This is a genomic window from Streptomyces sp. NPDC034037 (genome assembly GCF_055575715.1).
Genome location: NZ_JBVISC010000006.1, coordinates 1 through 56552 on the forward strand (window position 1 = coordinate 1; position 56552 = coordinate 56552).

At 72.3% G+C, this 56552-nt stretch carries 48 protein-coding genes and 1 pseudogene (1 of these 49 running past the window's edge); 16 read left to right on the top strand and 33 right to left on the bottom strand.

The window, feature by feature from the left end; all coding sequences use genetic code 11:
- From ACZ516_RS21265 to ACZ516_RS21275, 3 genes are all read right to left on the bottom strand, one after another.
- On the bottom strand, positions 1 to 569 hold a 569-nt coding region (locus ACZ516_RS21265), incomplete at its 3' end, for a carboxyl transferase domain-containing protein (protein WP_469011365.1).
- A 299-nt stretch (positions 570 to 868) separates the two neighbouring features.
- The gene (locus tag ACZ516_RS21270) at positions 869 to 1717 is read right to left on the bottom strand and encodes a DUF4097 family beta strand repeat-containing protein (RefSeq protein WP_358579519.1); all 849 of its coding nucleotides are present in this window, start codon (positions 1715 to 1717) and stop codon (positions 869 to 871) included.
- A gap of 128 nt (positions 1718 to 1845) precedes the next feature.
- A complete protein-coding gene (locus ACZ516_RS21275; RefSeq protein WP_361086473.1) occupies positions 1846 to 2397 on the bottom strand; it encodes a hypothetical protein in 552 nt (183 codons plus the stop codon).
- Positions 2398 to 2705: 308 nt separating this feature from the next.
- Between ACZ516_RS21275 and ACZ516_RS21280 the strand changes: the two genes are divergently transcribed.
- A complete protein-coding gene (locus ACZ516_RS21280) occupies positions 2706 to 3362 on the top strand; it encodes a YceI family protein (protein ID WP_358579515.1) in 657 nt (218 codons plus the stop codon).
- Positions 3363 to 3482: 120 nt separating this feature from the next.
- On the opposite strand, the gene ACZ516_RS21285 is transcribed toward ACZ516_RS21280, so the two are convergent.
- On the bottom strand, positions 3483 to 4370 hold the full coding sequence (locus ACZ516_RS21285) for an alpha/beta fold hydrolase (RefSeq protein ID WP_469011366.1): 888 nt from the start codon (positions 4368 to 4370) through the stop codon (positions 3483 to 3485).
- A gap of 182 nt (positions 4371 to 4552) precedes the next feature.
- On the opposite strand from ACZ516_RS21285, the gene ACZ516_RS21290 reads away from it, so the two are divergent.
- Entirely contained in the window at positions 4553 to 5176 is a 624-nt protein-coding gene (locus tag ACZ516_RS21290) for a GNAT family N-acetyltransferase (RefSeq protein WP_469011367.1), read from the top strand.
- A gap of 200 nt (positions 5177 to 5376) precedes the next feature.
- On the opposite strand, the gene ACZ516_RS21295 is transcribed toward ACZ516_RS21290, so the two are convergent.
- A complete protein-coding gene (locus tag ACZ516_RS21295; RefSeq protein ID WP_469011368.1) occupies positions 5377 to 6066 on the bottom strand; it encodes a hypothetical protein in 690 nt (229 codons plus the stop codon).
- 156 nt (positions 6067 to 6222) lie between these two features.
- Here ACZ516_RS21295 and ACZ516_RS21300 point away from each other — a divergent pair, with 156 nt between their 5' ends.
- Positions 6223 to 6876: a TetR/AcrR family transcriptional regulator gene (locus tag ACZ516_RS21300; protein ID WP_469011369.1), complete on the top strand. Its 654-nt coding sequence runs from the start codon at positions 6223 to 6225 to the stop codon at positions 6874 to 6876.
- 25 nt (positions 6877 to 6901) lie between these two features.
- Here the strand turns inward: ACZ516_RS21300 and ACZ516_RS21305 are convergent, their stop codons facing one another.
- The 3 genes from ACZ516_RS21305 to ACZ516_RS21315 all read right to left on the bottom strand — a co-directional run bounded on the left by ACZ516_RS21305 (position 6902) and on the right by ACZ516_RS21315 (position 10937).
- The gene (locus ACZ516_RS21305; RefSeq protein WP_469011370.1) at positions 6902 to 8278 is read right to left on the bottom strand and encodes a hypothetical protein; all 1377 of its coding nucleotides are present in this window, start codon (positions 8276 to 8278) and stop codon (positions 6902 to 6904) included.
- A gap of 75 nt (positions 8279 to 8353) precedes the next feature.
- On the bottom strand, positions 8354 to 9958 hold the full coding sequence (gene cimA / locus ACZ516_RS21310) for a citramalate synthase (protein WP_469011371.1): 1605 nt from the start codon (positions 9956 to 9958) through the stop codon (positions 8354 to 8356).
- 370 nt (positions 9959 to 10328) lie between these two features.
- Positions 10329 to 10937 carry a TetR/AcrR family transcriptional regulator gene (locus tag ACZ516_RS21315; RefSeq protein WP_469011372.1) on the bottom strand — a complete coding sequence of 203 codons (609 nt, stop codon included), beginning with the start codon at positions 10935 to 10937 and terminating at the stop codon, positions 10329 to 10331.
- A gap of 258 nt (positions 10938 to 11195) precedes the next feature.
- On the opposite strand from ACZ516_RS21315, the gene ACZ516_RS21320 reads away from it, so the two are divergent.
- Positions 11196 to 11666, top strand: a complete 471-nt coding sequence (locus ACZ516_RS21320; RefSeq protein WP_469011373.1) for a hypothetical protein — start codon at positions 11196 to 11198, stop codon at positions 11664 to 11666.
- A gap of 118 nt (positions 11667 to 11784) precedes the next feature.
- On the opposite strand, the gene ACZ516_RS21325 is transcribed toward ACZ516_RS21320, so the two are convergent.
- Positions 11785 to 12525, bottom strand: a complete 741-nt coding sequence (locus ACZ516_RS21325; protein WP_469011374.1) for a hypothetical protein — start codon at positions 12523 to 12525, stop codon at positions 11785 to 11787.
- 340 nt (positions 12526 to 12865) lie between these two features.
- Between ACZ516_RS21325 and ACZ516_RS21330 the strand changes: the two genes are divergently transcribed.
- Positions 12866 to 13288: a hypothetical protein gene (locus ACZ516_RS21330; RefSeq protein WP_469011375.1), complete on the top strand. Its 423-nt coding sequence runs from the start codon at positions 12866 to 12868 to the stop codon at positions 13286 to 13288.
- Between the two features lie 135 nt (positions 13289 to 13423).
- On the opposite strand, the gene ACZ516_RS21335 is transcribed toward ACZ516_RS21330, so the two are convergent.
- The 3 genes from ACZ516_RS21335 to ureA are packed head-to-tail and all read right to left on the bottom strand — an operon-like array spanning position 13424 to position 17063.
- Positions 13424 to 14470 carry an agmatine deiminase family protein gene (locus tag ACZ516_RS21335; RefSeq protein ID WP_469011376.1) on the bottom strand — a complete coding sequence of 349 codons (1047 nt, stop codon included), beginning with the start codon at positions 14468 to 14470 and terminating at the stop codon, positions 13424 to 13426.
- Between the two features lie 11 nt (positions 14471 to 14481).
- Complete coding sequence (locus tag ACZ516_RS21340; RefSeq protein WP_469011377.1) at positions 14482 to 16203, bottom strand: urease subunit alpha; 1722 nt, start codon at positions 16201 to 16203, stop codon at positions 14482 to 14484.
- Positions 16200 to 17063 carry an urease subunit gamma gene (gene ureA, locus ACZ516_RS21345; protein WP_469011378.1) on the bottom strand — a complete coding sequence of 288 codons (864 nt, stop codon included), beginning with the start codon at positions 17061 to 17063 and terminating at the stop codon, positions 16200 to 16202. Before ureA ends, ACZ516_RS21340 begins: the two co-directional genes overlap by 4 nt.
- Positions 17064 to 17241: 178 nt before the next feature.
- On the opposite strand from ureA, the gene ACZ516_RS21350 reads away from it, so the two are divergent.
- A complete protein-coding gene (locus ACZ516_RS21350; protein WP_469011379.1) occupies positions 17242 to 18669 on the top strand; it encodes a cytosine permease in 1428 nt (475 codons plus the stop codon).
- Between the two features lie 113 nt (positions 18670 to 18782).
- Here the strand turns inward: ACZ516_RS21350 and ACZ516_RS21355 are convergent, their stop codons facing one another.
- Positions 18783 to 19712 (bottom strand): zinc-binding dehydrogenase, encoded by a 930-nt coding sequence (locus tag ACZ516_RS21355; protein WP_358912485.1) that lies wholly within the window; start codon positions 19710 to 19712, stop codon positions 18783 to 18785.
- A gap of 139 nt (positions 19713 to 19851) precedes the next feature.
- Here ACZ516_RS21355 and ACZ516_RS21360 point away from each other — a divergent pair, with 139 nt between their 5' ends.
- Positions 19852 to 20487, top strand: coding sequence for a TetR/AcrR family transcriptional regulator (locus ACZ516_RS21360; RefSeq protein WP_469011380.1), 636 nt, complete (start codon positions 19852 to 19854; stop codon positions 20485 to 20487).
- Positions 20488 to 20733: 246 nt separating this feature from the next.
- Here the strand turns inward: ACZ516_RS21360 and ACZ516_RS21365 are convergent, their stop codons facing one another.
- The gene (locus tag ACZ516_RS21365) at positions 20734 to 21843 is read right to left on the bottom strand and encodes a branched-chain amino acid aminotransferase (RefSeq protein WP_469011599.1); all 1110 of its coding nucleotides are present in this window, start codon (positions 21841 to 21843) and stop codon (positions 20734 to 20736) included.
- Positions 21844 to 22087: 244 nt separating this feature from the next.
- On the bottom strand, positions 22088 to 23137 hold the full coding sequence (locus ACZ516_RS21370) for a 3-isopropylmalate dehydrogenase (RefSeq protein WP_361086421.1): 1050 nt from the start codon (positions 23135 to 23137) through the stop codon (positions 22088 to 22090).
- Positions 23138 to 23265: 128 nt separating this feature from the next.
- On the opposite strand from ACZ516_RS21370, the gene ACZ516_RS21375 reads away from it, so the two are divergent.
- Positions 23266 to 24852: a purple acid phosphatase family protein gene (locus ACZ516_RS21375; protein ID WP_361086418.1), complete on the top strand. Its 1587-nt coding sequence runs from the start codon at positions 23266 to 23268 to the stop codon at positions 24850 to 24852.
- Here ACZ516_RS21375 and ACZ516_RS21380 read toward each other — a convergent pair.
- Together ACZ516_RS21380 and ACZ516_RS21385 are read right to left on the bottom strand one after the other, a co-directional pair.
- Complete coding sequence (locus ACZ516_RS21380; protein WP_358579457.1) at positions 24846 to 24974, bottom strand: hypothetical protein; 129 nt, start codon at positions 24972 to 24974, stop codon at positions 24846 to 24848. The two genes, ACZ516_RS21375 and ACZ516_RS21380, sit on opposite strands and share 7 nt — an antisense overlap.
- Positions 24975 to 25321: 347 nt before the next feature.
- A complete protein-coding gene (locus tag ACZ516_RS21385) occupies positions 25322 to 25906 on the bottom strand; it encodes a GNAT family N-acetyltransferase (protein WP_467465280.1) in 585 nt (194 codons plus the stop codon).
- Positions 25907 to 25942: 36 nt separating this feature from the next.
- On the opposite strand from ACZ516_RS21385, the gene ACZ516_RS21390 reads away from it, so the two are divergent.
- Together ACZ516_RS21390 and bla are read left to right on the top strand one after the other, a co-directional pair.
- On the top strand, positions 25943 to 26650 hold the full coding sequence (locus tag ACZ516_RS21390; RefSeq protein ID WP_361086411.1) for a nitroreductase family protein: 708 nt from the start codon (positions 25943 to 25945) through the stop codon (positions 26648 to 26650).
- An 82-nt stretch (positions 26651 to 26732) separates the two neighbouring features.
- Positions 26733 to 27635, top strand: coding sequence for a class A beta-lactamase (bla, locus tag ACZ516_RS21395; protein WP_361086408.1), 903 nt, complete (start codon positions 26733 to 26735; stop codon positions 27633 to 27635).
- A 71-nt stretch (positions 27636 to 27706) separates the two neighbouring features.
- Here bla and pruA read toward each other — a convergent pair whose 3' ends face one another.
- Both pruA and ACZ516_RS21405 read right to left on the bottom strand, forming a co-directional pair.
- The gene (pruA, locus tag ACZ516_RS21400; protein WP_358579449.1) at positions 27707 to 29338 is read right to left on the bottom strand and encodes an L-glutamate gamma-semialdehyde dehydrogenase; all 1632 of its coding nucleotides are present in this window, start codon (positions 29336 to 29338) and stop codon (positions 27707 to 27709) included.
- Between the two features lie 52 nt (positions 29339 to 29390).
- A complete protein-coding gene (locus tag ACZ516_RS21405) occupies positions 29391 to 30317 on the bottom strand; it encodes a proline dehydrogenase family protein (RefSeq protein WP_469011381.1) in 927 nt (308 codons plus the stop codon).
- 162 nt (positions 30318 to 30479) lie between these two features.
- Between ACZ516_RS21405 and ACZ516_RS21410 the strand changes: the two genes are divergently transcribed.
- Together ACZ516_RS21410 and ACZ516_RS21415 are read left to right on the top strand one after the other, a co-directional pair.
- Positions 30480 to 31727 carry a PucR family transcriptional regulator gene (locus ACZ516_RS21410; protein ID WP_361086402.1) on the top strand — a complete coding sequence of 416 codons (1248 nt, stop codon included), beginning with the start codon at positions 30480 to 30482 and terminating at the stop codon, positions 31725 to 31727.
- Between the two features lie 63 nt (positions 31728 to 31790).
- Positions 31791 to 32138: a hypothetical protein gene (locus ACZ516_RS21415; RefSeq protein WP_358912493.1), complete on the top strand. Its 348-nt coding sequence runs from the start codon at positions 31791 to 31793 to the stop codon at positions 32136 to 32138.
- Positions 32139 to 32210: 72 nt separating this feature from the next.
- Here the strand turns inward: ACZ516_RS21415 and ACZ516_RS21420 are convergent, their stop codons facing one another.
- Positions 32211 to 32795 carry a TetR/AcrR family transcriptional regulator gene (locus ACZ516_RS21420; protein ID WP_361086399.1) on the bottom strand — a complete coding sequence of 195 codons (585 nt, stop codon included), beginning with the start codon at positions 32793 to 32795 and terminating at the stop codon, positions 32211 to 32213.
- Between ACZ516_RS21420 and ACZ516_RS21425 the strand changes: the two are divergent.
- Positions 32787 to 33476: pseudogene (locus ACZ516_RS21425) on the top strand (MFS transporter); the annotation flags it as partial. The gene ACZ516_RS21420 and the pseudogene ACZ516_RS21425 overlap by 9 nt on opposite strands.
- 42 nt (positions 33477 to 33518) lie before the next feature.
- Here the strand turns inward: ACZ516_RS21425 and serA are convergent.
- The 6 genes from serA to ACZ516_RS21455 form a co-directional block, all read right to left on the bottom strand.
- On the bottom strand, positions 33519 to 35123 hold the full coding sequence (gene serA / locus ACZ516_RS21430; RefSeq protein WP_358579435.1) for a phosphoglycerate dehydrogenase: 1605 nt from the start codon (positions 35121 to 35123) through the stop codon (positions 33519 to 33521).
- A 265-nt stretch (positions 35124 to 35388) separates the two neighbouring features.
- Positions 35389 to 36387 (bottom strand): ketol-acid reductoisomerase, encoded by a 999-nt coding sequence (gene ilvC, locus ACZ516_RS21435; RefSeq protein ID WP_358579433.1) that lies wholly within the window; start codon positions 36385 to 36387, stop codon positions 35389 to 35391.
- Positions 36388 to 36490: 103 nt separating this feature from the next.
- Positions 36491 to 37018, bottom strand: coding sequence for an acetolactate synthase small subunit (gene ilvN, locus ACZ516_RS21440; protein ID WP_358579431.1), 528 nt, complete (start codon positions 37016 to 37018; stop codon positions 36491 to 36493).
- A gap of 30 nt (positions 37019 to 37048) precedes the next feature.
- Entirely contained in the window at positions 37049 to 38896 is a 1848-nt protein-coding gene (locus tag ACZ516_RS21445) for an acetolactate synthase large subunit (protein ID WP_361086391.1), read from the bottom strand.
- 234 nt (positions 38897 to 39130) lie between these two features.
- Positions 39131 to 42193: a putative bifunctional diguanylate cyclase/phosphodiesterase gene (locus tag ACZ516_RS21450; RefSeq protein WP_467465279.1), complete on the bottom strand. Its 3063-nt coding sequence runs from the start codon at positions 42191 to 42193 to the stop codon at positions 39131 to 39133.
- 387 nt (positions 42194 to 42580) lie between these two features.
- Positions 42581 to 43534, bottom strand: a complete 954-nt coding sequence (locus ACZ516_RS21455; RefSeq protein ID WP_361086388.1) for a 2-hydroxyacid dehydrogenase — start codon at positions 43532 to 43534, stop codon at positions 42581 to 42583.
- A gap of 117 nt (positions 43535 to 43651) precedes the next feature.
- On the opposite strand from ACZ516_RS21455, the gene ACZ516_RS21460 reads away from it, so the two are divergent.
- The gene (locus ACZ516_RS21460) at positions 43652 to 44677 is read left to right on the top strand and encodes an aldo/keto reductase (RefSeq protein WP_361086385.1); all 1026 of its coding nucleotides are present in this window, start codon (positions 43652 to 43654) and stop codon (positions 44675 to 44677) included.
- Positions 44678 to 44793: 116 nt separating this feature from the next.
- On the top strand, positions 44794 to 45954 hold the full coding sequence (locus ACZ516_RS21465; RefSeq protein WP_469011382.1) for a PQQ-dependent sugar dehydrogenase: 1161 nt from the start codon (positions 44794 to 44796) through the stop codon (positions 45952 to 45954).
- A 57-nt stretch (positions 45955 to 46011) separates the two neighbouring features.
- Here the strand turns inward: ACZ516_RS21465 and ACZ516_RS21470 are convergent, their stop codons facing one another.
- The 7 genes from ACZ516_RS21470 to ACZ516_RS21500 form a co-directional block, all read right to left on the bottom strand.
- Positions 46012 to 46239, bottom strand: coding sequence for a DUF6191 domain-containing protein (locus tag ACZ516_RS21470; protein ID WP_358579423.1), 228 nt, complete (start codon positions 46237 to 46239; stop codon positions 46012 to 46014).
- A gap of 80 nt (positions 46240 to 46319) precedes the next feature.
- Positions 46320 to 49403: a helix-turn-helix transcriptional regulator gene (locus ACZ516_RS21475; RefSeq protein WP_469011383.1), complete on the bottom strand. Its 3084-nt coding sequence runs from the start codon at positions 49401 to 49403 to the stop codon at positions 46320 to 46322.
- A 67-nt stretch (positions 49404 to 49470) separates the two neighbouring features.
- On the bottom strand, positions 49471 to 49650 hold the full coding sequence (locus ACZ516_RS21480) for a hypothetical protein (RefSeq protein ID WP_358700080.1): 180 nt from the start codon (positions 49648 to 49650) through the stop codon (positions 49471 to 49473).
- Positions 49651 to 49861: 211 nt separating this feature from the next.
- Positions 49862 to 50461: a hypothetical protein gene (locus ACZ516_RS21485; protein ID WP_469011384.1), complete on the bottom strand. Its 600-nt coding sequence runs from the start codon at positions 50459 to 50461 to the stop codon at positions 49862 to 49864.
- 35 nt (positions 50462 to 50496) lie between these two features.
- Positions 50497 to 51075 (bottom strand): GNAT family N-acetyltransferase, encoded by a 579-nt coding sequence (locus ACZ516_RS21490; protein ID WP_361086372.1) that lies wholly within the window; start codon positions 51073 to 51075, stop codon positions 50497 to 50499.
- Positions 51044 to 53314, bottom strand: coding sequence for an MMPL family transporter (locus ACZ516_RS21495; protein WP_469011385.1), 2271 nt, complete (start codon positions 53312 to 53314; stop codon positions 51044 to 51046). Before ACZ516_RS21495 ends, ACZ516_RS21490 begins: the two co-directional genes overlap by 32 nt.
- A gap of 237 nt (positions 53315 to 53551) precedes the next feature.
- Complete coding sequence (locus ACZ516_RS21500; protein WP_469011386.1) at positions 53552 to 55669, bottom strand: phosphocholine-specific phospholipase C; 2118 nt, start codon at positions 55667 to 55669, stop codon at positions 53552 to 53554.
- Positions 55670 to 55896: 227 nt separating this feature from the next.
- On the opposite strand from ACZ516_RS21500, the gene ACZ516_RS21505 reads away from it, so the two are divergent.
- Positions 55897 to 56552: the 5' portion of an SMI1/KNR4 family protein gene (locus tag ACZ516_RS21505; protein WP_469011387.1), read on the top strand. 508 nt of this gene lie beyond the right edge of the window; the window shows 656 of its 1164 coding nt (coding positions 1-656); the start codon lies at positions 55897 to 55899; its stop codon lies beyond the right edge, outside the window.

Consider the following 56552-nt stretch of genomic DNA (forward strand, 5'->3'; position numbering starts at 1 on the left):
CTGTACGCCGCGCCGCCCGCGCACGGGCCCAGCATCACGCTGATCTGCGGGATGACACCGGACGCCTTGGTGTTGCGCTGGAAGATGCCGCCGTAACCCGCGAGCGCGGAGACGCCCTCCTGGATACGGGCGCCCGCGCCGTCGTTCAGCGAGACCAGCGGCGCACCGGCCGCGATGGCCATGTCCATGATCTTGTGGATCTTCGTGGCGTGCGCCTCACCCAGCGCGCCGCCGAAGATGCGGAAGTCGTGCGCGTAGACGAACACCGTCCGGCCCTCGACCGTGCCCCAACCGGTGATCACACCGTCCGTGTACGGCTTCTTGGCCTCCAGGCCGAAACCGGTCGCCCGGTGCCGGCGCAGCTGCTCGACCTCGCGGAACGACCCGGGGTCGACGAGCAGCTCGATCCGCTCGCGTGCGGTCAGCTTGCCCTTGGCGTGCTGCGCCTCGGTCGCCTTCTCGCTGGGCCCGCGCAGCGCCGCCGCACGGATCTCGTGCAGTTCGGCCACGCGCCCACGCGCGTCGGTGGGCTCGCCCCCGGAAGAGGCGGTCTCGTCCAAAACGGTCATGTAGCGACCTTACGGAGCGCCCCCGGGGAAACGGACCGTCGACTCTGTACAGTCTCCGGGCCGTTTTCCTGGCACCCCCGGACAGAAGAGGGCGGGGGTGCCGAAGAAGTGACTGCTCAGGCCCTTGCCAACTGTAGGGGTTCCACAAAAATACGCGGGACAGTGGCGTCCGGAGAGACCTGGCCGGTCGTTAGCCCGGTTGAGAGACGCCTCACAGCGGCGGTCCGCGTACGCGCTTCGGTGGCCGACGCGTTGGCGAGGGCCGACAAAGCCGGCGGGGCGTCCGGCGCGCGGGCCGGTCAGGCCCGGCTGACCGTGATGTCGCCCAGGCCGGTGCGGGCCCGCACCTTGACCACGTCCACGTCCGCGTCCGTGCTCGCGGCCGGCGCCTCGGCCTCCGCCAGCGGCTGACGCACCGCCCCGGCGCTCGTCCGTACGTCGAGCCAGGCCGCCGTGCCCTCGCGGATGCCGATCTCGATCTGGCCGGCGGCCGTCTCCAGGACGGCTGTGCCGCGCACCAGCTCCCTGACCCGCAAAGCGCCGTTGGCGGTCCTGAGCCTGACGTCCCCGGCCGCGCTGCCGACGGTGACGGCGCCGTTGGACGCCTTCACCTCGATGTCGCCCCCGATCGCCCCGAGGTCGGTGGTGCCGTTGGAGTTCTTGACCGTCACCGTGCCCGTGACGTCGCCGACGCGGATCTCGCCGGAGGCGGTGACGCGGAGGGCGCCGTCCACCCGGCCCACGGAGACATCGCCGTGGCCGGTGGTGAGGCGGAGGCCGGCCCCCTGCTCGACCTGGAGGTCGCCCGCGCCCGTCTTGATCTCGCAGTCGCCGAGCGTGCCGCGCGCCGTGACGTGCGCGAGCCCGGTGTCGACCCGCAGCGCGGAGCCGGCCGGCAGCGTGATCTCCACGTCGAGCGAGGAGCCCTTGCTGAACGGGGAACGGTCCTTGGGGCCCTTGACCGAAAGGGTGCCGTTCACGAAGTCGACGCGGGTGCGCTCGGCCGCCTTGACGTCCGCGTCCCGGGCGGCTTGGCCGGGGCGTACCTCGACGGTGGTCCGCGCGGCGTCCCCGGCGACGACGCGCAGGGTCCCGGCGTCGAAGGCGACGCCCGCGGTGATCGGTTCGGGCGTGTCGAAAACAGGCATGGCAGTCCCGTCCTAGTGGCTCGACGGGCCCTGGCGGGCCCGGTGCCGGCGCGGCAGATCGCGTCGGCCGCGCGAAGTCGTGCGGTGGTGTGTGCGGGCCGGGCCCGGTGGGGCGGCGCGAGGGCGGGTCAGCGTACCCAGCCCGTGAAGGCGGTGCCGAATCCCAGTCCGTCACGGTGGCCCGAGGGGGCGGCGGGCCTGCCGTCGGGCTGGTCGAGGGCGGCGGAGACCGCGCGGACGAGCCAGGCGTTGACCGACAGGCCGTCGCGGCCGGCCGCCTCTTCCACGCGGGTCTTGATGTGGGCCGGGAGGCGGAGGTTGACGCGGGCCGTGCCGCCCTCGTCGGAGGCGTCCGGCGCGGGCGGCGCGGTGGGGGGTGTGGCCTTGAGTGCCATGAGGGCCGCGTACTCCGCCTGGGCGTCGAACGGTTCCGGCGCGGGCGGGAGCGTCACCACGAACTCGGGGTCGAGCCCGCGCAGCCGGACGTCGACCGACCCCGGCGCCAGATCGCTGGTGATCTCCTCGGCGGCGGCGGACAGGGCGTTCAGCAGGGTGAGCCGGGCGGCCGACTCCAGGGGAGCGGTGAGGCGCTCGGCCAGGGCGCGGGCCTCCTCGCCCCCGGCTTCGGCGGCGACCGCGAGCTCCTGCCGGAGGTGATCGACGTACTGCGTGAGGTTCATGGCGTCATAGTGGCACCGTTGTGGCGCCATCGCAAATGTGGGTGGCGGCGCGGGTGGGCTAACGGCCTCTTCGGCGGCTCGCGTTGGCGCTTTGGGTCAGGTCAGCGGGGTTGAGGAGGAGCTTGACCCCTTGTGGTGTCAGCTTGGCGCCATGACCTCGACCTCTTGCGGCTCACGCCCGCCACCCGGGGGGGGCGAACCCTCCAGGACGCTAGAGGTTGAATGTTGAACCAAGTCGCGCTACCTTCGTTCTTGTTGAACCTTCAACTGAAGCTCTCCGTCGGAGCTCATCCCCCAAGGAGCACGCCATGGGTCTCTTCGGCCGCAAGAACGACACCACCGCCACCGACACCACCACCGTCGCCGCCCCGGCGCCCGCCGCGGTCGACCCGGGGCTCGCCGCGCTGACCGGTGACTACACCATCGACCCCGCGCACACCACGATCGGCTTCGTCGCCCGGCACGCCATGGTCACCAACGTCAAGGGCTCCTTCCTCGACGTCTCGGGCACCCTGCACCTGGACGGTGCCGACCCGGCCCGCTCGACGGCCTCCCTCGACGTGCGGATGGACAGCATCGACACGGGCAACGCCGACCGCGACGGGCACCTCAAGAGCGCGGACTTCTTCAAGACGGAGGAGTTCCCCCGGATGACGTTCCGCTCCACCGCGGCGGAGTTCCTCGGCGGCGACGACTACCGCGTCACCGGCGACCTGACGATCCTCGGCACGACCCGGCCGCTCACCATCGACCTGGAGTTCAACGGCTCCGCCAAGGACCCGTTCGGCAACGAGCGCGTGGGCTTCGAGGGCAAGGCCGAGATCCTGCGGTCCCAGTGGGGCCTCACGTGGAACGCCGCGCTGGAGACGGGCGGCGTCCTGGTCTCCGACAAGATCAAGCTGAACTTCGACATCTCGGCGATCAGGTCGGACGAGTCGGTTGCGCCGGGCGAGTCGGGCTCCTGACCCTCGACGCCGGCCGAGGGGCCGAGTCCGGCTCGGGACGACCAAGTCCGGCTCCGGACGACCAAGTCCGGCGGGGGGGGAGCTGCCGCCCCCGTCACGCCGATCCCCGCCACGCGGGGGTCACGCCGACGGACGCCCGGCGGTGTGGCTCAGGATCGCCTCCGTGAGGGGCCCGAGCACCGCCGGGGGCAGCGCGTGCCCCATACCCGGTATCTCCACCAGCCGCGCGCCCGCGATGACCTGCGCCAGGTGCTGCGGGTGCGGGGGCGGGAAGACCGGTTCTGCCGGGGCCGCGACGACGAGGGTCGGGACCTCGGTGGCGGCCAGTTCGGCGGTGCGGAGCATCCCGGAGGCGTCGGCGCGGCCGTGCGCGGTCGACACCGCGTAGGTGCCGGCGTGCTCGATGACGCGGCGCTCCAACTCCCTGAAGTACGCGGCGTCGAACGGCAGTCCGTCGCCCGCGAGCACCCGCCAGTGCTCCACCCGCCGGTCCAGCTCCGCCTCCAGGCCGTGGTCCTCGACCGGGCGGCCCCACATCTCCAGCACCTCCGGCGCGATGCCGGGCAGTTCGGCGACGGGAACGCTCACCCCGTCCGGCCCCACGTACGGCGTCTCGCTCAGCGCGCAGGTCCCCATCAGGGTGGCGCTCAGCACCCGTTCGGGGTGGTCGGCGAGGACCAGCTGGGTCAGCATGCCGCCGAGCGACAACCCCACGAGGTGCGCGCGATCGACGCCGAGGCCGTCCAGCACGGCGACGGCGTCCTGCGCCAAGTCCGTGACGGGGTACGGGTTTTCGTCGAAGCCGTGGGGGGAGCGCCCCGTGTCGCGATGGTCGTAGCGGATGACGTGATGCCGCTCCGCGAGCGCGTCCACCAGGGTCTCGGGCCAGCCGAGACCGGAGGCCTGGGCCCCCATGACGAGCAGCAGCGCCGGGGCGTCGGCGGCCCCTCGCCGCTCCGTCCACAGCCGCACCCCCGGAGCCGCCTCCACATACTGTTCCCGCACCATGAGCCACCTCCGGCAAGACGACGACCGCTCGACCGAACGGCCAAGCAATGAGACGAACCGTATCGTCTCACCAACCCGGCCGCAAGCCCCTCCCGGCAAGGGAGGTAAGGTTCCGGAGTGCCTTGAGGTCATTACCATCGGATGACGCACCACTGGTTCGGGAGGACATGATGCTTGCGGACATGGTCAGGACGTGGGCGGCGGGCTGGGCGATATCCCGGCGCACGCCCCCGCCGGTCGAGCGCCCCTGGGGGTTCTACATCGAGGTGGCCGACAACCCTGCGGAAGTGGGGCGCCATGTCCTGCCCGTGCCCGATGAGTCGCTGGTCCGCAGCGCGGCCGCCTCGGTGGCGACGCCACGCACGTGGATGAAGATGCCCGCGGAGCCCGAGGACATCGAGCCCTGGCTTTCGCCGGGATGGGTGCTGGCCCGGGAAGAGACCGGCCACCTGATGGCCAGCGACCTTACCGCCACCGACGTGGCCACGCCCGAGAGTTACACCGCCACCGTTCAGGCTGCCGACGGCGTCGTGTACGTCCGCGTACGGGACGCGGCGGGCGAGCTCGCGGCCCAGGGGCAGTTGGCGGTGGTCGGCGAGACCGCGGTGGTGGACCGGGTGATCACGGCGGAGGGCCATCGGCGTAAGGGGCTGGGCGGCTTCGTGATGCGTTCTCTCGCCGACCGATCCGTGGAACACGGTGCGCACCTGGGCGTTCTCGCCGCGACAGACGCCGGACGCGCGCTGTACGAGACCCTGGGCTGGAAGAAGCACGCAACGATCGCGGAGTGCATCTACCGGCCCTGATGCCGGAAGCCCTGACTCCGGAAGCCCCTGACACCGGAGGCCCTGACGCCGGAAGCCCTGACGCCGGAAGTGTGGGCCGAATGGAGAAGGCCGGCGTGCAGATCGGCGCCGCCCCCAGATCGGCGCCGCCCCCAGGTCAGCGCCGCCACCAGCTCAGCGACGCCACCAGCTCAGCGCCGCCACCCCTCCCCGTCGCCGGGTCACGGAGTCGTGCAGTCCACCGCTCCCGACGAGCGCCGCGTCCGACCCCGTACCGCCCACACGCCGGCCGCTCCCACCCCCACCACAAAGCCGTACACCGCGACCAGGCCGTGGCCGTTCTCCTGCGTCAGCCACATCGCGAGGCCCAGGACCGGGACGGCGACCGCCGTCACCCGGTCCTTCACGGCTCCGGCTCCGGCTGCGGCTGCGGCCTCGGCTCCGGCTCCGGCCGTGGCCCCGTGCACGCGGGTCAGGAGCGCCGCCGCGAGGGTCGCCCCCAGGAAGTACGTCGCGCCGGAACTGCCCGCGAAATTACGAGGATCCGTGCCGGCGTCGCCGCCGATGCCCAGCAGGGTGTCGAGCCGTTCCGGCAGGAGGATGCCGGACAGGAAGAACAGCAGCGTCAGGGTGCCGCCCCAGCACCAGTGGGCCAGCGCCGCCACCAGCGCGAGCGTCGCGAGGTTCCACAGCACGCCCCCCGCGCCGCCGTTCTGCATGAAGACCGAGGTGAACTCACGCCACCAGCCGCTCTCGGCGGGGTCGGCGTCCAGCGCCTCCATCGCCCCCGGCCAGCTCAGCTGGAGAGCGACGCCCGCCATGGCCAGGACGGTCAGCACTGCCGCGGCCCACGGGAACGGACGCCCTCGCAGCGGGCCCTCGCCCACCGCCGCGCGACCGCTCTTGGCCATCAGCACCATCAACGCCGCGGTCGTAGCTCCGAACAACAGTCCGCCCATATCCCCCGCGCCAGCCTTTCCAACAGTGTTCAAACCCGGTCGCCGCCGAGACTACACGCGGCACGGGGTGTTTCAAACGGTGTTTGAAAACGCTGTTACGGTAGGACCATGAAGCTCACCAAGGAGCGGATCGTCGACGCCGGCATGGCCACGTTCGCCGAGACCGGGTACCACGGCCTGTCCATGCGCCGGGTGGCCGAGCGACTCGGCGTGCAAGCGGGCAGCCTCTACTACCACGTGCGCGGCAAGGACGAGCTGCTGGCGCTGATGGCGGACCGCGTCTGCCGACACGCGTACGACGCCGGCGACACCGCCCTCGCCGCCCTCCCGCCCGAGGCGCCGTGGCAGGACCGGATCGAGACGCAGGCCGCCGAACTGCGCCGGAGCCTCCTGCGGCATCCGGGCGGCGCCCTCCTCCTGGCCGACAGTCCCGGCACGCTCAGCACCGGCGCCCTCTCCCTGATGGAGCGGCTCCTCGCCACCCTGATCGGCGCCGGGGTCCCCGCCGAACAGTGCGGCGTCGCGGCCGACACCCTCCTCAGCCACGTCACCGGCTTCGTGCTCCAGGAACAGGCCGAGCCCCGGGCCCAGACGCCGAACGTCACCGCCGACGTCTACGCCGGCCTGTGCGCGCGCTTCCCGCTCGTCATGGAGCGGATGCCCCGCCTGAGCCAGGACGAGAAGTTCCGACGCAGCGTCCGGCTCCTGTGCGCGGCCTTCCAGGCGCTCACGCCGGACGGCCCCGCCCCCGAGCGTCCCTGACGGAACGAGTGTTCCTGGACGCCCCTCAGAATCCGCCGCCACCCCCGAAATCGCCGCCACCCCCGAAGTCCCCGCCCCCGCCGAAGTCGCCGCCGCCCCCGAAGTCGCCGCCGCCACCCCCGAAGTCCCCCGGATCGAAGTCCGCGCCCGACTGGTCGCCGCCCTCGAAGCCGCTCCCGCCGTCCCCGTAGCCGCCGCCGTAGTCCGCCCCGTACGCCGGGCCGGCCATCATGCCGCCGAGCATCGTGCCGACCAGCAGTCCGGGCAGCATGCCGCCGCCGAAGTACCCGCCCGCCCAGGGGCCGTACGCCGGTCCGGCCTCCCAGTAGGGGCGGCGCTCCCCGGACTCCGTCGCCACGGTGCGCGCCATCGGGTCCTGGCCGTCCGCCAGGCGTGCCGCGTCGGCCGCGCACACCGGGACCTCGCGTTCCGCGCCCCCGGCGGGCGCCCACACCGCGTCCCGCACCGAGGGGCCGTGCCGGGGGTCGAAGAAGCAGGGGGCGCGCCGCTCGGGCGGCTCGCGCCCCTCGCGGCGCGCGGCGAGCGAGGCCAGCGAGAAGCGGCCGTCCTCCAGGGCCTGGGTCACGCCGCGCACGTCCTCGGGGTGCGTCGCGGCCGCCATGTACGCCTTGGCCTTCTCGTAGGCGTCCAGCGCGTGTTCGTAGTCGGCGCGCATCGCGTCGTCGGCGCCCGGTTCCGCCGGGTGGAAGTCCAGCCGGTCGAGTTCCTCGCCGAAGGCGGTGATGTCCTCGTCCACGACGACGGAGAGCTTGCGCAGTGCCGCGCGCTGCGCCTCCTCGTGGCGCCGCTTCTTGCGCCGGATCACGGCGTACGCGCCGACGCCGCCGGCCACGACCACCACGCCGACGCCGGCGAGGGTGCCCGCGTTGACGCCTTCGTCGGCCGGGCCGCCGCTCCAGGACTTCGGCGCCCTGCCGGACGCCTGCGCGAGGGCCTCGTCCACGAAGGTGTCGAGCTGGGTGTCGGCGCTCTGCCCGCGGACGAGGGAGACGAGGTTGGCGACGGCGTTGCGCGACAGCACGGAACGGTCGGCCTTCGCGTCGAAGCCGTCACCGAGGCGGATCGCGTACACCCCTGTCACGCCGGTCTCGGTGCGCAGGTTCCGGAAGATGTCCCTTCGCGGGAAGTCCTGCGGCAGCACGGCCACGAAGACCGGCTTGTCCGCGTCCTCGATCTTGCGGGCGAGGGCGTCCGCCCGGGTGTCGGAGAGCTGGTCCGACGCCGCCGGGTCGACGTACACCGGACTCTTCTGCCAGGCCGCCGCCACCTGCGAGGTGGTGGAGGCGGTCCGCGCCCCGGGCACCGCCGTGAAGGACGTGGCGCCCAGGGCGAGCAGTAGCCCGGAGAGCCCCACGGTGAACCGCTTCGTCCGATTCCTCATACTTCGAACGTAACGCAGCGGGGCCTCGGGCACCGACCCGGGAACAGAGTGGTCCGACCCGGGGCCCGGGGAGGGTTAGTCGACGGGCTCGACCCCGGCCCGCAGGAGGCCGTACGTGTAGGCGTCCTCCAGGGCGTCCCACGAGGCGGCGATCACGTTCTCCGCGACGCCGACGGTCGACCACTCGCCGACGCCGTCCGACGTGGAGATCAGTACGCGCGTCGTGGACGACGTGCCGTGCTTGCCCTCCAGGATGCGGACCTTGTAGTCGACCAGCTCCAACTTGGCGAGCTGGGGGTACATGCGCTCCAGGCCGACGCGCAGGGCCCGGTCGAGCGCGTTGACCGGGCCGTTGCCCTCCGCCGTGGCGACGATGCGCTCACCCTTGGCCCACAGTTTGACGGTCGCCTCGTTGGCGTGGCTGCCGTCGGGGCGGTCCTCGACGATGGCCCGCCAGGACTCCACGCGGAAGTAGCGGCGGGCCCGGCCCTCGGCCTCCTCCCGCAGCAGCAGCTCGAAGGAGGCGTCGGCGGCCTCGTACGTGTAGCCCTGGAGCTCGCGCTCCTTGACGCGCTCCACGACCCGCCCGACGAGCGCGCGGTCGTCGCCGAGGTCGACGCCCAGCTCCTTGCCCTTCAGCTCGATGGAGGCGCGGCCCGCCATGTCGGAGACGAGCATGCGGATGCGGTTGCCGACGAGGTCCGGGTCGATGTGCTGGTAGAGGTCCGGGTCGACCTTGATCGCGGAGGCGTGCAGGCCCGCCTTGTGGGCGAACGCGGAGACACCCACGTACGGCTGATGGGTGGAGGGCGTGAGGTTGACGACCTCGGCGATGGCGTGGGAGACGCGGGTCATCTCGCGCAGCGCGCCCTCGGGCAGGACCTGCTTGCCGTATTTGAGTTCCAGGGCGGCGACGACCGGGAAGAGGTTGGCGTTGCCGACGCGCTCGCCGTAGCCGTTGGCGGTGCACTGCACGTGGGTGGCGCCGGCGTCGACGGCGGCCAGGGTGTTGGCCACCGCGCAGCCGGTGTCGTCCTGGGCGTGGATGCCCAGGCGGGCGCCGGTGTCGGCGGCCACCGTGGACACGACGGCCTGGATCTGCGCGGGCAGCATGCCGCCGTTGGTGTCGCACAGCACGACCACGTCCGCGCCCGCCCCGGCGGCGGCCCGCACCACCGCCTTCGCGTACTCCGGGTTGGCGCGGTAGCCGTCGAAGAAGTGCTCGCAGTCGACGAAGACCCGCCGCCCCTTCGAGCACAGGTAGGAGACGGTGTCGCGCACCATCTCCAGGTTCTCCTCCAGTGTGGTGCGCAGGGCCAGCTCGACGTGCCGGTCATGGGACTTGGCCACCAGCGTGATCACCGGGGCGCCCGACTCCAGCAGGGCGTTGACCTGCGCGTCCTCGACCGCTCTGCCACCTGGGCGCCGCGTGGCGCCGAAAGCCACGAGCTGAGCGTGCCGGAAGACCACTTCCTGCCGCACCCGCGCGAAGAACTCCGTGTCCCGCGGATTGGCTCCCGGCCAGCCGCCCTCGATGAAACCCACCCCGAAGTCGTCCAGATGCCGGGCGATGGCCAACTTGTCCGCGACCGTCAGATTGATGCCCTCACGCTGCGCACCGTCCCGGAGGGTGGTGTCGAAGACATGGAAGGAATCGTCGGGGGTGCTGGTTTCCGTCATGCTGATCAGGCTCCTGTGTCGGATCTCGGTCTACCGGAAAGACCGGCTCCACCGCCCACAATGATCCCGTGCGCTCCGCGTCCGGCTGTTGTTGGGCCGGGAAACGAAAAAACCCCTCGCGGGTGCGAGAGGTCTGCGCGCGGGTCGAGGACGACGGTGTCCGCCCGTACTTGGTGGTACGAGACGGTCACTGCGGACCGGCGCGCCTGCTGCCAATAATCATGGCGAACGAGAGCACGGGCGCAGCCTGCCACAGCGGGGCCGTGCCGCGTCGCTCCGTCTCACGATGCGGGCGGCGCGGTGGACGCGCCGTCCGCGCCCTTGTCGGGCCCGGGCGACGGGGACACCCGGGCGGGCCGGGGTGCTGTCGCTAGGCGACCGGGGTGAGCGCCCCGTCCAGGAACTCCCTCGCGTGCGCGAGGACTTGTTCGCGGTCCGTCCCGCGCAGCCCGATCGCCACGTGGATGGAGAAGCCGTCGAGCAGCGCCCGCAGGCGGGCCGCGAAGCGGTCGGGGTCGGCCAGGATGAACTCCCCGCGCGACACGCCCTCGGCGAGCAGCGCCACCAGGTCGCGGTGCCAGGCACCCTCGATGGCGGCCTGCCGGTCGCGGCCGTCCGCGTCGGCGTTCAGGGAGCGGTTCCAGACCTCCAGCCAGAGGGTCCAGTGGGGGTCGCCGGGCCCGTCGGGAACGTACAGCCGGACGTAGGCGTCCAGGCGCGCGCGGGCGGTGCCGGGGCGGGCCAGGACGCGGCCGCGCTCGGCGCCGAGGCGGCCCTCGCTCCACTCCAGGGTGCGCAGGAGCAGCTCGTCCTTGGTGCGGAAGTAGTAGAGGAGGTGCCCGGAGCTCATGCCGACCTCACGGCCGAGCGCGGCCATGGTCAGCTTCTCCAGACCGCGCTCGGCGATCATCTCCATGGCGGCGGCCAGGACGTCCTCACGCGGTGGTGCGTTCTTCCGCGCGCGGACCTGACCAGTCATGTCACCGCTCCTTGATCACCTCGGGCCGCGCGGTACGGCGGTACCGCCCCCTGCGGTCCGCCTGCTCCCCCACTGACCTGCACAGCGGTCGAGTCTCCCACATCGCGCGGAAGGAGAGGAGGCGTCGCCTCAGGGGCGGAGTCCAGACGCCCGCGCGGATCCCCGTTGCGGGCGCGGCGCGGGATGCGCCAGTATTCCGACGCCGCTGGTCCGGAACCCACCGTGCGGACAGCAAGCCCTTCAGCCCGTAGGAAGCCGATGTGGTCCACCCTGATCGCCGTGCTCGGCACGCTCGCCGGTGCCGCGCTGGCCAGTCTCACCGCGCACTGGACGGATCGTCGCGCCCGCGCGGCCGAGCACCGGCAGCAGGTCCTGGACGCCACCGCGCAGCTCCTCGCCGCGTCCCTGGCCTACCGTGAGCAGTACTGGCTCCAGATAGCGGACCTGCGGGACGGTGAACTCCCGGGCAGGGAGGGCAGGGCCGAGCTGTACCGGGCCCGCTCGGCCGTGACGCACGCCTTCGACCGGCTGGCGCTCACCACGACCGACCCGGAGCTGACCTCGATCGCGGTCGAGGCCGCGTGGTCGGCCATCGACCTGGCGGACATCGGACTTGGAGAAGTACGGGACGGGTGCTTCGCCGAGGAGGTCGAAGCCGCTCTCGCCGCGGGCCGCGAGCGCAGCCGCGACGCCCACACGGCGCTGCGCGACGCCGTCCGCGCCCAGTAGACCGGGCGCCGTGGGCGACACCCCTGCCCCGGTCCACGCCGGCGTCACCCCAAGACTGAGCGACGGCCACGACCGGGTCCGGTTCGAGTGCGATGACCCTTCTCCGGAAGCTCGCCTCTCAGGCGCCCCGTGCCGTATCGGGGCCTGTCTCGTTCGGTGTCGGCGGACCGCTGATCATCGTTTGCGCGAGGGCGGAGACGATCTCGGCGCGCTGTTCGTCACTGAGGTTCGCGTCAGCCACCAACCGCTCGGCCGCGAGGTAGCGCGAGAACTCCAGCGGCTGATCGAAGTACGCGCGCAGATGACTCGCCGCGGCCTCCTGCGATCGTACGAATGTCCTGCTGACGTAGCCCGCGAGAGCGGCCGCGACGGCCCCCAGTCCGCCCGCGACGACGGCACCTGCGGTCGTGCTCGCCTGCAACGCGATGATCACGAATCCTACGAGGAGAGCAAAGCCGAGGATCATCGCCATCTGGGCATTGCGGAACGAGCGGGACGCCTGACCGAGTGCGATGTCGTGGTAAAGATCAAGGCGCCGGTGCGTCACCGTCCACAACTCGGAGAGCGTCAGTCTCGCCCTGTCTCGATGGGCGCCACCGGCGTCGCCGCCCGGGAAGGGCGATGCGTCACCATCCCGCCGCCGAGCGTCGTCGGCAGTGCTGCCGGGCGGCGACGAGATGTACACATCGCCGTGCACGACCATCGCCTCACCGACGGGCAGTCGCAGCGCCTGCTCCAGGTCATGCTCCGCCTCCCGGACCCGCTCTCGCCCTTCCGAGACCCGCCCCGCCTCGACATCCAGCGGCCTGAAGACGTACGCGCCGACCGCCCCCACTGCGGCGAGCAGCAAAAGAGCCACGGGCGACGACATCCTCCATTCACCGGGACCCAACCGCACATAAAGGAGAATGGCGACAGGGGCGGACAGAAAGAACGTCGCTATGACAATTCTGCGCTTGTTCCAGGATGAGTCCGCGTTGCCTGTCGACATCTGAGGTTCACCCCTGGGCGTGGGCGTGCTCTCCATAAGGGGCGATCATGCAGACCTACGACTGAACCGTCCAGCGATTCACAAGGATCCGCCTGCGGACGCGGCTCGCATCCGAACGGATCACCGCCACCGTGCGGGGCTTTCGTATACCCACACCCGCACAAGACGGCATGATGGCCCCTTTCAACTCACCACACTTGAGGGGACCATGAAACACCGCACCACCACCGTCGCACTGCTCCTCGCCGGCGCCCTCGCCCTCACCGCCTGCTCCTCCAGCGACGACAAGGCCGACAGCGAGCGGAACACCGGCCCGAGCGCCACGGCTCCTCAGCTGACGCAGAAGCAGAAGGACGAGATCGCCCGCTCCTCCGGTCTCCCGCCGAAGCCCGACGCCGTCGAGCGAGCCAAGCTCATCCGGGCCCTGCAGGCGGCGGCACCGGACGTGGTGCGCTACGAGGACAAGGCCGTGGACGCCGCCCGCAATCAGTGCATGGCGATCAACGGCAAGGCCAAGCGCCTCGATTGGCTCGCGTCCCAGCGCTTCACGTACAAGGACGTGAGGACGACAGAAGAGCAGGGCGCAAAGATCAACGACGCACTGCGGGCGACGGGCTTCTGCAAGGTCTGACCCGTACGCCAAGCCCGGCCGCGCATGGAACGGTTCCTCGGCTGGCGCCCGACGGTGAGCCGGGCCGGAGGCGGCGCCCGCCGCACGGCCCGGCTGGAACAGGCACCGGAAGCGATTCCGGGCCGGCTGCGCGGCTCAGCGTCCCCGGACCGCCGGCTGCTGCTGGGTTATGCAGTGGATGCCCCCGCCCCCGGCGAAGATCGTGCGGGCGTCGACGAGGGTTACCGTGCGGTCGGGGAAGAGGCCGCGGAAGATGCCGGCCGCCAGCTCGTCGTGCGGGTCGCCGAAGGCGCACAGGACGACGCCGCCGTTGCACAGGTAGTGGTTGATGTAGGAGTAGTCGACCCAGCCCTCGTCGTCCTTGACGACGGTCGGCGCCGGCACCTCGACGATCCGCAGGGTGCGGCCGCGGGCGTCCGTCTGGCCCGTGAGGGTCGCGATGATCTCCTTGCTGACCTCGAAGTCGGGGTGCGCCGGGTCGCGCTGGGAGTGGACGAGGACGACGCCGGGCGCGGCGAAGGCGGCGACGATGTCGACGTGGCCGAGGGTGCCGTAGCCGTGGCCGGGGTAGTCGGCGGTGAGGCCGCGCGGCAGCCAGATCGCCTTGGTGGTGCCGAGCTGCGCGTGGATCTCCGCCTCGACCTCCGCCTTGGTCAGGCCGGGGTTGCGCTCGGGGCCGAGCTGGACGGTCTCGGTGAGCAGGACGGTGCCCTCGCCGTCGACGTGGATGCCGCCGCCCTCGTTCACGAGGGTCGAGGGGTACGTACGGGCTCCGGCGAGGTCGGCGACGTACGCGCCGATCTTGGAGTCGTGGTCCCAGCGGGCCCACTCCTGGGCGCCCCAGCCATTGAACGTCCAGTCGACGGCTGCCAGTTGCCCCTTGCCGTCGGTGAGGAAGGTCGGGCCGATGTCCCGCATCCAGGCGTCGTCCAGGTCGCGTTCCACCACCTCGATGTCCGGGCCGAGGAGTTCGCTCGCGTACGCGGACTGGGCGGGGCCGCAGACCACGGTGACCGGTTCGAAGCGGCGTACGGCGCGGGCGACGTTCGCCCAGGCCAGGCGGGACTCGTCGAGACCCTCGGGGTCGTCGAAGGTGGGGTTGGGGCACGGCCACGCCATCCAGGTGCGCTCGTGCGGGGCCCACTCGGCGGGCATGCGGAAGCCGTCGGCGGCAGCAGACATGAGGTACACCTTCAGAGGAAGTAGAGGCGGTTGAGGGGGACGGAGTCGGCGGGTTCGGAGCGGACCGGGTCGCCGTCGAGGGTGACGAGACCGGTCTCCTGGTGCACGTCGACGGCTCCGGTACGGGAGTTCAGGCGCAGGTCGGCCGGGCCGATGCCCCGGGTGCCGCGCACCGCGACCCGGCGGCGGCGGGTCGGCATCGAGTCGTCGCCCTGGTCGACGGCGGCCCGCGCGACGAACGCCACGGAGATGTCGGCGGGCACGGCGCCGTGGGCGCCGAACAGCGGGCCGAGGACGAGGGGTTCGCAGGTGTCGGTCGCGGCGTTCGGGTCGCCGGTGACGCCGTAGGCGGGGAAGCCGGCCTTGAGGACGAGCTGCGGCTTGGCGCCGAAGTACTCGGGGCGCCACAGCACGATGTCGGCCAGCTTGCCGACCTCGAGGGAGCCGACCTCGTGCGCGAGGCCGTGCGCGAGGGCGGGGTTGATGGTCAGCTTGGCGACGTAGCGCAGGACGCGCGCGTTGTCGTCGTACGGGCCGTCGCCCTCCATGGGGCCGAGCTCCGCCTTCATCTTGCCTGCCATCGCGAAGGTGCGGCGCACGGTCTCGCCGGCGCGGCCCATGCCCTGCGCGTCGGACGAGGTGATGCCGATGGCCCCCAGGTCGTGCAGCACGTCCTCGGCGCCCATCGTGCCCGCGCGGATGCGGTCGCGGGCCATGGCGGCGTCGCCCGGCAGGTCCGTCTTCAGGTCGTGGACGGAGACGATCATGCCGTAGTGCTCGGCGACGGCGTCCCGGCCGAAGGGCAGGGTGGGGTTGGTGGAGGAGCCGATGACGTTCGGGACGCCCGCCATCTTCAGGACGTTCGGCACGTGGCCGCCGCCGCAGCCCTCGATGTGGAAGGCGTGGATCGTGCGCCCTTCGAGGACCTTCAGGGTGTCCTCGACCGACAGGCACTCGTTCAACCCGTCGCTGTGCAGAGCCACTTGGACGTCGTGCTCCTCGGCGACGCGCAGCGCGGTGTCCAGGGCGCGGGTGTGCGCGCCCATGTCCTCGTGCACCTTGAAGCCGCACGCGCCGCCCTCGGCGAGCGCCTCGATCAGCGGGGCGTCGTGCGAGGACGAGCCGCGGCCGAGGAAGCCGATGTTGACCGGCCAGGCGTCGAAGGCGTTGAAGGCGTGGCGCAGCGCCCAGGGCGAGTTGACGCCGACGCCCCACACCGGCCCGAACTCCTGGCCGATGATCGTGGTGACGCCGGAGGCGAGGGAGGCCTCCATGATGCGCGGCGAGAGGAGGTGGACATGGGTGTCCACGGAGCCGGCGGTGGCGATCAGGCCCTCTCCCGACACGATGGACGTGCCGGTGCCGACCACGACGTCCACGCCGTCGAGGGTGTCCGGGTTGCCCGCCCGCCCGATGGCGTGGATGCGGCCTTCCCTGATGCCGATGGACACCTTGCGGATGCCCTGCACGGCGTCGATGACGACGACGTTGCTGATGACGACGTCGCAGGTGTCGCGGACGGCGGCGGCCTTCAGGTGCAGCCCGTCGCGGGCGGTCTTGCCGAACCCGGCGAGGAATTCGTCGCCGTACTTCTGGGCGTCGGACTCGACGCGGATCGTCAGCCCGGAGTCGCCGAGCCGGACGTGGTCGCCGGCGCGGGGGCCGTGCGTGGCGGCGTACTCGTACGGGGTGAGGCGGCGCGGTGCGGCGGGGTGTCCTCCGGGTCGGCTCATCGCTCGCCCTCCTGATCGCTCTGGTCGGTCGTTCCCGGCACGCCGGTGGCTCGGTCTGACGTCCCCGGTATGCCGGTGGCCCGGTCGGCCGTCCCCGGTATGCCGGTGGCCCGCTCGGTCGCTCCCGGTACGCCGTCGATCCGCTCGGTCGCTCCCCCTACGCCCTCGGCCCGGGCGGTCGTCCCCGGTACGCCGAGGTAGCCGCAGGCGGCCGCGCGGCGCAGGGCCTCTTCGCGGGTGCCGGGTGCGTCCAGCGGGCCGTCGACCAGTCCGGCGAAGCCGATGGCGATCCGTGCGCCGCCGATCGGCACCAGGCCGACCTCGGCGCTCTCGCCGGGGCCGAAGCGGACGGAGGACCCGGCGGGCACGGCCAGGCGCAGCCCATAGGCGGCGGCGCGGTCGAAGTCGAGCCGGGGGTTGGCCTCGAAGAAGTGGAAGTGCGAGGTCACGGAGACGGGCACGGTGGCGGTGTTGCGCACGGTCAGGGTCACGACGGGCTCGGGGTCCTCGTGCGCGGGGCCGGGCAGCAGCGCGCCGGGCGCCCGGTCGCCGAGGCCGGCGCCGATGGGGTCGGAGACCACCGCGAGGCGGGAGCCGTCGTCGAAGACGGCTTCCACGTGCACCTCGGTCACCACGTCCGCGACGCCGGGCAGGACGTCGTCCGGGCCGAGGACGGCACGCGCCCGCTCGATGGCCTCGGCGAGCCGGACGCCGTCGCGGGCGGCCTCGCAGACCGTGTCGGCGATCAGCGCGGTCGCCTCCGGCACGTTGAGTCTCAGGCCGCGCGCCTTGCGGGCCCTGGCGAGCTCGGCGGCCCCGAAGAGCAGCAGCCGGTCGCGTTCGGTGGGCGTGAGTCGCACGCGCCGTACCTCCCTGTTCCAACCTTCAGCGCCGATCTTTAGAGCAGCACTCTAAACACTCTAACGACGAAATCCGCGTGCGGGAAGGATTGACGGGGACAGGTACGACAGGTCACATTGAGCGCTGCTCAAACAACGGGGCAACCATCGGGACCAAGCGAGCGTCAGGGGCACCCTCATGCCGATAGAACAGCGCGGAGTCGACACCATCCCGGACGGGGAACGCACCAGCGGCCCCCGCGACCTCGTGTCGATCCTCATCGGCTCCAACCTCTGCCTGGGGGTGATCGTCTTCGGCTGGCTGCCGGTGTCGTTCGGCCTCGGCTGGTGGGAGTCGGTCGGCGCGGTGGTGGCGGGCACGGTGCTCGGCACCGCGCTCACCGCGCCGCTCGCCCTGGTGTCCCTGCGCACCGGGACGAACCTCTCGACCTCCTCCGGGGCCCAGTTCGGCGTGCGCGGCCGGCTCGTCGGCTCGGTCGTCGGCCTGCTGCTCTCGCTCGGCTACACCGCGCTGACCGTCTGGATCGGCGGCGACGTGATGGTGGGCACGCTGCACCGCCTGCTCGGGATGCCGGCCGGCGGCTTCTCGTACGGCGTGGTCTACGCCCTGCTCGCCGCCGCCACCGTGGTCGGGGCGGTCTTCGGCTACCGCGTGCTGCTGCGCCTGTCCCGGATCCTCGCCTTCGGCATGACGGCGCTGCTGATCCTCGGCGTCGTCGCGTACGCCCCCGACTTCACGACCTCGGCGCTGCCCGGCGCGGGCGGTTATCTGCTCGGCTCGTTCTGGCCCACCTGGCTGCTCGCCCTGGTCGCGGCGGGACTGTCGGGCCCCATCGCCTTCATCACCCTGCTCGGCGACTACACCCGCTACGTCTCCCCCGCCCGGCACAGCTCGCGCGCGGTGCTCGGCGCGGCCTGGGCGGGGCTGCTCGCGGGGCTGCTGATCCCGCAGCTCTTCGGCACGTTCACGGCGTACGCGGCGCGCGCCGCCCTCGACTACGCCGGGGGCCTCGTCGACGCCTCCCCCACCTGGTACCTCGTGCCGCTGCTGCTCGCCGCCTCGGCGGGCTCGGTCGGCAACGCGGGCCTGATGCTGTACTCGATGGGCCTCGACCTGGACGCGATCCTGCCCCGCGCCTCGCGCGCCCGCGCCACGTACACCGTCGCCGTCACCGCCACGGCCTGCGTCTTCGTGGGCCACTACGCGTGGCGGGCGCAGGACGCGATGACGTCGTTCGTGCTGCTGCTGACCGCCATCGGCACGCCCTGGGCCGTCATCACCCTGATCGGCTTCAAGCGCTGTCGCGGGGAGTACGACGCGCAGGCCCTCCAGGTCTTCAACCGCCGCGCCAAGGGCGGCGTCTACTGGTACCGCTCCGGCTGGAACGTCCAGGCGACCCTCGCGTGGGCGCTCGGCGCGGTGGTCGGTCTGCTCTCGGTCGCCCTCCCCACGTACGAGGGTCCGCTGCTTTCCCTGACCGGCGGGGTCGACTGCAGTTTCCTGCTGTCGGGGGTGGTGGGCGGCGTGACGTACGCGGCGCTGACCCGGCGGGCGCCGGCCGCGGCGCCGCTTCCGCTGGTGGAGGAGGAGACGGTGGCGGGCTGAGCGGGTGCCTTCCGGGGGTTGCCTTGTCCATTGCGGGTCGGATGTGGCTGGGCGCGCAGTTCCCCGCGCCCCTAAGGGGCTTCACGCGTCGCCCGCCTGGGCCGTGACGTACGTCAGGCGATGTCCAGGATCGCCTTGCCGTGGAGGCGGCGGGTGAGCAGGGTCTCGATCGCTTCCGGGGCCTTGTCCCAGGTGCCCCGCCAGGACGTGCCGGGGTCGAGCGTGCCCGCCGCCACCTGCTCCGCGAGCCAGGTCAGGTCCCGGGAGAGGCCCGAGCAGCCGAGCAGCTGGAAGTTGACGATCGAGCGGTCGTGGCGGCCCTGCTCCCCGTAGAGCGCCTTGAGCGGGAAGTGCTCCGGTTCGCCGCCGGCCTGCCCGACGGAGACGAGGGTGCCGTGCGGGCCCAACTGCTCGTACGCGGCCACCAGTTGCCGCCCGCCGATCACGTCCACCACGCCGTCCACCGGGGCACCGGCCGCCTCGGGCGTGGCGATGACCTCGTGGGCGCCGAGGGCCTTGAGCTGCTCGCCGCGCCCCTCGGGGTCGCCGGTCACCGCGATGACGTGCGCGCCGCCCCGCCGGGCGAGCTGCACCGCGTACCGTCCGACGCCGCCGGTCGCGCCGGTCACCAGTACGCGCCTGCCGAGGATCGGGCCGATCCGGTCCAGGGCGCGCAGGGCGCTGGCGCCCGCGACCGGCACGGTGCTGATCGCGCCCAGGTCCGCGTCCTCGGGGACGACGCCGGTCCAGTCCGTGTCGGCGACCCGGTATTCGGCCCAGGCGCCGTCACCGGCCAGGGTCACCACGGGGGTGCCCGCCGCCGGGCCCGAGCCGTCGGCGGCGGCCCGCTCCACGACACCGGCCGCGTCCCAGCCGAGCACCGCGCCCTCGGGGGCGCCCTCGATGCCCCACCGCACCTCGCCGTGATTGAGGGAAGTCGCCCGTACGCGGATCAGGGCCTGGTGCGGGGCGGGCTCGGGGACGGGGGCCTCGCCGAGGCGGAGGCCGCCGGGGGCGGAGGGGTCGACGAGCAGTGCGCGCATGGGAGTTGCCTTTCGTCGTACGCCGAAGAAGGCCGTGGGCACCGTGGTTGGGCCCGGCCGCCGCAATAGTGCCACTGAGTGGCAGAAGCCTTCAAGAGGCATTCGCCTCCGCGCGGCCGCCGCGGGCTACACTGCCGGCATGGACGCGATGGACCTCGACCGGTTGCCCCTGCGGGAGCGCAAGAAGCTGCGGACGCGACAGGCGCTCGTCGACACGGCCCTGGAGCTGTTCACCGAGCGGGGCTTCGACGGGGTGACGCTCGACGCGCTGTGTGACGCGGTGGAGGTCAGCAAGCGGACGTTCTTCCGTACGTTCACCAGCAAGGAAGACGTGGCGATGGCGCCCACCCAGGATCTGTGGGGGGCGTTCCTGCAGGAGCTGGAGGTCTGCGAACCGGTCGCGGGGCAGCCGCTGTTCGACGTGCTGCGGGACGCGCTGCTCGCGGCGATCGGGCGCATGCCGGCGGAGGGCTGGGCCGGGCGGGTGCTGCTCAGCCGGCGGCTCGCGGGGCGGACTCCGTCCATGGACGCGCACGGGCTCGCGTTCTGCGACCGTACGAGCCGGGCGGCGCTCGCGGTCGCCCGGCGCCGGTTCGCCCTGCCGGGCGGGGAGGAACTGCGGGCGCGGCTCGCCATCGATGTGCTGGTCGCGGCGTTCCACCGGGCGGTGGAGGCGTGGGCGGAGGGCCCCGCCCCCACCCGGGACCACCTTTCGACAGCGCTGAGGGCCGCCTGCGACGCGGCCCCCGGAAGCCTCACCCTCGCGGTGCGGTAGCCCTGCGCCGGGCGGGAGCGGTTCTCATCTGCGGGTCGCCGGGGGCTGGTCGCGCAGTTCCTCACGCCCCTGACCGAGCCCCACGCACCCCCCGCCCCCTCGCACCCCAAAAGGGGCGCCACGAAAGACCCCCCCAGGGGCGCGGGGAACTGCGCGACCAGCCACGACGAACCCGCAGGCGACAGACAAGAGGACGGGCCCCGCGTCGACCGCGACGCGGGGCCCGTCCGGAAAACCGCCAAGGCCTCAGCCGAGGCCGTGCATCCAGCCATGGACGTCCTCGGACGTCCCCCGCTGGATGTCCAACAGGGCCTCTCGCAGCTTCATGGTGACCTCACCCGGCTCGCCCCCGCTCTGCTGCCACTCGCCCGCGTTGCACTTGACCGTGCCGACGGGCGTGATGACGGCGGCGGTGCCGCAGGCGAAGACCTCGGTGAGCGTGCCGTTCTCGGAGTCGGTCTTCCACTGGTCGATGGAGACGCGGGCCTCCCGCGACTCGTAGCCGAGGTCGCTGGCGACGGTGAGCAGCGAGTCACGGGTGATGCCGGCGAGCAGGGAGCCGGTCAGCGTGGGCGTGACGATCACCGGCTTCTCGCCGGCCGCGCCGCCGTACACGAAGTACAGGTTCATGCCGCCGAGTTCCTCGACCCACTTGTGCTCGACGGCGTCGAGGTAGGCGACCTGGTCGCAGCCCTTCGCCGCGGCCTCGGCCTGCGCGAGCAGCGACGCCGCGTAGTTGCCGCCGGTCTTGGCGTCGCCCATGCCACCGGGCACGGCGCGCACGCGGTCCTCCGAGAGCCAGATGGAGACGGGCTTGACGCCGCCGGGGAAGTACGCGCCGGCAGGCGAGGCGATGACGACGAAGAGGTACTCGTTGGCGGGCTTGACGCCCAGGCCCACCTCGGTGGCGATCATGAACGGGCGCAGGTAGAGGGACTCCTCGCCGCCGTGCGCCGGGACCCACGCCTTGTCCTGCTGCACCAGGACGTCGCAGGCCTCGATGAACGTCTCGACGGGCAGCTCCGGCATGGCCAGGCGCCGGGCGGAGGCCTGGAAGCGGCGGGCGTTGGCGTCGGGGCGGAAGCTGGCCACGGAGCCGTCGGGCTGCCGGTAGGCCTTGAGGCCCTCGAAGATCTCCTGGGCGTAGTGCAGGACGTTCGTCGCCGGGTCGAGCGCCAGCGGGCCGTACGGCACGAGCTGGCCGTCGTGCCAGCCACGGCCCTCCGTCCACTTGATCGTCACCATGTGGTCGGTGAAGTGGCGGCCGAATCCGGGGTTGGCCATGATCGCCTCGCGCTCGGCAGCGGCCAGCGGCGTCGAGGAGGGCTTGAGCTCGATGGTCGGCGTCGTCGTCATGAGTGCTTCGTCCTTCACGGTGTGATGGTGACGGACCGCGCTCACGCCCGTACCGAGCGGTACGAGGACGTCCGAGCTTCCCTGTCTTCACGGCCCCACGTTCGATTATCGCTCGTGGGGTCCCGAGGAGGAAACGGCATGAGTGCGGCCCGGGGGTCGATGGTGACACCCCGGGGCCGCGTACGAGAAGCCGCCGGGTGTCTCGCGAGACCCGGCGGCTTGTGTCGATCTTCGAGCTACCGGGTCAGCCCGCTACTCGTACGGCGAGGGCGTCGCCGATCTGTTCCGTGGTGCGCACGCTCTCCCCGCGCTCGGCGAGGTCGGCGGAGACCGCGGCCTCGATGCGGGCGGCCTCGGACTCGTACCCGAGGTGGCGCAGCAGGAGGGCGACGGACAGGACGGTGGCCGAGGGGTCGGCCTTGCCCTGGCCGGCGATGTCCGGCGCCGAGCCGTGCACGGGCTCGAACATGGAGGGGAACTCGCGGCTCGGGTTGATGTTGCCGGAGGCCGCGACGCCGATGCCGCCGGAGACGGCCGCGGCGAGGTCGGTGATGATGTCGCCGAAGAGGTTGTCGGTGACGATCACGTCGAAGCGGCCGGGGTCGGTGACGAGGTAGATCGTCGCGGCGTCGACGTGGATGTAGTCGGTGGTGACCTCGGGGAACTCCTTGGCCACCCGGTTGAAGACGTTCGTCCACAGGTGGCCCGCGTAGGCGAGGACGTTGTTCTTGTGGACCAGCGTCAGCTTCTTGCGCGGGCGGGCCTGCGCGCGGGCGAAGGCGTCCCGGACCACGCGCTCCACGCCGAAGGCGGTGTTGACGGAGACCTCGGTGGCGACCTCGTGCGGGGTGCCGGTGCGGATCGAGCCGCCGTTGCCCGTGTAGGGGCCCTCGGTGCCCTCACGCACGACGATGAAGTCGATCTCGGGCTGGCCCTTGAGTGGGGTCGCGACGCCCGGGAGCAGCTTCGAGGGGCGCAGGTTGACGTGGTGGTCGAAGAGGAAGCGGAGCTTGAGCAGGAAGCCGCGCTCCAGGACGCCGGAGGGGACCGAGGGGTCGCCGATCGCGCCGAGGAGGATCGCGTCGTGCCGCTTGAGGGCTTCGACGTCGGCGTCGGTGAGGGTCTCACCGGTCGCGTGGTACCGCTTGGCGCCGAAGTCGTACTCCGTGGTCTCCAGCTTCACATCCTGCGGGAGGACCGCGCCGAGGACCTTGAGTCCCTGGGCCACGACTTCCTGGCCGATGCCGTCACCGGGGATCACTGCGAGATTGAGGATGCGAGAGCTAGCCGACATGCGGGCAGCGTACTCCCCGTCCCAGGGGATGACATGCGGTGTCCGGCATGCGGACAGTCGTCTGGCGGACGGGTGCTGTTCATCCCCGTGTGGGGCGGGAGTTGGCATCCGCTGGGAACTTTCCTGCCATGGACACACCGAAGGTCGGCATACCGGAGCCGCTGGCGTCCCGCATGAGCATGCCGGAGCAGCACGCCTACCTGCGCGCGAAGCTCTCCCGGCGCCGGGTGCTCGCCCGTTCGTTCGCCGCGGCCGGCACGGCGGGCGGCCTCGGCCTACTGGCGGGCGGTTCGGGCGGCGCGTACGGCGGGGGCCCGCGGGTGACGGTCGCCTCGTCCGCCGGGCGGGCGCGGGTCGACGGCGCTCTGGTCGCCCCCTTCGGGCGGCATCTGGCGTTCGGGGCCGATCCGAGGACGCAGATGAGGATCTCCTGGCAGGTGCCGCTGGCCGTCCGGTCCCCCTATGTGCGGGTGGGGCCGCGGCCCTGGGAGCTGAGCCAGAAGATCGAGGCCGAGGTGCGCGACCTGCACACCCCCTCGCTGTCGAAGAAGCTGCCGGCCGTCGAGCAGTACTACCTGCACGCGGCGCTCGACGGGCTGCGGCCCGGCACGACGTACTACTACGGCGTCGGCCACGACGGTTTCGACCCGGCCTCGCCCGGACGGCCGGCGACGATCGGCTCGTTCCGGACCGCGCCCGAGCGGCCGGAGACCTTCGTCTTCACGGCCTTCGGCGACCAGGGCGTCGGCCACCACGCGCTCGCCATCGACCAGGTGCTGCTCGGCCAGAACCCGTCCTTCCATCTGCACGCGGGCGACCTCTGCTACGCGGACACCACCGGGCACGGCAAGGAGTCGGACACCTACGACGCGCGCGTGTGGGACACCTTCCTCGCGCAGACGGAATCGGTCGCGAAGTCGGTGCCGTGGATGGTCACGACCGGCAACCACGACATGGAGGCGTGGTACTCGCCGAACGGCTACGGCGGGCAGGCGGCGCGCTGGTCACTCCCCGACAACGGCTTCGACCCGCGTGAGGCGCCGGGCGTCTACTCCTTCACCTACGGCAACGTCGGCGTCGTCGCGCTGGACGCCAACGACGTGTCGTACGAGATCCCGGCCAACCGCGGCTACTCCGGCGGCCGGCAGACCGCCTGGCTCGACCGGCGGCTCGGTGAGCTGCGGGCGGCCGAGGGCATCGACTTCGTGGTCGTCTTCTTCCACCACTGCGCGTACTCGACGTCGACGCACGCCTCCGACGGCGGGGTGCGTGACGCGTGGCTGCCGCTGTTCGCCCGGCACCGGGTGGACCTGGTGGTCAACGGCCACAACCACGTCTACGAACGCACCGACGCCATCAAGAACGGCGAGGTCGGCAGGCCCGTGCCGGTCGGCGCGTCGACCGATCCGGCGCGCGACGGCATCGTGTACGTCACCGCGGGCGGCGGGGGCAAGGACCTCTACGGCTTCGGCCCGGGGGTGAAGGACAGCCACGAGGGCGCGGTCCACGACCATGACTCCGTCGCGACCTTCCGCTGGACGAAGTCGCGCCATGCCGCCCCGGAGACGGTCGAGTGGTCCCGGGTGCGCTACACCGGCTTCTCGTTCCTCGCGGTGGAGGTGACGGCCGGCGCGCGCCCCAGGATGTCGGTCTCCGCGCTCGCCGGGAACGGCGAGCGCGTTGACCACTTCGAGGTCGTGCGCGGCGCTCAGTGACCGGTCTTGCCGCCGTTGTCCCTGCGGTCGAGGGCGCGCTGGAGGGCGGCGGCGGCGTTCTTGCGCTCGGAGTCGCTCGTGCGGGAGAGGTGACGGACTCGGCGGGCGGTCTTCTCGGCCATGGGAGATCCACTCCTTGGAACAAAGGCAGAATATTGGCGAGACTCCCCCACTGCGCTCATGGGCACGGGGGGACCCCCAGGAGGCGGGGAGCGGGGAGCGGCAGGGTTCGCCTGCGCCAGGGCTCCGGCTCACGGCCGCCATTCGCTTGATCAAGCGAGACGTTCGGCTCCTACCAAGCTAGGCGAATACGGAGCGCCTGTCTCCACGATTACTCGGACTTCCTACTATCTGAGACGGGCGCTTCACACGTATGCCGCTCCCCGCTCACGGATCAGGCGAAGCCCATCGGGCGCCCGGGGCGCCCCACCTGCGTCCCACCCGCGCCCCACCGCGCCCCACCGCGCCCCTAGAACACGTCCCCGTCGCGCCAGTCGATGAGCAGCGCGTGCTCCGGGTCCAGTGCGGCGCCGCCCCACAGCAGCGGCGGCTCCTCGTCCGGCATGAGGGCCGGGCCCGTCGGACCGAGCGTGCCGACCGGGCCCTTCCACGGCGTCCAGCCGCGCCGCAGGTAGAGCCCCTGCCCCTCGTCGGACGCCGACAGGGCGCCCATGTCGTACGCCCGCTCGACGACCCGCTCCAAGGCGCCCATCACCAGGCCGCCGAGGCCTTGGCGCTGCCGGTCGGGGCGCACGGCGACCGCCTCGACGTAACCGACGCGCAGCGAACGGCCCGCGTGCAGGAGGCGGCGCTGGACCACGGAGCCGTGCGCGACCAGGGCGCCCGCGCCGTCGTGTACCAGGGCGTGCACACCGCCGAGGCCGTGGTCCCAGTCCTGGTCGCTGAAGTCGCCGTCGAAGGCTTGGTCGAGCAGGGCGCGGGCGGCGCCCAGATCGCCGGGTGTCAGCTCGCTCGTGTGGCTCGTGCGCAGGATGCTTTCCGTCACCCCGCCAGCGTAACCAAGCCGCAGGGAAGCGCAATTGGTCTGCACCATGGCGCGGACGGGCTTCCGCGCAGCACAATCGGAGCCATGTCTGAGACCCAGCAGCAGCGAGAGTGGACCCCCATCCACGGCGAGCCCTACCGCTCGGTGGCCTACCGGCCCGAGCGCATGCCCGAGGCCCAATCCCTGGTCCGGGCAGCGGAGTTGCGGGAGCGGATGCGGGAGCGGCGCACGGTACGGCAGTTCGCGCCGGACCCGGTGCCCGCGCAGGTGATACGGGACGCCATCGCGTGCGCGGCCACCGCGCCGTCCGGCGCGCACCAGCAGCCGTGGACGTTCGTCCTCGTCCAGGACCCGCAGATCCGCCGCCGCATCCGCGAGGCCGCCGAGCACGAGGAGCGGATCTCCTACGACGGCCGGCTCGGCGAGGAGTGGCTCGCGGCCCTGCGCCCCATCGGCACCGACGAGGTGAAGCCGCACCTGACGGACGCGCCCGCGCTCATCGTCGTCTTCCAGCAGCGGTACTGGCTGGGCGAGGACGGCACCAAGCACAAGCACTACTACGTCGACGAGTCGGTCGGCATCGCGGTGGGGATGCTGCTGTCCGCGCTGCACCTGTCCGGTCTCGCCGCACTGATCCACACCCCGAGCCCGATGCGGTTCCTGTCCCAGGTCCTTGGCCGTCCCGAGAACGAGAAGGCGTTCGCGGTGATCCCCGTGGGCTACCCGGCGCCGGACTGCGAGGTCCCCGACCTGGTGCGCAAGTCGCTGGACCAGGTGCTCGTGGAGGTCTGAGCGAGCCCCGGGAAACGCGGGCCGCCGGGCCGATCGAGGACTTCTCGGCCCGGCGGCCCACCGCCCGGGTACGGTCGGGATCATGAACGCAACTCCCTCCCGCAGGACCCTCCTTGGCGCGGCGGCCGCCACGCCCGTCTTCCTCTCGGTGCCCGGCGCCGCCCACGCGGCGCCCGCCGACGACGCCCGGCGGCGGCTGCGCGCCCTGGAGAAGAGCTATCCGGGCCGCATCGGCCTGCACGCCCTGCACACCGGTACCGGCGAAACCCTCGGCCACCGCGCCGGCGAACGCTTCGCCATCGCCTCGACGTTCAAGGTGCTGGCCGCCGCCGCGATCCTGCGCCGGACGCGCGAGGCGGAGCCCGGACTGCTCGACACCCTGATCAGGTACGGGCGGGGCGACATCGTCTCGGCCTCGCCGAGGACGGAGCTGCACCTCGCGACCGGCATGACGGTCCGGGAGCTGTGCGACGCGACCATCACGTACAGCGACAACACGGCGGCGAACCTCATGCTGCGCAGGCTCGGCGGCCCGCACGCCATCACCGCGTTCGCCCGCTCGCTCGGCGACACGCGCACCCGCCTCGACCGGTGGGAGCCCGAGCTCAACACCAACATCCCCGGCGACCCGCGCGACACGACGACCCCGGCGGCCATGACCGCGAACCTGCGCGCGCTCGTCCTCGGCGACGCCCTCGACCCGCGCGACCGCGACCAGCTCGTCCGCTGGCTCCTGGAGAACACCACCGGCGACAAGCGGATCCGGGCCGGGCTGCCCGCCGGCTGGCGGGTCGGCGACAAGACCGGCTCGCCCGCGTACGGCGGGGTCAACGACGTCGCCGTGGCCTGGCCCCCGAACGGCGGGGCGCCCCTGATCATCTCCGTGTTCACCACGCGCCTCGACCCGGACACCCCGGGCGAGGACCGCATCGCGGCCGACATGGCCCGCATCGCCGTCGACGCGCTCGTCGGACCCCGGGCATGACACCGCCTCCGACCGGGGTGGGGCCCGGGTCGGAGGCGGGGTTCAGGGGTGGGCCGCACGGCCCGGGGGCGTCAGCCCATGTGCGGGTAGCCGTACTCGGTCGGCGGGACCAGCGTCTCCTTGATGGCGCGGGTCAGCGTCCACCGCTGGAGGTTCTGCGGGGCGCCCGCCTTGTCGTTGGTGCCGGAGGCGCGGCCGCCGCCGAAGGGCTGCTGGCCGACGACGGCGCCGGTCGACTTGTCGTTGATGTAGAAGTTGCCCGCGGCGTAGCGCAGCTTCTCCATCGTGTACGCGGCCGCCGCGCGGTCGTTGGCGATGACCGAACCGGTGAGCGCGTAGTCCGAGACCGACTCCATCTGGGTCAGCATCTCGTCGTACTTGTCGTCCTCGTAGACGTGGACCGCGAGGAACGGACCGAAGTACTCGGTGGTGAAGACCTCGTTGGCCGGGTCCGAGCACTCGACGACGGTCGGGCGCACGAAGTAGCCGACCGAGTCGTCGTAGGTGCCGCCCGCGACGATCGTGCAGGCGTCGTCCGCCTTGGCGCGGTCGATGGCCGCCTTGTTCTTGGCGAACGCGCGCTCGTCGATGACGGCGCCGATGAAGTTCGACAGGTCGGTGACGTCACCCATCTTGATGCCGTCGACCTCGGCCGCGAACTCCTCCTTGAAGCCGGAGTTCCAGATGGAGGCGGGGATGTACGCGCGCGAGGTGGCGGAGCACTTCTGGCCCTGGTACTCGAAGGAGCCGCGGGTCAGCGCGGTCTTCAGGATCGCGCGGTCGGCGCTCGGGTGGGCGACGACGAAGTCCTTGCCGCCGGTCTCACCGACGAGGCGCGGGTAGGTGCGGTACTTCGCGATGTTCTCGCCGACCGTCTTCCACAGGTGCTGGAAGGTCGGGGTCGAGCCGGTGAAGTGGATGCCGGCCAGGTCGCGGTGGTGCAGGGCGACCTCGGAGACCGCGATGCCGTCGCCGGTGACGAGGTTGATGACGCCCTTGGGCAGGCCGGCCTCCTCCAGGAGCTGCATGAGCAGCACGGCGGCGTGCGTCTGCGTCGGGGACGGCTTCCACACGACCACGTTGCCCATCAGGGCGGGGGCGGTGGGGAGGTTGCCCGCGATGGCGGTGAAGTTGAACGGCGTGATCGCGTAGACGAAGCCCTCCAGCGGGCGGTGGTCCAGGCGGTTCCAGACGCCGGTGGCGTTCGCCGGGGGCTGCTCGGCGAGCAGGTCACGGGCGTACTTGACGTTGAAGCGCCAGAAGTCGACCAGCTCGCAGGGGGTGTCGATCTCGGCCTGCTGGGCGGTCTTCGACTGGCCGAGCATCGTGGAGGCGGCCAGCGTCTCGCGCCACGTGGTGGAGAGCAGCTCGGCGGCGCGCAGGATGATCGCGGCGCGGTCGTCGAAGGACATCGCGCGCCAGGCCGGGGCGGCGGCCAGGGCGGCGTCGATCGCGTCCTGCGCGTCCTGCTGGGTGGCGCCGCGGCCGTGGCCGATGACGGCCTTGTGGTTGTGCGGCTGCACGACCTGGAAGGGCTCGCCGCCGCCGAGGCGCTTGACGCCGCCGATGGTCATCGGCAGCTCGATGGGGTTCTCGGCCAGCTCCTTGAGCTTGGCCTCCAGGCGGGCCCGCTCCGGGGAACCGGGGGCGTAGCCGTGGACCGGCTCGTTGACCGGGGCGGGGACCTGAGTGACGGCGTCCATGAGTTCCGTGTCTCCTTATGAGGGTCGAGGGGGTGGGAGCTCAGCCCTGGGTTCAGTCCTTGGTGAGGATGGAGCGGGCGAAGAAGAGGAGGTTCGCCGGCTTCTCCGCGAGGCGGCGCATGAAGTAGCCGTACCAGTCGGTTCCGTAGGCGGTGTACACGCGCATCCGGTGGCCCTCGGCGGCCAGCCGCAGGTGCTCGTCGCCGCGGATGCCGTACAGCATCTGGAATTCGTACTCGTCCAGTTTGCGCCCGGCGCGCCGGGCCAGCTCCTGCGCGATGGCGATCAGGCGCGGGTCGTGGGACCCGATCATCGGGTACCCCTCGCCCTCCATGAGGATGCGCAGGATGCGGACGTACGCCTTGTCGATCTCGGGCTTGTCCTGGTACGCGACCTCGGCGGGCTCCTTGTAGGCGCCCTTCACGATGCGCACGCGGCTGCCGTTGGCGGCCAGGCGCCGGGCGTCGGCCTCGGTCCGGTAGAGGTAGGCCTGGATCACGCAGCCGGTCTGCGGGAAGTCCTCGCGCAGCGCGTCGTGGATGGCGAACATCGAGTCGAGGGTGGTGTGGTCCTCGGCGTCCAGGGTGACCGTGGTGCCGATGGCGGCGGCGGCCTCGACCACGGGCCGGACGTTGGCGAGGGCCAGCTCGTGGCCGCCCTCCAGCGCCTGGCCGAACATGGAGAGCTTCACGGACATCTCGGCCCGGGTGCCGAGGCCCAGGTCCTTCAGGCGCTCGATGAGCTCCAGGTAGGCGTCGCGGGCGGCGTGGGACTGCTCGACGGTGGTGATGTCCTCGCCCACCACGTCCAGGGTGACCTCGAGGCCCTTGTCGGTCGCGTCGACGATGACCGGCACGACCTCGTCGACGCTCTCGCCGGCGATGAACCGGGCGACGACCTGCTTGGTGCCGGGGGCCGCCGACACGAAGCGGCGCATCTTGTCGCTGCGTGACGCGGCGAGGATCACGGGACCCAGCACGGGGCACCTCCACAGGTGTACGAAATCGAGAGCCATACCGACATAGCCCTACCTAGAGGTTATGCGGCGGTACGGCACGGTGAACCACCGTGAAATCTAGGGACCCGCCCCGCCCCGAACCATCGACACCTGTCACGCATCGGTGCCCTGGATCTCAGACAGATGTCTGAAGAAGCGCGCACCCTGCGCGAGAATGATCGGGTGAAGGGCGACTACCAAGAACTGGTCGACGAGATCTCGGCGCTCCTGGGCGCCCCCGCGACCCTGGAGAACCGTGATTTCGAGCTGATCGCCTTCGGCGCGCACGACGGCGGCGCCGACGGGGAGAGCGGCTTCGACGCGAGCGTCCTGGACCCCGTGCGCACCCGCTCGATCCTGACGCGGCGCTCCACCGCCGAGGTTCGCGCCTGGTTCGAGGGCTTCGGCATCACCCGGGCCACGGGTCCGGTCCGTATCCCGCCCACCCCGGAGGCGGGTGTCCACCGGGGCCGGATCTGCCTGCCCGTTCGCCACCGGGGCTTCGCCCTGGGGTACGTGTGGCTGCTCGACGGCGAGCCGGGCCCGACCGAGCGGCAGCTGGCCGCCGCCATGGAGGTGGCGGCCAGGATCGGCGCGCTGCTGGCCGACGAGGCGCAGGCGGGCGCCGATCTGACCCGCGAGTTCCGTGCGGTCCTGACCGCCGAGCGGGGCTGGCAGCGGGACATGGCGGTGGCCGCGCTGCGCACCGCCCTCGGTGCCCGCGGCGAGGGCCTGCACGCGGTGGTGTGCGTGGCCCCCTGGCCCTCCCCCGACCCGGACGCCGCCCCCGAGGCCCGTACGGTGCCGGGCGCGGCGGCAATCTGCACGGTGCCCTGGGGCCGGACCGGGCAGTGTCTCGCGGCGCTGATCAGGCTGCGGTCGGCCGACGCGCTGTCCCCGGCGCGGACGGCGGCCTCGCGGCTGCTTGAGACGGCGCGCTCGGTCGCCGCGGGCGGCGCCGCCGGGATCGCCGGCTCCCGGCACGGCCTGGACGATCTGGGCGCCGCCTGGTGGGAGGCGTCCGGCGCGGCGCGCGCCGCGCTCGCCGAGGACCGCTTCGGGCCGGTGGCGCACTGGTCGGACGTGGGCCCCTACCGCCTGCTGACGGCCCTGCCCCCGGAGGCGGCGCACGATCCGGTGGCCGGGCAGCTGCTGGCCCCCGCCCACCGCGAACTGGCCCGCACCGCCGAGGTGTTCCTGGACTGCGCGGGCCAGGCGGGGCGCACGGCGGCGGAGTTGGGCATCCACCGCCAGACCCTGTACTACCGCCTCTCGCGCGTGGAGCAGCTCACCGGCCTGGACCTGGACGAAGGCGAGGACCGGCTGTTGCTGCACATGGTTTTGAAGTCGTCACGACTGTCCGTGCCGGGTAACGAACACCCGCTTCCGTGATCTTGGAGGGGTACGGTTTCCCCGTCCGAACACCCACCCCTGGAACGGGAGAACGAACACCTCATGAAGCTCAGGCTGCTGGCCTCGGCCGTCGCCGTATCCGCCGTCGCGCTCTCCGGCACCGTCCTCACCACGGGCACCGCGGCGGCCGCCACGAGGCCGGACTGCTCCCGCGGCCTCACCAACGTCCCCGCCAAGGAGACGGTGAAGGTCCGCACCACCCCGAAGGTGAACGGCCACGCCGTCGGCCAGCTGAACAAGGGCCGCAAGGCCTTCCTCTGCAACGACGGCCAGTCCTTCACCGGCCAGTCGTACCGCCTGTGCGGCAAGAGCAGCAACAAGTGGCTGTACGTCATGCCGAACGACTACAACATCAAGGGCTACGTCCCGGCCACCTGCATCAACTGGTAGCCACCCGCCCGACGCCCCCTCGCGCGCACCCGCGGCCCACCTGGGCCGGCCACCGGGTGCGCGCACCCGTTCTCAGGCTCCGTCCCGCGCCCGCTCCAGCACGCGCCGCAACCCCTCGGTCAGCTGCCCGGCGGTGGTCGCCGACTCCGGGTCGAAGAGCCACTGCACCATGAGCCCGTTGAGGAGCGTGGTGTAGAGGCGGCCCTCGCTCTCCAGCACCTCGTCGGGGATCTCGCTCTCCTCGATGCCGGTGAAGAGCGCCGTGAGCCCGCTGCGCCCCTGCTTCTGCGCCTTGATCAGCAACTCGCGGATCCCCGCGAGGCGTTCGCCCTGCGTGATGACCTCCAGCGTCATCATCCAGAGGGGCCGCGTCTCGGGGACCGAGCGGATGACGTTCCCCCAGACCTCCTGGAAGCGCTCCAGTCCCCCCTGCCCGACGGCGCCCGCGGCCCGCGGACTCTCGAAATGCTCCCCCATCGGCTCGATGAGCGCGATGTAGGCCTCGGCGAGCAGCGCGTCCTTCGACCCGTAGTGGTAGCCGATGGACCCCAGGTTCGTCCCCGACTCCTTCACGATGTCGCGGGCCGTCGTCCGTGCGAACCCCTTCTCCAGCAGGCAGCGTTTGGCCCCTTCGAGCAGATCTTCACGGTGTCCCATGCGGGCACCCGGGGCCGCGCGTTCGGCGCCGCCGTCGGGCTGAACCTCGTCTCGTCCCTGGCGGTGATGGGCTCGGCGTACTTCACCACCCAGTACCTTCAGTCCGTCCTCGGCAAGAGCGCCCTGGAGGCCGCGCTCTGGGCGCTCCTGCCCTCGGTGCCGATCGGCCTCGCGGCGCCCGCCGCCACCGCGCTGGTGCGGCGCGGCATCGACCGCGCCCACGTCGTGGCCACCGGTTTCGCCGTCGCCGCCGGCGGCTACGGGCTGCTCGCCCTGGCCGGCACCGACGCGCTGTGGCCGGTCCTCACCGGTGCGGGCGTCCTGGCCTGCGGCTCGGTCGTCGTCGGCTCCCAGCTCACCGACCTGGCGCTCGGCGCCGCCCCGGCCGAGAAGGCGGGCTCCGCCTCGGCGCTCCTGGAGACGGGGCAAGAGTTCGGCGGCGCGCTGGGCATGGCGCTGCTCGGCTCCATCGGCAACGCGGTCTACCGCGACGCGATCCCGGGCTCCGCCCCCGCCCCCGCCCGCGAGGCGTTCACCACCGGCATGCACGCCGCGGCGCTGACCGGCACGGTGATCCTGCTGGCGGCGGCAGTGGCGGCGGGAGCGCTGCGCGGGGCGGGCACCCGGGAACAGCGGAACGCCGGACAGGTCGGAGAGATCTCCGACCCGTCCGGCGCCTGAGGACGAACGCTGTGCGCGGGGCTCCGCGGCCCTGGTCCGGGGCTAGTCCGTGAGGTTCACCGCGCGCGCGGACTCCGCGCCGATCTCCTCGGCCAGCTCGGTCAGGACCGACTGCGGAACCGTGTCGTCGACGGTCAGCACGGCGAGGGCCTCGCCGCCGACGTCGGCGCGGGCGACCTGCATGCCGGCGATGTTGATGCCCGACTCACCGAGGACGCGGCCGACGGTGCCGACGACACCGGGGCGGTCGGCGTACCGCAGGACGACCATGTGCTCGGCGAGCGCCAGGTCGACGTCGTACTCGCCGACGGCGACGATCTTCGGCAGGTGCTTGGGGCCGGCCAGCGTGCCGGAGACGGCGATCTCCTCGCCGTCGGAGAGCGTGCCGCGCACCGTGACCACGTTGCGGTGGTCGGGCGACTCGGAGCTGGTGGTGAGGCGGACCTCGACGCCCCGCTCCTGCGCGAACAGCGGCGCGTTCACATAGCTCACCGTCTCGTCCACGACGTCCTCGAAGACGCCCTTGAGCGCGGAGAGTTCGAGCACCTTGACGTCGTGCTGGGTGATCTCGCCGTACACCTCGACGTCGAGGCGGGCCGCGACCTCGCCCGCGAGGGCGGTGAAGATGCGGCCGAGCTTCTCGGCGAGCGGCAGGCCGGGGCGGACGTCCTCGGCGATGACGCCGCCCTGGACGTTCACCGCGTCCGGCACCAGCTCGCCGGCGAGCGCGAGGCGCACCGACTTGGCGACGGCGATGCCCGCCTTCTCCTGCGCCTCGTCCGTGGAGGCGCCGAGGTGCGGGGTGCACACGACCTGGTCGAACTGGAAGAGCGGGGAGTCCGTGCAGGGCTCCTTCGCGTACACGTCGAGACCGGCGCCGGCGACGCGGCCCTCCTTGAGGGCGGAGTGCAGCGCCTCCTCGTCGACGATCCCGCCGCGCGCGGCGTTGACGATGCGCACGGTCGGCTTGACCTTGTGCAGCGCCTCGTCACCGATGAGACCGAGCGTCTCGGGCGTCTTCGGCAGGTGCACGGTGATGAAGTCCGAGACTTCGAGCAGCTCGTCGAGCGAGAGGACCTTCACGCCCATCTGCGCGGCGCGCGCGGGCTGCACGTACGGGTCGTAGGCGACGACCTTCATGCCGAAGGCGCTCATGCGCTGGGCGACCAGGGCGCCGATGCGGCCGAGGCCGACGACGCCGAGGGTCTTCTCGGCCAGCTCCACGCCCGTGTACTTGGAGCGCTTCCACTCGCCGTTCTTCAGGGCGGTGTTGGCCTGGGGGATGTTGCGCGCGGTGGCCAGGAGCAGGCCGCAGGCCAGCTCGGCGGCGGTGACGATGTTCGACGTCGGGGCGTTGACGACCATCACGCCGGCCTTGGTGGCGGCGGACACGTCGACGTTGTCCAGGCCGACGCCGGCGCGGGCGACGACCTTCAGCTTCTTGGCGACGGCGATGGCCTCGGCGTCGACCTTGGTCGCGGAGCGGACCAGGATCGCGTCGACGTCGGCGATCGCGGGCAGCAGCTCGGCGCGGTCCCCGCCGTTGCAGTGCCGGATCTCGAAGTCCGGCCCCAGGGCGTCGACGGTGGCGGGCGACAGCTCTTCAGCGATGAGTACGACGGGTTTGCCGGTGGCAGCAGTGCTCACGTGAGTCCTCACAGATCCATTGCGGACGGCCGTCCCACGGCCGCAGGCGGTGGAGGGTGCTTGCCGCGTGGAAGACGCACGACGCTGTGGGCCCGACGCGAATGTTGAACAGAAGCATAGTGGCGTACAGGGGTTCAGCACGCGCCTCTGCGGAAGGATCACCCATCCGTGGGTGGACGCGGTGTACTAAAGGTAAGCCCCTCCGGCGTTCGAGGAGCGGGGTCCGGGGCGCAGCCCCGCGGGGGCGCCCCGGACCCAGGGCGGACTAGGCCTCCTCGTCGACCCAGGACATGAGCTTGCGCAGCTCCTTGCCCGTGGTCTCCAGGAGGTGGTTCTCGTCCTGCTTCTTGTACTCGTCGTACTTCTTCAGACCGCCGTGGTACTCGTCCATCCAGTTCTTGGCGAACGTGCCGTCCTGGATCTCCGCGAGGACCTTCTTCATCTCGGCCTTGGTGGCGTCGGTGATGATCCGCGGGCCGGTGATGTAGTCGCCCCACTCGGCGGTCTCGGAGACCGACCAGCGCATCTTCTCCAGGCCGCCCTCGTACATGAGGTCCACGATCAGCTTCAGCTCGTGCAGGCACTCGAAGTAGGCGATCTCCGGCTGGTAACCGGCCTCGGTCAGCGTCTCGAAGCCCGCCTTGACCAGCGCGGCGGTGCCGCCGCACAGCACGGCCTGCTCACCGAACAGGTCGGTCTCGGTCTCCTCGGTGAAGGTCGTCTTGATGACGCCGGCGCGCGTGCCGCCGATGGCCTTGGCGTACGAGAGCGCCAGCTGGAAGCCGTTGCCCGTGGCGTCCTGCTCGACGGCCGCGATACAGGGGACGCCGCGGCCCTCCTCGTACTGGCGGCGCACCAGGTGGCCCGGGCCCTTGGGGGCGACCATGCAGACGTCGATGCCCTCGGGGACCTTGATGAAGCCGAAGCGGATGTTCAGGCCGTGGCCGAAGAACAGCGCGTCGCCGTCCTTGAGGTTGTCCTTGATGGACTCCTCGTAGACCTGGGCCTGGATCGGGTCCGGCACCAGGATCATGATGACGTCGGCCTCGGCCGCGGCCTCGGCCGGGGTGACGACGCGCAGGCCCTGCTCCTCGGCCTTGGCCTTGGACTTGGAGCCCTCGTGCAGACCGACGCGGACGTCGACACCCGAGTCGCGCAGGGACAGCGCGTGGGCGTGGCCCTGGCTGCCGTAGCCGATGACCGCGACCTTGCGGCCCTGGATGATGGACAGGTCGGCGTCGTCGTCGTAGAACAGCTCGGCCACTGGGAATCTCCTATGTGTGCTGGTGTTGCGTCCCACCGTACGGCGGGTGCGGTGAGTGAAGTTCTCGGGTCTCGGTATCCGAGAGGGGCGCCGGGGCCCCGGGTCAGGCGCTGCGGTCGAGCGCCCGCAGGCTGCGGTCCGTGATGGAGCGCGAGCCCCGGCCGATCGCGATGGTGCCGGACTGGACCAGCTCCTTGATGCCGAAGGGCTCCAGCATCTTGAGCATGGCCTCCAGCTTGTCGCTGCTGCCGGTGGCCTCGATGGTGACGGCCTCCGGGGAGACGTCCACGGTCTTGGCGCGGAACAGCTGGACGATCTCGACGATCTGGGAGCGGGTCTCGTTGTCGGCGCGGACCTTGGCGAGGACGAGTTCGCGCGCCACGGCGGCGCCCGGCTCCAGTTCGACGATCTTCAGGACGTTGATGAGCTTGTTGAGCTGCTTGGTGACCTGTTCGAGCGGCAGGTCCTCGACGTTCACCACGATGGTGATGCGGGAGATGTCGGGGTGCTCGGTGACGCCCACGGCGAGGGAGTCGATGTTGAAGCCGCGGCGGGAGAACAGGGCGGTGATCCGGGCGAGGACACCCGGCTTGTTCTCGACCAGGACGGAGAGCGTGTGCTTGGTGGACATGACTCGTGTGTCTCTCTTTCGCGTCCGGTCTCAGTCGTCTTCGTTGTCGCCGAAGTCGGGGCGGACCCCGCGGGCGGCCATGACCTCGTCGTTGGAGGTGCCGGCGGCGACCATCGGCCACACCTGGGCGTCCTCGTGGACGATGAAGTCGACGACGACCGGGCGGTCGTTGATGGCGTTGGCCTCGGCGATGACCTTGTCCAGGTCCTCGGGCCGCTCACAGCGCAGCGCCACGCAGCCCATGGCCTCGGACAGCTTCACGAAGTCGGGGACGCGGGTGCCCTTGTTGGGGCCGATGTCGTCGGGACCGCTGTGCAGGACGGTGTTGGAGTAGCGCTGGTTGTAGAACAGGGTCTGCCACTGGCGGACCATCCCGAGGGCGCCGTTGTTGATGATGGCGACCTTGATCGGGATGTTGTTCAGGGCGCAGGTGGTCAGCTCCTGATTGGTCATCTGGAAGCAGCCGTCGCCGTCGACCGCCCAGACCGTGCGGTCGGGCATGCCGGCCTTGGCGCCCATCGCGGCGGGGACCGCGTAGCCCATGGTCCCGGCGCCGCCGGAGTTGAGCCAGGTGGCGGGCTGCTCGTACTGGATGAAGTGCGCGGCCCACATCTGGTGCTGGCCGACGCCCGCCGCGAAGATCGTGCCCTCCGGGGCGAGCTTGCCGACGCGCTCGATGACCTGCTGCGGGGAGAGCGAGCCGTCCTCGGGCACGGTGTAGCCGAGGGGGTAGGTCTCGCGCCAGCGGTTGAGGTCGTTCCACCAGGCGGAGTAGTCGCCCGTGTGGCCCTCGGTGTGCTCGGCCTGGACGGCCTGGACGAGGTCGGCGATGACCTCGCGGGCGTCACCGACGATCGGCACGTCGGCGACGCGGTTCTTGCCGATCTCGGCCGGGTCGATGTCGGCGTGGACGATCTTCGCGAACGGCGCGAAGCTGTCCAGCTTGCCGGTGACGCGGTCGTCGAAGCGGGCTCCGAGGGCGACGATCAGGTCGGCCTTCTGCAGCGCGGTGACGGCGGTGACCGCACCGTGCATGCCCGGCATCCCCACGTGCAGCGGGTGGCTGTCGGGGAACGCGCCGAGCGCCATCAGGGTGGTGGTGACGGGCGCTCCGGTCAGCTCGGCGAGGACCTTCAGCTCGGCGGTGGCATGCGCCTTCAGGACGCCGCCGCCGACGTACAGGACCGGGCGCTTGGCCGCGGTGATGAGCTTGGCGGCCTCGCGGATCTGCTTGGCGTGCGGCTTGGTCACCGGGCGGTAGCCGGGCAGGTCCTGCTGCGGCGGCCAGGAGAACGTCGTCTGCGCCTGGAGGGCGTCCTTGGCGATGTCCACGAGGACGGGGCCCGGGCGGCCGGTGGAGGCGATGTGGAAGGCCTCGGCGATGGTGCGCGGGATGTCCTCGGCCTTGGTGACCAGGAAGTTGTGCTTGGTGATCGGCATCGTGATGCCGACGATGTCCGCCTCCTGGAAGGCGTCCGTGCCGATCGCCTTGGCGGCGACCTGGCCGGTGATCGCGACCAGCGGGACGGAGTCCATGTGGGCGTCGGCGATCGGGGTGACGAGGTTGGTGGCGCCGGGGCCGCTCGTGGCCATGCAGACGCCGACCTTGCCGGTGGCCTGCGCGTAACCGGTCGCCGCGTGGCCCGCGCCCTGCTCGTGGCGGACCAGGACGTGCCGGACCCGGGTGGAGTCCATCATCGGGTCGTACGCCGGAAGGATGGCGCCGCCGGGGATGCCGAACACCGTGTCGGCCCCGACCTCCTCAAGAGAACGAATGAGGGACTGCGCACCCGTGACGTGCTCGACGGTGGCGGACTGCTGTCCAGAGGATCGGGGCCGCGGCTGCGGGTGGTGGGCCCCGGTGGCCTGCTCGGTCATCGGCATTCTCTTCTCGAAGCTGAGGTTTTTCGCGGGTGTTTCGCGGGGGTTTGGCGGGTGCCGGTGCAACAAAAAACCCCTCGTGCCGTGAGGCAAGCGAGGGGAGCGCGCCGGGTGCGGGTCGCTGGGATCCGGTGTCCGAACCGGTCGTTCCCAGCTTCAGCCGACGCGCTTTCCAAGTACGAGAATTCGGGTGCGCATGGCATTGACCCTCCCCCCGGCACGCAGGGTGTGTCAAGTAGGTGGGACGGGGGTCTCATTATGTGAACGGGCGTAGGCCGAGGGGCCGCCCGTGAACGTCGTGGGCCCCCCGGCATAGGCGCCCGCCGCGCCGCCCGCGTAGGGTCCCGCCGGGCCGCCGGCGAACCCTCCCGGAGGCCCGCCGGCGTAGACGCCCGGGAGACCGCTCACGAACGCCCCTGAGGGGCCGCCCGCCAGCACCGGCTCGGCCGGGCCGCGCGGCACCGGGTACTCCCCGAGCGTCAGGGCCCTGCGCAGCCGGTACTCGTCGAGGGGCCCGGAGAAGGCCATGCCCTGCCCGTGCGTGCAGCCCATGGCGCGCAGGGCGACCACCTGTTCGGGCAGGTCGACGCCGTCGGCCACGGAGAGCAGGCCGAGGTCGTTCGCGATACGCAGCAGGCCGGCGGTGATCTTGTGCAGCCGCGCGGACTCCACGACGCCCTCGATCAGGCCGCGGTCCAGCTTCAGTACGTCGACGGGGAGCCGGCGCAGCGCCGTGATGGCGGCGTAGCCGCTGCCGAAGCCGTCCAGGGCGATGCGGACACCGAGTCTGCGCAGAGCCGTCAGCCGGCGCTCCAGGTCGTCCAGGGGGACCCGGGGGTCGCTGTCGGCCAGCTCGATGATGAGCGCCCCGGAGGGCAGCCCGTGCCGGGTCAGGAGCGCCTCGATGGAGCCGAGGGGCGTGGAGCGGTCCAGGAGGCGGCGTGCGCTCATGCGGACGGCCACCGGCACCGCGTGGCCCGTGGCGCCGCGCTCGGCGGCCTGGGCCACGGCCTCTTCGAGCATCCAGCGGCCCAGCTCGGCCGCGCGGTCGCCCTCCCTGCCGTGCCCGGCGTCCCTGCCGCCGTTCTCCGAGACCCGCAGGAACTCGGCGGGCGTGAAGAGGATGCCCTGGGCCGAGCGCCAGCGGGCCTGTGCGGCGACCGCCGTGATCCGGCCGTCGTCGAGACAGACCACGGGCTGGTGGAGCAGCGCGAACTCGCCCTCGTGCAGGGCCGAGCGCAGCCGGGTGGCGAGCTGTGCCTTGCGCACGACGTCGGCCTGCATCTGGGGGGCGTACAGCTCCACGCGCCCCTTGCCCGCCGCCTTGGCGCGGTACATCGCGAGGTCGGCGTTGCGCAGCAGCTCGCCCGCCCCGATGCCCGGTTCGGCGAAGGCCACGCCGATGGAGGCGGCGACGCGCACGTCGTTGCCGTCGATGGCGTACGGCTGGGAGAGGGTGATCCGCAGCCGGTCGGCGAGTTCGTAGATGTGCTGCTCCCTGGCGGTCTGGTCCCTGGTGCCGTCGCCGACGATGAGGGCCGCGAACTCGTCGCCGCCGAGCCGGGACGCGGTGTCGCCCGAGCGCACCGCCTCCTGGAGTCTGCGGGCGGCCTGGACGAGCAGTTCGTCGCCGGCCTGGTGGCCGATGGTGTCGTTGACCGCCTTGAAGCCGTCCAGGTCGATGAAGAGCACGGCCGTGCCCCGGTCGGTCACTCTGCGGCCGGTCAGGGCCTGGCTCACGCGCCGGGTGAACAGGGCGCGGTTGGGCAGGTCGGTGAGCGGGTCGTGCTCGGCGTTGTGCTGCAACTGCGCCTGGAGGCGGACCCGTTCGGTGACGTCGCGGCTGTTGAAGATCAGACCGCCGTGGTGGCGGTTGACGGTAGACTCCACGTTCAGCCAGTCGCCGGTCCCGGACCGGAAGCGGCACTCGATGCGGGTGGTGGGTTCCTCGACGGGGTTGGCGGCGAGGAACCTGCGGACCTCGTGGACGACTCTGCCGAGGTCCTCGGGGTGTATGAGCGAGGCGAGTTCGGAACCCACCAGCTCATCGGCCTCGCGGCCGTAGACCCCGGCGGCGGCCGGGCTCACGTACCGCAGGATGCCGTTCGGCGCGGCGATCATGATGACGTCGCTGGAGCCCTGGACCAGGGAGCGGAAGTGGTTCTCCTTCTGGGCCAGTTCCTGGGTGAGGGTGATGTTGTCCAGGAGCATGATGCCCTGGCGTGCGACGAGGGCGAGCACGACGGTGCCGGCCGTGAAGAGCACCACGCGGTCGACGCTGCGCCCGCTCAGCACGTTGTAGAGGATCCCCAACGTGCAGACCGCGGCGGCGAGATACGGCGTGAGGGCGGCGAGCGAGCCCGCGATCGGCCGGGTCGCCGCGGTCCGCGCGTCCTCGGGCCCGCCGTCGTCCCCCGCCCGCGCGGGATCCGGCCCGTCCGCGCCGCGCGCCTGCCAGGGCGCGGTCCACGGGGCGTAGGCGAGCAGGAGCGAGCCGGTGAACCAGCCGGCGTCCAGCAGCTGCCCCGAGCGGTAGCTCGCGTGCAGCAGCGGGGAGGTGAACAGCGCGTCGCACATGACGGTCAGGGCGAGCGCGCCGATCGCGGTGTTGACCGCCGTGCGGTTGGCGGGCGAGCGCCTGAAGTGCAGCGCGAGGACCATGCTGACCAGCGCGATGTCCAGGAGCGGGTAGGCGAGCGAGAGCGCGGCGTGGGCGACGCTCTGCCCCTCGAACTGCGCGGTGTGCGCGAGGGCCAGGCTCCAGGAGAGCGTGAGGAGCGAGCCCCCGATGAGCCAGGAGTCGAGGGCGAGGCAACCCCAGCCCGCCTTCGTCACCGGCCGCTTGGCCAGCACGAGCAGGCCGATGATGGCGGGCGGGGCGAAGCACAGGAAGAACAGGTCGGCGAGGCCGGGGCTCGGCACCTCCCGCTGGAGCACGACCTCGTACCAGCCCCAGACGGCGTTGCCGAGGGAGGCCATCGCGGAGGAGAGGGCGAAGAGCAGCCACGCGGGCCGGAAGCGGCTGCGGCGGGTGCGGGAGTAGCGGAAGCAGGAGACGGCGGCGACCGCCGCCGCGATGCTCAGCCCGAAGTCGCCCATGAACAGCGCGAGTCGGTGCGATCCCCAGCCGATCGCGGAGCCCATGGCGTACGTGCCGCAGATCAGCAGCAGGGCGAACTGCGGGACGAACCCGCCCCCGCCCGGCGCGGGGTGGCCGGCCGACGGCGCCCTCGGGTGCAGCGGGGCCGACGAGAGGCCCGCCTCCAGGACGGTGGTGCTCGGCGGGGCGCTCACCGGACCGCTCCGCTCCGCGCCCGCCCCGGGCCCGTCCGGCCCCCGCGGCGGCCGACGGAGCTCGGGCACTGCCGCCCGCGCCGCCGGCCGCTCGCGCGGCTGCCGCCGCTCCCGCGCTCGCGGGAGGGGGTACGTGAGAGTCGGCGGCGGCTTTCCCGCCGCGTCGGATCGTCCGCCCATAGGCCGTACATCGCCTGTCGCCCCCCTCGCAGTCTGATGTCCCCGTCCCCGGCGCCGCATGGTCCACGGCGCGTCCCCAGTCGGGACGATACACCAGGCCCGTCACACAGGGACATAGCACCTCTACGCTGCGTGACCGCCGACGGGGAAGTGAACACGGGGCGCACATATACGAGCGCGTAGCGTGCGCGGAACGGCCTCAAACGATCAACCGGCCGTCCGATGCACGACGTTGTCAAGAGGGCGGCCCTCGGCGAACCGGGTCAGTTGCGCGGCGAGCAGACGGTGGGCGCGGGGCAAGAAGGCGGACGTGGAGCCGCCCACGTGCGGGCTGATGAGCACTCCAGGAGCGTGCCACAGCGGGTGACCTGCGGGCAGCGGTTCCGGGTCGGTCACGTCGAGGGCGGCGATCAAGCGGCCGGACTCCAGTTCGGCGAGGAGCGCCGCGGTGTCGACGACCGGGCCGCGGGCGACGTTCACGAGCAGCGCGCCGTCCTTCATGCGGGCCAGGAAACCGGCGTCCACCAGGCCCCGGGTGTCCTCGGTGAGGGGCGTGCAGAGCACGACGACGTCGGCCTCGGGCAGCAGGGCGGGCAGCTCGGTGAGCGGATGCACGGGGCCGCGCTCTGTGTCACGGGCGGAGCGCGCGACGCGCGCCACCCGCGCACACTCGAAGGGGGTGAGCCTGTCCTCGACGGCGGAACCGATGGCCCCGTGGCCCACGATGAGCACGGACTTGTCGGCCAGCGCCGGGTAGAAACCGGACCGCCACTCCTGGCGCCGCTGTCCCTCGACGAAGCGCGGGACACCGCGCAGCGACGCGAGGATCAGGGTGAGGGCTAGTTCGGCGGTGCTGGCCTCGTGCACCCCTCGGGCGTTGCACACCTGTACGCCGGGTGCCAGCCGCGGGAGCCCCGGCTGCACGTGGTCGATGCCGGCGGTCAGGGTCTGCACGACACGCAGCGAGGTCATCGCGGGCAGGGGGCGCACGGCGACCTCGCCGGCCTTCATGTAGGGCACCGCGTAGAAGACGCAGTCGGCCGGGTCGGCGGGGAAGTCCGCGCCGCCGTCCCAGTGGCGGTAGGCGAACCCGGCCTTCGACGCGTCGGGCAGGCCCTGGATCTCGTCTGCTTCGAACGGAAGCCATACGTCTGTCGTCATGCCCTGGAGGCTAATGCGCCAGGTCGTGCGCGGTCCGTGGGGAGGCCGCGGTCGGGCGCGAGGTGGCAGCGGCTAGTTTGGGTGATCTCCGGACGGGGAGTGGGAGGGTACGGCCAGGTGGAGCGCAGGACGATCGGCGCGGGGGCGCTCGAAGTGGGCGCCGTCGGACTCGGCTGCATGCCGATGAGCTGGGCATACACCGGCTCGCGGCAGCGCGGCGACGCGTCGCTGCGCACCGTGCACGCCGCGTTGGACGCCACCGGCGCCGCCGGCGCCGGGGTGACGCTCCTGGACACCGCGGACATGTACGGGCCCTTCACCAACGAGCTGCTGGTCGGCCGGGTGCTCCGGGAGCGGCGGGCCGAGGCGTTCGTGTCGACCAAGTGCGGGCTGCTGGTGGGCGAGCAGCATATCGTCGCCAACGGCCGCCCGGCCTATGTGAAGCGGGCCTGCGACGCCTCGCTGCGGCGGCTCCAGATCGACACCATCGACCTCTACCAGCTGCACCGCGCCGACCCCGAGGTGCCCATCGAGGAGACGTGGGGCGCCATGGCCGAGCTGGTCGCCGCCGGGAAGGTGCGGGCCCTCGGGCTGTGCGCGGTGGGGGCGCGGGCGCATCGGCGTACGGCCGCGGGGCGGCCCTCGGCCCGGTTGCACGAGGTGACGATCCGCCAGTTGGAGCGCGTCCAGCAGGTCTTCCCGGTGAGCGCGGTCGAGGCCGAACTGTCGGTGTGGTCGCCCGAGGCGCTGGACGAGCTGCTGCCGTGGTGCGTGGCGCGGGGGGTGGGCTTCCTGGCCGCGATGCCGCTGGGGAATGGTTTCCTCACCGGGACGCTGACGCCCGGCCAGGGCTTCGAACCGGACGATCTGCGGGCCCGCCACCCCCGCTTCACCGCCGAGATGATGGCGGCCAACCAGCCGCTGGTGGTGGGGCTGCGCCGGGTCGCGGAGCGGCACGGGGCGACCCCGGCGCAGGTGGCGCTCGCGTGGGTGCTCGCCCAGGGGCGGCACGTGGTCCCGATCCCCGGGGCCAAGCGCGCGCGCTGGGCGGTGGAGAACGCGGGCGCGGCCGGGGTGCGGCTGACCTCGGCGGACCTGGCGGACATCGAGGCGCTGCCGGCGGCGCTGGGGTCGTGGGACTGAGCGCGCGGGCGGGCGGCGGCCCCGCGCCGCGCGCCCTCCCGGGCGGCGCAATGGGATCCCGCGGGGCACAAGCGGTGTATGAACGGGGAAAGCGCTGCGTAGAAGGGACCCTGATCGTGCAACGACCCGCTGTCACGGCCGCGTTGACCGCTGCCGCCCTCGTCCTCGCGGCCGGCTGTTCGTCCGGGGGCCAGGACGGGACCGACCACCGCGAGAGTCCGGCCGGAAGGCGGAGCCCGAGCAAGTCCCCGACCGGCGGGCCGGGTGCCCAGCCCCCTGCGGCGAAGGGTTCCGCGAAGGTCACCCGCACTCTCACCACGGACCTCGCCTCCCCGTGGGGTCTCGCCGCGCTGCCCGGCGGGGACCTCCTGGTCTCCTCGCGGGACGAGGGCACGATCACCCGGGTCGACGCCACCACGGGCGAGAAGACGGAGCTGGGCGCGGTGCCGGGCGTCTCCCCCGGCGGCGAGGGCGGCCTGATGGGCCTCGCGCTCTCTCCTTCGTACGCCTCGGACCACATGGTGTACGCGTACTTCACCACCGAGTCGGACAACCGTGTCGCCCGGCTGCTCTACGACGAGAAGAAGCCCCCCGGCGAGCAACTCGGGGCGCCGGACACCGTCTTCAAGGGCATCCCCAAGGGCATGATCCACAATGGCGGCCGGATCGCCTTCGGTCCGGACAAGATGCTGTACGCGGGTGCGGGCGAGACCGGCGACACGGAGCTGGCGCAGGACGAGAAGTCGCTCGGCGGCAAGATCCTGCGGCTCACCCCGGACGGTGAGCCCGCCCCCGGCAACCCCTTCGAGGGCTCCCCCGTCTACTCGCTGGGCCACCGCAACGTGCAGGGTCTGGCCTGGGACGAGCAGAAGCGGCTGTGGGCCTCGGAGTTCGGCCAGGACACCTGGGACGAGCTGAACGAGATCAAGGCCGGCGGCAACTACGGCTGGCCCGAGGCCGAGGGCAAGGGCGGTGAGAAGGGCCTGCGCGACCCGGTGGCCCAGTGGAAGACCTCGGAGGCGTCACCGAGCGGTGTCGCCTACGCCGAGGGGTCGATCTGGCTGGCGGGCCTGCGCGGCGAGCGGCTGTGGCGCGTCCCGGTGCGGGGCGTGACGGGCGAGCGGGAGCCGCAGTCCTTCCTCAAGGGCGAGCACGGCCGGCTGCGCACGGTGCTCTCGGCGGGCGGCGACAAGCTGTGGCTCGTCACGAGCGAGACGGACTCGCGGGGCACGCCGAAGAAGGGCGACGACAAGATCCTGGAGGTGGAGGTGGAGTGACGTCTCGAGCCCTCGCTCCAGGGGCGAGCGGGGTGGGGGCGGGACGAGCGGGGCGCCTCAGTCCGCTCGGTCCGCGTCGGGTATCCGGTCCTCCGGCTTCGGGGTGTCGTCCGCGCGGGGCGCGGGGACAGGGGCTTTGACGACCACCTTGCCGGACGACAGGTCGATGGGCCCGCGCCCCGGGTCGCCGTCGGCGAGGTCGACCCGGGTCATCTCCAGACGCTTCTGCTCGTCGTCGGTGTGCTTGCGTCCCGGCGCAAACAGCGCCTCGATCGCGTTGAACACTGCGCCTCCTGTGAGCCGAGTTCCTGTCGTCAAGCGTAAGTGAGGCCGCCTTGAACCGGCCGGGAGCTGAAAGGCGCAGGTCAGACCCGGCTCGCGGGCGGGAACAGGCGCAGCCGGTGGGCGAGGGCCGCCGCCTCGCCCCGGCCGGTGACGGACAGCTTGGCGAGGATGTTGGAGACGTGGACGCTCGCCGTCTTGGGGGAGATGAAGAGCTCCTCGGCTATCTGGCGGTTGCTGCGGCCCACCGCGACGAGCCGCAGGACGTCCCGCTCGCGGCTGGTCAGCCCGAGCGCCTCGGCGGGGTCGGCCGGCACGTCGGCGGGCACGGCCTCGGCGGGGTCCAGGGTGAGGCGGGCCCGCTGGGCGAGGCCGGTGATCGCCTCCAGCAGTGGTCGCGCGCCGAGGCCCCGCGCCACCTCCCCGGCCTGGCGCAGCAGCTGGGCGGCGCGCTCGCGGTCGGTGCCGTCCGGGGCCAGCAGGGCCTCGGCGAGGCGCAGCCGGACGCGGGCGAGGTCGTAGGGGCGGTCGAGCACCTCGACGGCGGCGACCACGGCGGTCCAGTCGGCGCGGCCGTCGCGGCCCTCGGAGCGCAGCAGCTCGGCGCGGGTCCACTCGTCGTAGGCCCGCCAGAGCGGGAGGGGGGTCGCGAGGGCCTTGGCGGCGGTGCGGATGCGGGCGACGACGGCGGGGCGGCCGGGTTCGGCGGCGGGCAGGCCGCGGGCGTCGGCCTCCATGGTGGCGGCGGCGAGCAGCAGGGGCCAGCCGTAGCGGTGGGTGCCGACGGGGAAGCCGCCGGCGAGGGCGCGTTCCAGCTCGGAGCGGCCGTCCAGGACGCGGCCCTCGGCCGCCGCGATGCCCAGGCAGACGCGGGCCAACGGCAGGATGTACTGCGGCTGCGGGTCGTGGCTGCCGTAGTGGTGATAGGCGCTCTGCAGGTGCCGGGTGGCGGCGTCGAGGTCGCCGCGGAAGAGCGCCATGCGCGCGGAGCACTGGGCGGCGGAGCCCCGGGGCTTGGAACTCTGCACACGGCGGTACGTCTGGGCGACGGCCTCGGTGGCGTCGTCCCAGCGGCCGAGGGTGACGAGGGACTCGGCGGCGTTGGCCCACACCCAGCCCTCGGTGTCCACCAGGCCGTACTTCCGGCAGAACTCGATGCCCTCCATCGAGACCTTCAGGGACTCGGCGGAGCGGCCGACGCCCTCCAGGGCGGAGGGCAGGTTGATGTGGGCGCGGCTGAGGTCGGTGACCAGGCCCTGTTCGACGACGCGGTCCCTGACCTCGTACATCTCGGCGAGACCGCTCTCCGGGTCGCCCGCCTCGATGAGGAGGTTGCCGCGGGTGAGCCGGGCGTTCAGTTCGATGGTGTCGGCCTTGACCATGCGGGCGTACTCGACGGCCCGTTCGGCGGCGGCGAGCGTCTCGGGGCCCGGGTCGTGCAGCATGCCCCAGGAGGCGCGGTGGACGAGCACGTCCGCGTGCACCTCGGAGGGCGGCAGGCCGCGCATCAGCTCCTGGGCCCTGGCGATCTCGTCCCAGCCGTCGCCGCGGCCGAGGGTGGAGACGAGGCGGGAGCGCGAGACCCAGAACCAGGCGGCCCGCAGCGGGTCGTCGTCGCCCTCCAGCAGCCGCAGGGCGCGCTTGGTGATCTTCAGGGCGCGGTCGCGTTCGCCGCACAGGCGTCCGGCGACGGTGGCCTCGGCCATCAGGTCCAGGAAGCGCAGCGGGGTGGTGGCGGGGTCGCAGCCGCAGGCGGGGTAGCCCTCGACGTAGTCGGCGGGGCGCAGTTCCTCGCGTACGGCGTCGGGGGCGTCGTCCCACAGCTCCATCGCCCGCTCCAGCAGGCGCAGTTGCTCGGCGTAGGCGTGCCGGCGGCGGGCTTCCACGGAGGCGCGCAGGACGGCGGGCAGGGCCTTGGCGGCGTCGTGCGCGTGGTACCAGTAGCTGGCGAGGCGGGCGGCGCGCTGGTCGGCGGCGACGAGCCCGGGGTCGGCCTCCAGGGCCTCGGCGAAACGGCGGTTGATGCGGGAGCGCTCGCCGGGCAGCAGGTCGTCGCTGACGGCCTCGCGGACCAGGGAGTGACGGAAGCGGTAGCCGTCGCCCTCCGGCGAGGCGAGCAGGATGTTGGCGCCGACGGCGGCGCGCAGCGCCTCGATGAGGTCGTCCTCGCCGAGTCCGGCGACCTCGGCGAGCAGTTCGTACTCGACGGTCGAGCCGCCCTCGGCGACGATCCGCGCCACCCGCTGGGTGTCCTCGGGGAGTTCCTCGACGCGGACGAGGAGCAGGTCGCGCAGGGAGTCGGTGAGGTTCGCGCAGCTGCCGCCCGCGGCGGCGACCGCGAGTTCCTCGACGAAGAAGGCGTTGCCGTCGGAGCGGTCGAATATGTCGTCCACCAGGGCCTGTTCGGGCTCGGCGGAGAGTATGCCGGCCATCTGGCGGGCGACCTCGTCCTTGCTGAAGCGGCCGAGCTCCACGCGCCGGACCGTGCGCAGCCGGTCCAGCTCGGCGAGCAGGGGGCGCAGCGGGTGGCGGCGGTGAATGTCGTCGGCGCGGTAGGTGGCGAGCAGGACGAGGCGGCCGCCGCGCAGGGTGCGGAAGAGGTAGGCGAGGAGGTGGCGGGTCGAGGCGTCGGCCCAGTGCAGGTCCTCCAGGGCGACGATGACGGTGCGTTCGCGGGAGAGGCGCTCCAGGAGGCGGGCGGTCAGCTCGAACAGGCGCGCCATGTCCTGTTCGTCGGACCGGGTGCCCCGGAAGTCGCGGCCGTGCGGTGCGGCGCCCGCCAATTCGGGCAGGAGACGGGCCAGTTCCTCCTCCTGGCCCTCGGCCGCCGCGGCCAGTTCGTCGGGGAGCCGGCGGCGCAGGGCGCGCAGGGCGGTGGAGAAGGGGGCGAACGGCAGGCCGTCGGCCCCGATCTCGACGCAGCCGCCGAGTGCGACGACGGCGCCCTGCTTCTCGGCGGCCGCCGTGAACTCCTCGACGAGGCGGGTCTTTCCGACGCCTGCCTCGCCGCCGAGCAGCAATGCCTGCGGCTCGCCCGTGCCCGGGCCCCCGGCTCCTTGGAGCGGGGTGCCCGTGGCGCGGGCGAGTGCTTCGTTCAATACGGCCAGTTCGTCGGTGCGACCGACGAACACCGGGCTCACGGACCTGGTCTCCACGCCCGCGAGCATCGCACAGTGCGTGGACGGTGCGGCACCCCATTTCCGCTGGGTGGACCAGGTCAGGGGCCGCTTCACCTCAGGCGGCCCGGGTGAAGCGGGCCCTCCACATGTGTGCGTTCACCCGCCCCTCCGCTTCCTCGCGGGCCGCTCGGCGGGTGGCGGCGCGGTTCTTGCGGGCCTCGGCGAGCAGGCGGCCCCGGTCGGCCTCGCGGGTGAGGTCGGCGGCGCGGAGCTGGTGCATCTCGTACTCGAACATCTCGTACCCCTCGGGTGATCGGCTTTCCCATCGCTCTCTGCGATGTCTCTACTTTCTTCTCCCAGGGGGGTCCCCCACATCGGGCGAGTGCCGCATCTGCGAGGGGCGGGGGGCCTTAGACGCGGCGAGGGGCGGGCCGGGGGCCTTAGCCCCTGACCCGCCCCTGCCTTATCCGGCCCTTCGTGCGCTGCCCATGTCCTCCGTACGCGCCTCAGGAAGGTGCCGACGGGAGGCCGAGCAGCAGGTCCGTGTACTTGGCGACGGCGAGGAGCAGCCCGATCACGCCGAGCACGACGCCCGCCCATGCCACGGACTTGATCCACGGCGCCTGCTCCTGGCCCGGCGTGCCGAACGCGGGCCTGACGAGGACCACGAAGCCGGTGACCAGGGCGGTGAGGGCGAAGATGCCGGCGATCAGCGCGGTGATCTTCCAGGAGTCGCCGTACAGGGCCTGGATCTGGTCGGCGACGTTCGCGGACCGGGCCGTCTCCAGCTGCCCCACGATGTTGGAGCGGGCCGCGGCGACCGTGCCGAGCCAGCCGCCGGAGAGGCCGATCACGCCGAGGGCGGCGGAGACGACGGCGGCGGCGCCCTGACCCACCCCGGCGGCCTTGCGGGGCGCGGGGACGGTCTCGGCGGCATCTTCCGCGTCGTCCTCTTCGAGGGCGGTGTCGTCCTCGGCGGTCGCGGCGTTCTCCGCCGGGACGGGCGGGGCCGCCTTCCCGGCCCCGGTCGCCTCGTGGGGCCCGGTCACTTCCTCGGTCCCGGTGACGTCCTCGGCCCCGGCCGCGTCCTGCGTCTTTGTACCCATGCGCCGCACCGTACGGACGCAGTCTGAGAGCCGTCTTAACGAACGCCGTCGGCGGGCGCGGCGGTGTCCCGGGCCGCCCGCCACTCGGGTGCGAGCACCGACCACACCTCCATGTCGTGGCGCACTCCCTGCCAGGGGAAGCTCTCCCGCAGCACGCCGTCCCGGGTGAAGCCGAGCCGCGCGGCGGCGGCCTTGCTGCGGTCGTTGCGGGAGGAGACCAGCCACTCGACGCGGTGCATGCCCCGCTCCTCGACGGCCCAGTCGACGACGATCCGGGAGGCCTTGTTGACCAGTCCGCGCCCGGCGGCCGAGGGCTCCAGCCAGACGCCCAGCTCGCAGCTCTCGGTGGCCGTGTCGAAGATCCGGAAGAGCACGCCGCCGACGAGCGTGCCCGCGAGCCAGATGCCGTACAGGCGCCCGGTGTCGGCGGCCTGCTTGTCGGCGTACCGCTGGAGGTGCCCCCGCGCGCTGTCGAGGTCCTCGACGGTCACGGTGAAGGGCACCCAGGGACCGGCGTACTCCCGTGCCCGCTCCACGTGCGCCAGGAACTCCGGCGCCTGCCAGGGTTCGATGGGCCGCAGCTCAGCTTCGTCGCCCAGCGATATCGCGAACATCCCGCTCCTCGGATCCACTCACGTCCACAGGTGGCGCGTGGGGCACACGCCGTCCGGGGATCTTCGCACGCGCGTCGCGCGGGTTCGAGCGACATTCGGGCGGCTCGATGCTGATGCGCGGCAGCAGGCGGTCCAGGCGGCGCGGCAGCCACCAGTTGGCGTTGCCGAGCAGGTGCATGAGGGCGGGAACCAGCAGGGTGCGCAGGACGAAGGCGTCGAGCGCGACGGCCGCCGCGAGGGCGATGCCGAACATCGCGATGACCCGGTCGCCGCTGAGGACGAAGGCGAGGAAGACCGAAATCATGATCACCGCCGCGGAGTTGATCACGCGGCTCGTCTCGGCGAGGCCCACCCGCACCGCGCGCCGGTTGTCGCCGGTCTCCAGCCACTCCTCGTACATGCGGCTGACCAGGAACACCTGGTAGTCCATGGAGAGTCCGAAGAGGACGGAGACCATGATCACGGGCAGGAAGGGCTCGATCGGCCCGGCCCTGCCGAGCCCGAGCAGCTCGCTCCCCCAGCCCCACTGGAAGATCGTGACGACGATCCCGAACGCGGAGGCGACGGCGGCGACGTTCATCGCGGCGGCCTTCAGCGGAATGCCGAGGGAGCGGAAGGCGAGCAGGAGCAGGACGCAGCCGAGACCGATCACGACGCCCACGAAGAGCGGCAGCTTCGCGACGATGATCTCCGCGAAGTCGTCGTAGCCGGCGGTGACCCCGCCGACCGCCACGTCCAGCGAGCTGTCCGCCTCGGCGGCGGGCAGCACGTCCTCGCGCAGCCGGTCGACGAGGTCGCTGGTCGCCCCGGACTGCGGGGAGGTGTCGGGCAGGACGGTCAGGAAGGCCGTGCGGCCGGCTTCGTCGTACGTCACCGGGCTGACGGAGGCGACGCCCTCGGTCGATGCCAGCGTCGCGCCGAGGTCGGCCAGGGCGTTGCGGTCACCCGCGCCGTAGACCTCGCTGACCAGGGTGAGGGGTCCGTTGACACCGGGACCGAAGCCGTCGGCGAGCAGGTCGTAGGCCTGCCGGGTGGTGGCGGTGGCCGGGTTGTTGCCCTGGTCGGACGTGCCCAGGTGCAGGGTGAGGGTGGGCAGCGCGAGCACGGCCATGACCAGGACCGCGACGCCGCCGAGGAGCTTCGGGTGGCGTTCCACGAAGGCGGCCCAGCGGGCGGCGAGCCCGGTCGGCAGCTCCGGCTGCGGTCCGTGCTCGGCCAGTGCGCGGCGCTCGCGGCGGCTGAGGGCGCGCGGCCCGATCCAGGAGAGCAGCGCGGGCAGCAGGGTCACGGACGCGGCGACGGTGAGGACGACGGTCAGCGAGGCGGCGATCGCGACGCCGTTGAGGAAGCCGAGCCGCAGGATGAGCATGCCGAGCAGGGCGATGCAGACGGTGGCGCCGGCGAAGACGACGGCACGCCCGGTGGTGGCGACGGCGCGCTCGGTGGCCTCGGCCACGGGCAGGCCGCGTCTGAGGCCCTTGCGGTGCCGGGTGACGATGAACAGGGCGTAGTCGATGCCGACGCCGAGGCCGATGAGCGTGCCGAGCATCGGGGCGAAGTCGGCGACGGTCATCACATGGCCGAGCAGCACTATGCCCGCGTACGCGGTGCCGACGGACACCAGGGCGGTCGCGATGGGCAGGGCGGAGGCGGCGAGCGAGCCGAAGGCGAGGAAGAGGACCACGGCGGCGACACCGACCCCGATGATCTCGGCGACCTCGGCGTTCTTGGACTCGGTGAGCCCGACGGCGGTGCCGCCCAGCTCGACCTGGAGCCCCTCGGACTCGGCGGCCCCGGCCGTGTCGACGAGGGCCTGCGCCTGCGCCTTCTCGACCTTGTCGGCCTGTTCCCGGAAGGTGACGGTGGCGTAGGCGGTGCGGCCGTCCGGGCTGATCCGGCTCGCGCCCCGCGCGTCGTAGGGGCCGTTCACCGAGGCCACGGCGGGCAGCTCGGCGATCTTGTCCAGGGTCGCGGACATCGTCCGCTCGACGTCGGCGGCGCGGACCGAGGCGCCGGGGCCGGTGTGCCAGACGACGGTGTCGCTGTCGCCGCCGAGGCCGTGGAACCCCTTGTCCAGGAGCTGGGCCGCCCGGCCGGACTCGGTGCCGGGGACCTCGTAGTCGTTGGAGTACGCGGATCCGGCGACGGTCGCGGCACTCGCGGCGCCGCCGAGCGCGAGGAGCCAGAGCAGGACGGCGAGAAGGCGGTGCCTGACGCACCACCGTGCGAGTGCTGCCACGTACTGGCTCCCTGGGTGATTCGTGGATCTTTATCGGGAACAGCAGTGAATCGACTGAATAACCCGCAAAGAACGCATGAAGGGCGGTATGAGCGCCGGGAACACCTTGACAGCCTCGGAAGATCCTTTGTCCGTTTCGTGGCCATCCTCACAAGGGCACAAGGGCACAAGGGCACAAGGGCACGAGAGGTGCGCGGAGGTGTCCGGGACTCTCCGCGCACCTGTGCTCGGCGGTCGTCAGCCCGAGACGCTCGTTCGGCCGTTCTCGATGTGGCCCATGAGACGGCGGCGGAAGGCGGTGTCGCGGTCGGCGGTGACCTCCACGTCGTACCAGCCGTGCTCGTCGTCGGTGTGCCAGGCGACGGTGCGGCTGCCGCCCGCCTTGACGCGGACGGTGCGGGTGCGGCGCCTGATGTCGTCCTCGTCCACGTAGCCGAGCGGCTTGACCGTGAAGACCAGCTCGCGGCGGCCCCGGTTGGCGAGGGTGAGGTGGATCTCGCGTCGGGTGATCGCGGAGGCGAGCCGCGCGCCGCCGTCCTGGCCCGTGCTGCCCGGCCTGGCGCCCGCGAACTCGCGCCGGAAGCCGTTCGGCCCGGTGACGGTGAAGGAGTACGTGCCGCCCGGCACCGGCACCGTCCAGGAGCCCTTGCGGACGACGTCCTGGTGCTGCGGGAGGGGGAACTCGCCTGCGTAAGGGTAGAGCGCGAAGTGCGCGCTGGAGCTGCCGCCGTTGCGCAGCCGCACGGTGAGCGAGCCGTCCTCGCCGTGCCGCGCGTCCGCGTCGGGCTGGTACGGCAGCGGGCGGGCGCGCCGGACGCCGGGCTCCTGGAGGGGCATGGACTGCTCCTGGGGCGGCTGCGGCCGCCAGCGTCCGGTGAAGACCGGGATGGGGCCCGGCCGCTCGACGTCCGGGCGGCGGTGGGCGCGCCGGAAGTCGAAGGCACCGGTGAGGTCACCGGTGACCTTGCGCCGCCAGGCGCTGATGTTGGGCTCCCGTACGCCGGTCCACTTCTCCAGGAAGCGCACGACGGAGGTGTGGTCGAACACCTCGGAGCAGACGTAGCCGCCGACGGTCCACGGCGAGACGACGAGCATCGGCACGCGCACGCCGAGCCCGGTGGGCCCGCCCTCCCAGCGCTCCTCGTTCTCCTCGGGCGATGCGCCGCCGGGCACGGGCGGCGGGACGTGGTCGAAGAAGCCGTCGTTCTCGTCGTAGTTGATGAACACGGCGGTGCGCCGCCACACCTCAGGACGGGAGGCGAGCGCGTCGAGGATCTTGTAGACGATGGTCGCGCTGTGGATCGGCGAGGAGACACTGGGGTGCTCGGAATCCAGCGCGGAGGGCACCAGATAGGTGACTTTCGCCAGCTTGCCGCCCGCGACGTCCTTGGCGAACTCCTCGGCGAGCTTCCCGGTCGGCACGCGCCGCAGGCCGCGCTCGAACAGCGACCGCTCGTGCTTGCTCAGCGCGGCGACCCCCTCGTCCAGGGTGGCGAGCAGCTTGGCGCGCGCGGTCTCGTCGGCGGCGTCGCGCACCTTGGCGTAGAAGGCCTCCATGTACGTGAGGCCGGTCTTGGCCAGGGCCTTGCGGGCGATGGCCTTGAAGGTGGTGAAGAACTCGATCTGGTTGTCGGTGAAGTTCTCCCACTCCGTGTACGTCCGCCAGCTCACGCCCGCCTTCTCCAGGCGCTCGGCGTACGTGCCCCAGCCGTATCCGGGGTGGGTGCCCTCGGCGTACGCGTCGTTGCCGACGGCCCGCCTGCCGTTCGCCTCGTAGCCCGTCCTGCCGCTCCACAGGTGGTTGCGGTTGGGGCTGGTGGAGGAGTGGATGGAGGAGTGGTAGGCGTCGCAGACGGTGAAGGTGTCGGCGAGTTCGTAGTGCAGCGGGATGTCCTCGCGCGTGTAGTACGCCATGGTGGCCGCCGTCTTGGCGGTGACCCAGCCGTCCATCCAGCCGCCGTGCCAGGCCTTGGCGCCGCCGCCCCAGGAGTGGTCCAGGTCGCCGATGTACTGGAGGTCCTTGCGCTGCGCCTTGGCGGCCTCGCGGACGGGGAAGGGCAGGACGGTGCGCGAGGCGTCGGGCTGTTCGAACACGGACGTGCCGCCCGGCAGCCGGATGGCGTTGCGGTCGCCGAAGCCGCGCACCCCGCGCAGCGAGCCGAAGTAATGGTCGAAGGAACGGTTCTCCTGCATCAGGATCACGACGTGCTCGATCGAGTCGAGACCACCGCCCCGCGGCGGCTCGTGCGCGAGCGCCTCCTGCAGCGAGGGCGGCAGGAAGGAACCGGCGGCGGCCGCGCCGAGCGCGCCGCCGCCGACCGCCATCAGGCGTCTGCGCGAAATCTCCGGAGTCACGTGTGACCTCCCAGTAGTCCTGGCCCTGTTGCCCTGGCCGGCGTCAATGGTTCTCCGTTGATCCATTGATCTCTTCGGCGGGGACGCTAGTGACGTCCGGTTTCCTTGTGAAGGCGGAGGGACGAAGTCGGGGTGAACGTCCAAAAGGTCCCGGACGCGGGGGCCTCGGCGGTGCCCCGATGTCCCTTTTCGGGGCGTTGTCAGTGGCGGGTGCCATCCTCGGAGGCATGGAGATCACCGAGCGCGTCGCCGCCTTCAGGGACCTGCTGGGGCCGCCGCCCGACGCCGTGCCCGCCGTCGACTGGGCGGCCGTGGAGGCCTGGCTGGAAGTCCCGCTCCCGGCCGACTACAAGGCCCTGGTGTCGGCGTACGGCCCGGTCGAGATAGGCGGCGGCCCCGCGGCCATCCGTCTGCACACCCCTTGCGTCAGCACGGACGGGCGGTACGACTACGGGGCCTGGGTCGTCGAGACCCACCGCCACTCCTCGATCCGGCCGGGCATGTTCACCCGGGAGCGGCGCCGCTTCCTGCCCGAGGAGGGCGGCCTCCTCGCCCTCGCCACGACGGCGGGCGGCGACCACCTGTTCTGGGACACCTCGGTCTCCGAGGACCCGGACGCGTGGCCGGTGGTGCTCCTGACCACGTCCATCGCCGTCGGCGAGGCCGAGCCCTGGGTGTCGTACGAAGCCCCGCTGCTGGACGTCCTGTCGGCGGCCGCCCGGGACGGTGTGGCGGTCCGCGCCTGGGCGCCGCTGGCCGGTGCCGGCCCCTGGGCCCCGCCGCCCCGGGGGACGTACGTGGACGCGCGCCAGCACTCCGCGCTCACCGAGGGCGAGGGCCTGGCGGCGGTCACCGCGCTCATACCCCCGCCCCTGACGCCCCA

Bases quoted from the DNA above. Each gene is read 5' to 3' on its own strand.
- ACZ516_RS21275 (WP_361086473.1), bottom strand. From the start codon at position 2,397: ATGAACCTCACGCAGTACGTCGATCACCTCCGGCAGGAGCTCGCGGTC.
- ACZ516_RS21445 (WP_361086391.1), bottom strand. From the start codon at position 38,896: ATGACCGAGCAGGCCACCGGGGCCCACCACCCGCAGCCGCGGCCCCGA.
- ACZ516_RS21290 (WP_469011367.1), top strand. From the start codon at position 4,553: ATGGTCAGGACGTGGGCGGCGGGCTGGGCGATATCCCGGCGCACGCCC.
- ACZ516_RS21455 (WP_361086388.1), bottom strand. From the start codon at position 43,534: ATGACGACAGACGTATGGCTTCCGTTCGAAGCAGACGAGATCCAGGGC.
- ACZ516_RS21485 (WP_469011384.1), bottom strand. From the start codon at position 50,461: ATGGGTACAAAGACGCAGGACGCGGCCGGGGCCGAGGACGTCACCGGG.
- ACZ516_RS21315 (WP_469011372.1), bottom strand. From the start codon at position 10,937: ATGACTGGTCAGGTCCGCGCGCGGAAGAACGCACCACCGCGTGAGGAC.
- ACZ516_RS21340 (WP_469011377.1), bottom strand. From the start codon at position 16,203: ATGAGCCGACCCGGAGGACACCCCGCCGCACCGCGCCGCCTCACCCCG.
- ACZ516_RS21355 (WP_358912485.1), bottom strand. From the start codon at position 19,712: ATGCGCGCACTGCTCGTCGACCCCTCCGCCCCCGGCGGCCTCCGCCTC.
- ACZ516_RS21330 (WP_469011375.1), top strand. From the start codon at position 12,866: ATGAAACACCGCACCACCACCGTCGCACTGCTCCTCGCCGGCGCCCTC.
- pruA (WP_358579449.1), bottom strand. From the start codon at position 29,338: ATGGACGCCGTCACTCAGGTCCCCGCCCCGGTCAACGAGCCGGTCCAC.
- ACZ516_RS21365 (WP_469011599.1), bottom strand. From the start codon at position 21,843: ATGACGACGACGCCGACCATCGAGCTCAAGCCCTCCTCGACGCCGCTG.
- ACZ516_RS21305 (WP_469011370.1), bottom strand. From the start codon at position 8,278: ATGAGGAATCGGACGAAGCGGTTCACCGTGGGGCTCTCCGGGCTACTG.
- ACZ516_RS21280 (WP_358579515.1), top strand. From the start codon at position 2,706: ATGGGTCTCTTCGGCCGCAAGAACGACACCACCGCCACCGACACCACC.
- ilvN (WP_358579431.1), bottom strand. From the start codon at position 37,018: ATGTCCACCAAGCACACGCTCTCCGTCCTGGTCGAGAACAAGCCGGGT.
- ACZ516_RS21285 (WP_469011366.1), bottom strand. From the start codon at position 4,370: ATGGTGCGGGAACAGTATGTGGAGGCGGCTCCGGGGGTGCGGCTGTGG.
- ACZ516_RS21295 (WP_469011368.1), bottom strand. From the start codon at position 6,066: ATGGCCAAGAGCGGTCGCGCGGCGGTGGGCGAGGGCCCGCTGCGAGGG.
- ACZ516_RS21375 (WP_361086418.1), top strand. From the start codon at position 23,266: ATGGACACACCGAAGGTCGGCATACCGGAGCCGCTGGCGTCCCGCATG.
- ACZ516_RS21335 (WP_469011376.1), bottom strand. From the start codon at position 14,470: ATGTCTGCTGCCGCCGACGGCTTCCGCATGCCCGCCGAGTGGGCCCCG.
- ACZ516_RS21415 (WP_358912493.1), top strand. From the start codon at position 31,791: ATGAAGCTCAGGCTGCTGGCCTCGGCCGTCGCCGTATCCGCCGTCGCG.
- ACZ516_RS21380 (WP_358579457.1), bottom strand. From the start codon at position 24,974: ATGGCCGAGAAGACCGCCCGCCGAGTCCGTCACCTCTCCCGCACGAGC.
- ACZ516_RS21410 (WP_361086402.1), top strand. From the start codon at position 30,480: ATGTCTGAAGAAGCGCGCACCCTGCGCGAGAATGATCGGGTGAAGGGC.
- ACZ516_RS21320 (WP_469011373.1), top strand. From the start codon at position 11,196: ATGTGGTCCACCCTGATCGCCGTGCTCGGCACGCTCGCCGGTGCCGCG.
- ACZ516_RS21480 (WP_358700080.1), bottom strand. From the start codon at position 49,650: ATGTTCGAGTACGAGATGCACCAGCTCCGCGCCGCCGACCTCACCCGC.
- bla (WP_361086408.1), top strand. From the start codon at position 26,733: ATGAACGCAACTCCCTCCCGCAGGACCCTCCTTGGCGCGGCGGCCGCC.
- ACZ516_RS21270 (WP_358579519.1), bottom strand. From the start codon at position 1,717: ATGCCTGTTTTCGACACGCCCGAACCGATCACCGCGGGCGTCGCCTTC.
- ACZ516_RS21490 (WP_361086372.1), bottom strand. From the start codon at position 51,075: ATGTTCGCGATATCGCTGGGCGACGAAGCTGAGCTGCGGCCCATCGAA.
- ACZ516_RS21420 (WP_361086399.1), bottom strand. From the start codon at position 32,795: ATGGGACACCGTGAAGATCTGCTCGAAGGGGCCAAACGCTGCCTGCTG.
- ACZ516_RS21475 (WP_469011383.1), bottom strand. From the start codon at position 49,403: ATGCTCGCGGGCGTGGAGACCAGGTCCGTGAGCCCGGTGTTCGTCGGT.
- ACZ516_RS21390 (WP_361086411.1), top strand. From the start codon at position 25,943: ATGTCTGAGACCCAGCAGCAGCGAGAGTGGACCCCCATCCACGGCGAG.
- ACZ516_RS21385 (WP_467465280.1), bottom strand. From the start codon at position 25,906: ATGGTGCAGACCAATTGCGCTTCCCTGCGGCTTGGTTACGCTGGCGGG.
- ACZ516_RS21300 (WP_469011369.1), top strand. From the start codon at position 6,223: ATGAAGCTCACCAAGGAGCGGATCGTCGACGCCGGCATGGCCACGTTC.
- ACZ516_RS21370 (WP_361086421.1), bottom strand. From the start codon at position 23,137: ATGTCGGCTAGCTCTCGCATCCTCAATCTCGCAGTGATCCCCGGTGAC.
- ACZ516_RS21360 (WP_469011380.1), top strand. From the start codon at position 19,852: ATGGACGCGATGGACCTCGACCGGTTGCCCCTGCGGGAGCGCAAGAAG.
- cimA (WP_469011371.1), bottom strand. From the start codon at position 9,958: ATGACGGAAACCAGCACCCCCGACGATTCCTTCCATGTCTTCGACACC.
- ACZ516_RS21350 (WP_469011379.1), top strand. From the start codon at position 17,242: ATGCCGATAGAACAGCGCGGAGTCGACACCATCCCGGACGGGGAACGC.